63 protein-coding genes and 2 pseudogenes (1 of these 65 running past the window's edge) are annotated in these 55,376 nt (G+C 71.8%); 13 read left to right on the top strand and 52 right to left on the bottom strand.

Annotated elements, in window-relative coordinates:
* Positions 1-12, top strand: the final stretch of a protein-coding gene (locus tag V2S66_RS19025; protein ID WP_330797097.1) for a tetratricopeptide repeat protein. Its footprint begins 1,059 nt before the window's first position; the window shows 12 of its 1,071 coding nt (coding positions 1,060-1,071); its start codon lies beyond the left edge, outside the window; it ends in the stop codon at positions 10-12.
* On the opposite strand, the gene V2S66_RS19020 is transcribed toward V2S66_RS19025, so the two are convergent.
* Together V2S66_RS19020 and V2S66_RS19015 are read right to left on the bottom strand one after the other, a co-directional pair.
* Positions 13-438, bottom strand: a complete 426-nt coding sequence (locus V2S66_RS19020; RefSeq protein ID WP_330797000.1) for a hypothetical protein — start codon at positions 436-438, stop codon at positions 13-15. It lies immediately after the preceding gene.
* A 100-nt stretch (positions 439-538) separates the two neighbouring features.
* The gene (locus V2S66_RS19015; RefSeq protein ID WP_330796999.1) at positions 539-916 is read right to left on the bottom strand and encodes a helix-turn-helix domain-containing protein; all 378 of its coding nucleotides are present in this window, start codon (positions 914-916) and stop codon (positions 539-541) included.
* A 152-nt stretch (positions 917-1,068) separates the two neighbouring features.
* Here V2S66_RS19015 and V2S66_RS19010 point away from each other — a divergent pair, with 152 nt between their 5' ends.
* Entirely contained in the window at positions 1,069-2,289 is a 1,221-nt protein-coding gene (locus V2S66_RS19010; RefSeq protein ID WP_330797096.1) for an IS110 family RNA-guided transposase, read from the top strand.
* 573 nt (positions 2,290-2,862) lie between these two features.
* Here the strand turns inward: V2S66_RS19010 and V2S66_RS19005 are convergent.
* The 13 genes and pseudogenes from V2S66_RS19005 to V2S66_RS18950 all read right to left on the bottom strand — a co-directional run bounded on the left by V2S66_RS19005 (position 2,863) and on the right by V2S66_RS18950 (position 18,348).
* Positions 2,863-3,864 carry a DUF6884 domain-containing protein gene (locus V2S66_RS19005; RefSeq protein WP_330796997.1) on the bottom strand — a complete coding sequence of 334 codons (1,002 nt, stop codon included), beginning with the start codon at positions 3,862-3,864 and terminating at the stop codon, positions 2,863-2,865.
* Between the two features lie 155 nt (positions 3,865-4,019).
* Positions 4,020-5,816, bottom strand: a complete 1,797-nt coding sequence (locus V2S66_RS19000; protein WP_330796996.1) for a vWA domain-containing protein — start codon at positions 5,814-5,816, stop codon at positions 4,020-4,022.
* Entirely contained in the window at positions 5,813-6,940 is a 1,128-nt protein-coding gene (locus V2S66_RS18995) for an AAA family ATPase (RefSeq protein ID WP_330797095.1), read from the bottom strand. The genes V2S66_RS19000 and V2S66_RS18995 overlap by 4 nt, the downstream gene beginning before the upstream one ends.
* Before the next feature lie 201 nt (positions 6,941-7,141).
* A complete protein-coding gene (locus tag V2S66_RS18990) occupies positions 7,142-7,585 on the bottom strand; it encodes a hypothetical protein (protein ID WP_330797104.1) in 444 nt (147 codons plus the stop codon).
* Positions 7,586-7,837: 252 nt separating this feature from the next.
* Entirely contained in the window at positions 7,838-8,926 is a 1,089-nt protein-coding gene (locus V2S66_RS18985; protein ID WP_330796994.1) for a DnaB-like helicase N-terminal domain-containing protein, read from the bottom strand.
* Complete coding sequence (locus V2S66_RS18980; protein WP_330797094.1) at positions 8,926-10,206, bottom strand: DNA cytosine methyltransferase; 1,281 nt, start codon at positions 10,204-10,206, stop codon at positions 8,926-8,928. Before V2S66_RS18980 ends, V2S66_RS18985 begins: the two co-directional genes overlap by 1 nt.
* An 8-nt stretch (positions 10,207-10,214) precedes the next feature.
* Positions 10,215-11,105, bottom strand: a complete 891-nt coding sequence (locus tag V2S66_RS18975) for an adenine nucleotide alpha hydrolase family protein (protein WP_330797093.1) — start codon at positions 11,103-11,105, stop codon at positions 10,215-10,217.
* A 765-nt stretch (positions 11,106-11,870) separates the two neighbouring features.
* Positions 11,871-12,185 (bottom strand): annotated as a pseudogene (locus tag V2S66_RS34555) (SPDY domain-containing protein); the annotation flags it as partial.
* Between the two features lie 31 nt (positions 12,186-12,216).
* Entirely contained in the window at positions 12,217-12,618 is a 402-nt protein-coding gene (locus tag V2S66_RS18970; protein ID WP_330796990.1) for an SPDY domain-containing protein, read from the bottom strand.
* Entirely contained in the window at positions 12,596-13,543 is a 948-nt protein-coding gene (locus tag V2S66_RS18965; RefSeq protein WP_330796987.1) for a hypothetical protein, read from the bottom strand. The genes V2S66_RS18970 and V2S66_RS18965 overlap by 23 nt, the downstream gene beginning before the upstream one ends.
* Positions 13,544-14,096: 553 nt before the next feature.
* Positions 14,097-15,689, bottom strand: coding sequence for a serine/threonine-protein kinase (locus V2S66_RS18960; protein ID WP_330796986.1), 1,593 nt, complete (start codon positions 15,687-15,689; stop codon positions 14,097-14,099).
* A 403-nt stretch (positions 15,690-16,092) separates the two neighbouring features.
* Positions 16,093-17,844, bottom strand: coding sequence for a type IV secretory system conjugative DNA transfer family protein (locus tag V2S66_RS18955; protein ID WP_330796984.1), 1,752 nt, complete (start codon positions 17,842-17,844; stop codon positions 16,093-16,095).
* Between the two features lie 96 nt (positions 17,845-17,940).
* Positions 17,941-18,348, bottom strand: a complete 408-nt coding sequence (locus V2S66_RS18950) for a hypothetical protein (RefSeq protein WP_330796982.1) — start codon at positions 18,346-18,348, stop codon at positions 17,941-17,943.
* Positions 18,349-18,463: 115 nt separating this feature from the next.
* Here V2S66_RS18950 and V2S66_RS18945 point away from each other — a divergent pair, with 115 nt between their 5' ends.
* Complete coding sequence (locus V2S66_RS18945) at positions 18,464-18,820, top strand: YciI family protein (RefSeq protein WP_330796979.1); 357 nt, start codon at positions 18,464-18,466, stop codon at positions 18,818-18,820.
* Positions 18,821-18,861: 41 nt separating this feature from the next.
* Here V2S66_RS18945 and V2S66_RS18940 read toward each other — a convergent pair whose 3' ends face one another.
* The 6 genes from V2S66_RS18940 to V2S66_RS18915 all read right to left on the bottom strand — a co-directional run bounded on the left by V2S66_RS18940 (position 18,862) and on the right by V2S66_RS18915 (position 22,564).
* Positions 18,862-19,797 carry a hypothetical protein gene (locus V2S66_RS18940; protein WP_413966428.1) on the bottom strand — a complete coding sequence of 312 codons (936 nt, stop codon included), beginning with the start codon at positions 19,795-19,797 and terminating at the stop codon, positions 18,862-18,864.
* Positions 19,728-20,333: an SPDY domain-containing protein gene (locus V2S66_RS18935; RefSeq protein WP_330796975.1), complete on the bottom strand. Its 606-nt coding sequence runs from the start codon at positions 20,331-20,333 to the stop codon at positions 19,728-19,730. The genes V2S66_RS18940 and V2S66_RS18935 overlap by 70 nt, the downstream gene beginning before the upstream one ends.
* Complete coding sequence (locus tag V2S66_RS18930) at positions 20,333-20,989, bottom strand: hypothetical protein (protein WP_330796973.1); 657 nt, start codon at positions 20,987-20,989, stop codon at positions 20,333-20,335. The genes V2S66_RS18935 and V2S66_RS18930 overlap by 1 nt, the downstream gene beginning before the upstream one ends.
* Positions 20,990-21,102: 113 nt before the next feature.
* Complete coding sequence (locus tag V2S66_RS18925) at positions 21,103-21,540, bottom strand: hypothetical protein (RefSeq protein WP_330796972.1); 438 nt, start codon at positions 21,538-21,540, stop codon at positions 21,103-21,105.
* Positions 21,537-21,686, bottom strand: a complete 150-nt coding sequence (locus V2S66_RS18920; protein ID WP_330796970.1) for a hypothetical protein — start codon at positions 21,684-21,686, stop codon at positions 21,537-21,539. The genes V2S66_RS18925 and V2S66_RS18920 overlap by 4 nt, the downstream gene beginning before the upstream one ends.
* On the bottom strand, positions 21,683-22,564 hold the full coding sequence (locus tag V2S66_RS18915) for an SPDY domain-containing protein (protein WP_330796969.1): 882 nt from the start codon (positions 22,562-22,564) through the stop codon (positions 21,683-21,685). The genes V2S66_RS18920 and V2S66_RS18915 overlap by 4 nt, the downstream gene beginning before the upstream one ends.
* A gap of 101 nt (positions 22,565-22,665) precedes the next feature.
* Here V2S66_RS18915 and V2S66_RS18910 point away from each other — a divergent pair, with 101 nt between their 5' ends.
* Positions 22,666-22,902, top strand: coding sequence for a hypothetical protein (locus V2S66_RS18910; RefSeq protein ID WP_330796968.1), 237 nt, complete (start codon positions 22,666-22,668; stop codon positions 22,900-22,902).
* 48 nt (positions 22,903-22,950) lie between these two features.
* Here V2S66_RS18910 and V2S66_RS18905 read toward each other — a convergent pair whose 3' ends face one another.
* The 31 genes and pseudogenes from V2S66_RS18905 to V2S66_RS18760 form a co-directional block, all read right to left on the bottom strand.
* Positions 22,951-23,322: a hypothetical protein gene (locus V2S66_RS18905; RefSeq protein WP_330796966.1), complete on the bottom strand. Its 372-nt coding sequence runs from the start codon at positions 23,320-23,322 to the stop codon at positions 22,951-22,953.
* Positions 23,323-23,371: 49 nt separating this feature from the next.
* The gene (locus V2S66_RS18900; protein WP_330796964.1) at positions 23,372-24,154 is read right to left on the bottom strand and encodes a hypothetical protein; all 783 of its coding nucleotides are present in this window, start codon (positions 24,152-24,154) and stop codon (positions 23,372-23,374) included.
* 62 nt (positions 24,155-24,216) lie between these two features.
* Positions 24,217-25,584: an ATP-grasp domain-containing protein gene (locus tag V2S66_RS18895; RefSeq protein WP_330796962.1), complete on the bottom strand. Its 1,368-nt coding sequence runs from the start codon at positions 25,582-25,584 to the stop codon at positions 24,217-24,219.
* Positions 25,539-26,813, bottom strand: coding sequence for an ATP-binding protein (locus V2S66_RS18890; RefSeq protein WP_330796961.1), 1,275 nt, complete (start codon positions 26,811-26,813; stop codon positions 25,539-25,541). Before V2S66_RS18890 ends, V2S66_RS18895 begins: the two co-directional genes overlap by 46 nt.
* 89 nt (positions 26,814-26,902) lie before the next feature.
* Positions 26,903-28,063 carry a hypothetical protein gene (locus tag V2S66_RS18885; protein ID WP_330796959.1) on the bottom strand — a complete coding sequence of 387 codons (1,161 nt, stop codon included), beginning with the start codon at positions 28,061-28,063 and terminating at the stop codon, positions 26,903-26,905.
* Entirely contained in the window at positions 28,060-28,851 is a 792-nt protein-coding gene (locus tag V2S66_RS18880; protein WP_330796957.1) for a hypothetical protein, read from the bottom strand. The genes V2S66_RS18885 and V2S66_RS18880 overlap by 4 nt, the downstream gene beginning before the upstream one ends.
* On the bottom strand, positions 28,848-29,120 hold the full coding sequence (locus tag V2S66_RS18875) for a hypothetical protein (protein WP_330796956.1): 273 nt from the start codon (positions 29,118-29,120) through the stop codon (positions 28,848-28,850). The genes V2S66_RS18880 and V2S66_RS18875 overlap by 4 nt, the downstream gene beginning before the upstream one ends.
* Before the next feature lie 202 nt (positions 29,121-29,322).
* Complete coding sequence (locus V2S66_RS18870; RefSeq protein WP_330796954.1) at positions 29,323-29,820, bottom strand: hypothetical protein; 498 nt, start codon at positions 29,818-29,820, stop codon at positions 29,323-29,325.
* Between the two features lie 12 nt (positions 29,821-29,832).
* Positions 29,833-30,399, bottom strand: a complete 567-nt coding sequence (locus V2S66_RS18865; RefSeq protein ID WP_330796952.1) for a hypothetical protein — start codon at positions 30,397-30,399, stop codon at positions 29,833-29,835.
* 216 nt (positions 30,400-30,615) lie between these two features.
* Positions 30,616-31,056: a hypothetical protein gene (locus V2S66_RS18860; protein ID WP_330796950.1), complete on the bottom strand. Its 441-nt coding sequence runs from the start codon at positions 31,054-31,056 to the stop codon at positions 30,616-30,618.
* On the bottom strand, positions 31,053-31,790 hold the full coding sequence (locus V2S66_RS18855; RefSeq protein WP_330796948.1) for an NUDIX hydrolase: 738 nt from the start codon (positions 31,788-31,790) through the stop codon (positions 31,053-31,055). Before V2S66_RS18855 ends, V2S66_RS18860 begins: the two co-directional genes overlap by 4 nt.
* Positions 31,787-32,875 carry a hypothetical protein gene (locus V2S66_RS18850; protein ID WP_330796947.1) on the bottom strand — a complete coding sequence of 363 codons (1,089 nt, stop codon included), beginning with the start codon at positions 32,873-32,875 and terminating at the stop codon, positions 31,787-31,789. Before V2S66_RS18850 ends, V2S66_RS18855 begins: the two co-directional genes overlap by 4 nt.
* Before the next feature lie 86 nt (positions 32,876-32,961).
* Complete coding sequence (locus V2S66_RS18845) at positions 32,962-34,152, bottom strand: hypothetical protein (RefSeq protein WP_330796945.1); 1,191 nt, start codon at positions 34,150-34,152, stop codon at positions 32,962-32,964.
* Positions 34,149-34,940, bottom strand: coding sequence for a DUF317 domain-containing protein (locus tag V2S66_RS18840; protein ID WP_330796943.1), 792 nt, complete (start codon positions 34,938-34,940; stop codon positions 34,149-34,151). Before V2S66_RS18840 ends, V2S66_RS18845 begins: the two co-directional genes overlap by 4 nt.
* The gene (locus tag V2S66_RS18835) at positions 34,937-35,428 is read right to left on the bottom strand and encodes a hypothetical protein (protein WP_330796941.1); all 492 of its coding nucleotides are present in this window, start codon (positions 35,426-35,428) and stop codon (positions 34,937-34,939) included. Before V2S66_RS18835 ends, V2S66_RS18840 begins: the two co-directional genes overlap by 4 nt.
* A 101-nt stretch (positions 35,429-35,529) precedes the next feature.
* A complete protein-coding gene (locus tag V2S66_RS18830; RefSeq protein WP_330796938.1) occupies positions 35,530-36,039 on the bottom strand; it encodes a hypothetical protein in 510 nt (169 codons plus the stop codon).
* A complete protein-coding gene (locus V2S66_RS18825; protein WP_330796937.1) occupies positions 36,039-37,358 on the bottom strand; it encodes a glycosyltransferase family 2 protein in 1,320 nt (439 codons plus the stop codon). Before V2S66_RS18825 ends, V2S66_RS18830 begins: the two co-directional genes overlap by 1 nt.
* A gap of 27 nt (positions 37,359-37,385) precedes the next feature.
* Positions 37,386-38,456, bottom strand: a complete 1,071-nt coding sequence (locus tag V2S66_RS18820) for a hypothetical protein (protein WP_330796935.1) — start codon at positions 38,454-38,456, stop codon at positions 37,386-37,388.
* A 53-nt stretch (positions 38,457-38,509) separates the two neighbouring features.
* Positions 38,510-38,794: a hypothetical protein gene (locus tag V2S66_RS18815; protein WP_330796932.1), complete on the bottom strand. Its 285-nt coding sequence runs from the start codon at positions 38,792-38,794 to the stop codon at positions 38,510-38,512.
* Positions 38,795-39,150: 356 nt separating this feature from the next.
* Entirely contained in the window at positions 39,151-39,423 is a 273-nt protein-coding gene (locus tag V2S66_RS18810) for a hypothetical protein (protein WP_330796931.1), read from the bottom strand.
* Positions 39,424-39,444: 21 nt separating this feature from the next.
* Positions 39,445-39,678: pseudogene (locus V2S66_RS34550) on the bottom strand (DUF3560 domain-containing protein); the annotation flags it as partial.
* 20 nt (positions 39,679-39,698) lie between these two features.
* The gene (locus V2S66_RS18805) at positions 39,699-40,061 is read right to left on the bottom strand and encodes a hypothetical protein (RefSeq protein WP_330796930.1); all 363 of its coding nucleotides are present in this window, start codon (positions 40,059-40,061) and stop codon (positions 39,699-39,701) included.
* 98 nt (positions 40,062-40,159) lie between these two features.
* On the bottom strand, positions 40,160-40,387 hold the full coding sequence (locus V2S66_RS18800; RefSeq protein WP_330796927.1) for a hypothetical protein: 228 nt from the start codon (positions 40,385-40,387) through the stop codon (positions 40,160-40,162).
* Between the two features lie 59 nt (positions 40,388-40,446).
* Positions 40,447-41,022, bottom strand: a complete 576-nt coding sequence (locus V2S66_RS18795) for a hypothetical protein (RefSeq protein WP_330796925.1) — start codon at positions 41,020-41,022, stop codon at positions 40,447-40,449.
* A 16-nt stretch (positions 41,023-41,038) separates the two neighbouring features.
* Complete coding sequence (locus tag V2S66_RS18790) at positions 41,039-42,544, bottom strand: VirB4 family type IV secretion system protein (protein WP_413966425.1); 1,506 nt, start codon at positions 42,542-42,544, stop codon at positions 41,039-41,041.
* 51 nt (positions 42,545-42,595) lie between these two features.
* A complete protein-coding gene (locus V2S66_RS18785) occupies positions 42,596-43,060 on the bottom strand; it encodes a DUF6238 family protein (RefSeq protein WP_330796924.1) in 465 nt (154 codons plus the stop codon).
* A 640-nt stretch (positions 43,061-43,700) separates the two neighbouring features.
* Positions 43,701-45,164, bottom strand: coding sequence for an SCO6880 family protein (locus tag V2S66_RS18780; protein WP_330797091.1), 1,464 nt, complete (start codon positions 45,162-45,164; stop codon positions 43,701-43,703).
* A 56-nt stretch (positions 45,165-45,220) separates the two neighbouring features.
* Positions 45,221-46,543, bottom strand: coding sequence for an SCO6881 family protein (locus V2S66_RS18775; RefSeq protein ID WP_330796922.1), 1,323 nt, complete (start codon positions 46,541-46,543; stop codon positions 45,221-45,223).
* A gap of 42 nt (positions 46,544-46,585) precedes the next feature.
* A complete protein-coding gene (locus tag V2S66_RS18770) occupies positions 46,586-47,278 on the bottom strand; it encodes a hypothetical protein (RefSeq protein WP_330796920.1) in 693 nt (230 codons plus the stop codon).
* On the bottom strand, positions 47,275-47,559 hold the full coding sequence (locus V2S66_RS18765; protein WP_330796917.1) for a hypothetical protein: 285 nt from the start codon (positions 47,557-47,559) through the stop codon (positions 47,275-47,277). Before V2S66_RS18765 ends, V2S66_RS18770 begins: the two co-directional genes overlap by 4 nt.
* A 330-nt stretch (positions 47,560-47,889) precedes the next feature.
* On the bottom strand, positions 47,890-49,050 hold the full coding sequence (locus V2S66_RS18760) for a C40 family peptidase (RefSeq protein ID WP_330796915.1): 1,161 nt from the start codon (positions 49,048-49,050) through the stop codon (positions 47,890-47,892).
* A 351-nt stretch (positions 49,051-49,401) separates the two neighbouring features.
* Between V2S66_RS18760 and V2S66_RS18755 the strand changes: the two genes are divergently transcribed.
* From V2S66_RS18755 to V2S66_RS18715, 9 genes are all read left to right on the top strand, one after another.
* The gene (locus V2S66_RS18755) at positions 49,402-50,154 is read left to right on the top strand and encodes a DNA-methyltransferase (protein WP_330796913.1); all 753 of its coding nucleotides are present in this window, start codon (positions 49,402-49,404) and stop codon (positions 50,152-50,154) included.
* 157 nt (positions 50,155-50,311) lie between these two features.
* Entirely contained in the window at positions 50,312-50,908 is a 597-nt protein-coding gene (locus V2S66_RS18750; protein WP_330796910.1) for a DUF4913 domain-containing protein, read from the top strand.
* Positions 50,905-51,348 carry a hypothetical protein gene (locus tag V2S66_RS18745; protein WP_330796907.1) on the top strand — a complete coding sequence of 148 codons (444 nt, stop codon included), beginning with the start codon at positions 50,905-50,907 and terminating at the stop codon, positions 51,346-51,348. The genes V2S66_RS18750 and V2S66_RS18745 overlap by 4 nt, the downstream gene beginning before the upstream one ends.
* Before the next feature lie 236 nt (positions 51,349-51,584).
* Entirely contained in the window at positions 51,585-51,830 is a 246-nt protein-coding gene (locus tag V2S66_RS18740; RefSeq protein WP_330796905.1) for a DUF3631 domain-containing protein, read from the top strand.
* 41 nt (positions 51,831-51,871) lie between these two features.
* Positions 51,872-52,510: a hypothetical protein gene (locus V2S66_RS18735; protein WP_330796903.1), complete on the top strand. Its 639-nt coding sequence runs from the start codon at positions 51,872-51,874 to the stop codon at positions 52,508-52,510.
* A 422-nt stretch (positions 52,511-52,932) separates the two neighbouring features.
* Positions 52,933-53,754 (top strand): hypothetical protein, encoded by an 822-nt coding sequence (locus tag V2S66_RS18730; RefSeq protein WP_330796902.1) that lies wholly within the window; start codon positions 52,933-52,935, stop codon positions 53,752-53,754.
* 223 nt (positions 53,755-53,977) lie between these two features.
* Entirely contained in the window at positions 53,978-54,430 is a 453-nt protein-coding gene (locus tag V2S66_RS18725; RefSeq protein WP_330796901.1) for a hypothetical protein, read from the top strand.
* A complete protein-coding gene (locus V2S66_RS18720) occupies positions 54,427-54,900 on the top strand; it encodes a hypothetical protein (protein ID WP_330796900.1) in 474 nt (157 codons plus the stop codon). Before V2S66_RS18725 ends, V2S66_RS18720 begins: the two co-directional genes overlap by 4 nt.
* Positions 54,878-55,318 carry a hypothetical protein gene (locus V2S66_RS18715; protein ID WP_330796898.1) on the top strand — a complete coding sequence of 147 codons (441 nt, stop codon included), beginning with the start codon at positions 54,878-54,880 and terminating at the stop codon, positions 55,316-55,318. The genes V2S66_RS18720 and V2S66_RS18715 overlap by 23 nt, the downstream gene beginning before the upstream one ends.
* Positions 55,319-55,376 lie beyond the last annotated feature (58 nt).

Genomic DNA, 55,376 nt, shown 5'->3' with positions numbered 1-55,376 from the left:
GGGAGCAGCTGATCAGCTTGGACACCGTCCGGACCTGACGACGCAGGCGGCGTCCGCGCTGGTCAGCATTGTCATAACGCCGGAACTGCCAGGGGCCGGCTGGGTGGGATCACGGCTCACGGCTGGAGATCGCAGCTCACGGAACGTTCCCTCCCACAGCGTCCTCGGGCGGATGGGGAGCCACAGGTGCGGCCACAAGCGCTGGAGGAGGCCAGCGTTGAGGAAGCGGCGCAGGTCGGCCGATTCGCAGGCTTCCCGGATGACGGTCTCGTACAGCCTGCGCCGGTCCTTGCCGACGCCGAGGTCGTAGCGGCGCTGCTGGGACCAGTCCAGTGCCGTCGGCAGCGTGACGTGTCCGCTTGCCGGGCCCGTCAACTTAGCGAGCGAAGCGGGCATGACGTAGGGGCGCCGGTCCGCGTAGCGCTGCCTGGCTTCCACGGGCTCGAGTATGCCCGCGGAGACCGGTGGCTGCGCCGGACGCCGCAGCTGCGTTCGGGGAGAAGGCGGGTGCCGGTTCTCAGCGCTGCTGCCCGGTCTGTTACGCGCCGGCCCCGGGGTCTCGTACGTCGAGTTGGAAGTCGCGGTGCAGTTCGGTGGGCCACAGCGGGGTGCCGAGGGCGACTTCGAGGAGGAAGACGGTGCGCACGTCGGTGACGCCGCTGCCGTCCAGGATGCGTCCGATGGTGGGGTGGGTGCTGCCGACCAGTTCGGCGACCGCCCGCGCGCTCAGGGCCCGTTCGTCCATCACGGTCAGCAGGGTGCGGGCGAGTGCCTGGGCGATGTGGGCGCCGGGCGGGGCGTCGTCGGCCAGGCGAGCGTCTGGCCACACGCCGGAGGCGATGTGAGACGACGGTGGTCCGTCGGGGTTGCGCACGTCCTCGTCGTCCCATCCCGGCGTGATCAGCAGGACTGTCATCGGTCACCTCATTGTCTCGGGATGGAGGGGGAGGCAGGCACCCGCCCCACTGCTGGTACGTTTATTTACCACTAGGTGGCGAGGGCTGACCGCCCGGGGTCGTGTTCTGCCCGGCCTGTGCCGGTGTGCGGAGGGGGTGCGAAGTGGCGACGATGTACGCCGGGGTCGACTGGGCGGACCGCTGGGTGGACTGCGCGGTCGTCCGCCGTGACGGGGCCCGGCTCGGCCACCGGCGCATCGTGTATGCCCAGAGTCTTGATCCGGTCGGGGACTACTGCGCGTTCCTCCGCTCCTTCAACCGCACCCGCTGGCGCACCATCCCCACCGCGATCGAGGACGCCGGCATCCTGTTCGCCCAGAACCTGACCGATCAGGGCCTGGCAGTGGTCCACGTGGACGCCACGCTCGCCGCCCGGGCCCGCAAGGCCGGCAGCATCGGCGGCGACACCAAGGCTGACCGCACCGACGCCTACCTCCTGGCCGGCATGCTCCGCACCGGCACCTTCGCTCCCCGCCCGGTGAGTTCGCCTGCGGCGCGCGCCGTCCAGGTCCTGGCCCGCGCGCAGACCGACGCCGCCCACAGACGGGTCGAAGCCCTCCACCGGCTGCGCGCGGCCCTGGTCACCTACTACCCGGCGGCTGTCACCGCCTGGCCCAAGGCGGGCCTGCGTCATCCCCAGGCTCGCGCTGTCCTGGCCGCCGCCCCTTCACCGCACGTGGCCGCGGCGCTGAGCCGGGTCCGGTTCGCCGAGGTGCTGCGAACGGCGGGGCGCTGGCGCACCGTCGAGGACGAGGCCGAGCGCCTCCATCTGCACTTCCGCCGCCCTGCCCTGCGCACGCACCCGGTGGTGGAGGAGGCGCGGGCGGCCGAGGTCCGCGGGCTGCTCGCCGATCTGGACCACGCATGTGCGCGCGCCGACGACCTGGCCCGGCAGGCTGCGAAAGCCTTCGCCGCCCACCCCTCTTACAAGATCGTCACCTCGTTCCCCGGGATCGGGGACCTCCTGGGAAGCCGCCTGCTCGGCGAGATCGGCGACCACCCGCAGCGCTTCGCCGACGCCCGGGCCCTGTGCGCGTACGCCGGCGTGGTCCCGGTCACCTGGGCTTCGGGCACGGCGGCGCGGGTCTCCATGCGCCGTGCGGCCAACTCCGAACTGCGCGACGCTCTGCACCAGGCTGCGTTCTGCTCGCTGACCCACTCGCCCGGTGCCCGCGCCTTCTACCGGGCCCAGCGCGAGCGGGGGATCGCGCACAACACCGCCCTGCGCAACCTCGGCGCCCGCCTGGCCCGCTGCCTGTTCTTCTGCCTGCAGCGCGACGTGCTGTGGGACGAACGGGACGCCTTCCCCGCCCATGAGGCGGTGCCCCCGTAGTGCCGGGAGCGGCGGGCGGCCGGGTTGAGGCCGAGAGGGGAGGCGGCGGTCGGAGCGGTTCCGGCCGCCGCCCCCGCCCTCGGCCGGGGGCGGGCCCGCGGGCGGACAGCAGCGGGAGATGCCCATTGCATCCCGGGCCACCGAGCCCCCACGTGGGAATGGCGCCCGAACGCTGTCCGCCCGCCTCAGCTGCGATGCCGGCCCGGCGGCCGGGTCCCTCGCCACCCATCTGATGGTACGTTTATTTACCAGTGGTCGGGTGGTCCTCGCCGGGCCTCCCGCCGCTGCAAAGAGGTCTCCCGGAACCTCGCCTACTCCCCACGTCAGCGGGGGTGAACCAACCGACCCGGCCGAAGCTCGATGGCTGCGTCCTCTCCGGGACTGTTTCCCGGCGTGCCCCGCACGCCGGGGAACAGTGTGCTGTCCACGCTCCACGCCCCAGCCCGGCCCGGGCAGGGCCGCGCCGTGGAACCGGTTCAGACCGGGAGTTGGGGGCCCGGCGATCCCAGCCCGCCTTTGCCGGAGCTGCCGAGTTTCGCTTCGTGTCCCCGATCCCCGGCCGCCGGTGCCGGCCTATCGGCCCGCGCCCCGGTTGCTGCCGCCTGCGGGCGGGCGGGGGCCGGCTGGCGGTACTCCGGTTGGCTTGTTCGGCGGTTTTCCGGTCTCGTGGTCCGCCAGCCGGGCTGCCATGGTCCACCAGGCGGAGGCGAGGTGGGTCGAGCGGGCCACGGCGTGGCACTGGGCCCGCTGGTCACCGATGCCGCCGGTCAGCGGTGTGAGGGCATGAGGCACGGACTGCCGCAGCCATTGGGCGTAGCCCCGGCCGCCGAGGAAGATCACGTGGGCGTCGTCCAGGTCGAGCGCGGCGGTCTGCCGGGCGATCCGCTCGGGGGTGATGACGTCCCGGTCGGCGAGCCGGGTGTCGTACGGGAACAGCGGACGTTCCAGGGGGACCAGGCCGTGCCGGGCGGACAGGATCCGGATCAGGGTCTGGTCGGTCAGGGCGTCAGCGGCGAGGCGCAGGGATCGGTGCCACGGGCCGGTGTAGAGGTGGCCGGCGGGGATGACGTCCCGGTAGCCGAACTCCTCCCAGGACGGCTCAGCCTTTCTCGACCCACAGGCGATGATCACGACCCGGCGCCGTGAACAGGGGATATTGCCGCGCTGGCGAGCGTACTCGCGCCCGGCCGGCGTCAGGTAGAGGGCCTGCCCGGTCTGCTCCCAGGTGCCGCGGATGACTCCGTGTTCGCAGGGCCGGATGTCGGCGTAACCGGCGGCGTGGACGGCGGCCAGGGTCCGCTGGTTGAAGAAGCCGGGTACGTGGTCGTCGATGCCCGGAACGAGGTGGTCGGGGCGTCGGGCGGCGGCGAGGACCGCGTCGTGCTGCCGGGCGGGGAGCCTGGACAGCACGCCGGATGCGGGCGGCGACGCGGGCGGCCCGTAGTCGGCCTTCCACTGTTCGTACGCCGCTCGGCCGGCGTCCGTTATCTGATGTGCGCCGCTGCCGGGCTGGCGGTCGGTGATCAAGCTATCGGCGTGGAGCCGGGCCAGGGCGGCAGGGTGTCCGGTGACCATGCCGTTGTCGTGTGCGGCAAGGACACGGGCCCCGGTGGGGGTGAGCTGGTGCAGATGATGCCTCTCGTGCTCGGTGTTGGCCCGTCCGGCGGCTGTGCGCGGTCAGCGGGTGGCGCGGACGGGTGTGATGGTCGTGTGACGCCGCTTCACCGAGTTCAGCGTGTTCTGCGGATGGCGTCGGTGGCGGCCTTGGCGATGGCGGCGGGGGCGCTGGCGGGCCGGGGCAGGTGCAGCGGGGTGGTTCCCGGCAGGTGGCGGGAGTTCTTGGTGAGGGTGAGCTGGAGTACGGCGCAGCCGGCGGTAGTGAGGCGTTTGATGCGGGTGAGGGCCCGCGTGGTTTCGTCGGGGGTGTAGATGGCGTCGGTAACGATGACGAGGAGGCGGCCGGTGCCGGGGCGGCTGAGGTCGAGACCGTGGTCGAGTGCGTCGATGGCGTCGCCGAGGTTGTGGGCGCCGCCGTTGGCGTTGAACTCCGTCACGCGCTCGGGTGCCCGGTGGGTGGGCCGGGTCAGTGCGGTCAGATCGTGGTCGTACGCGATGGTGGCGGTGCGGGAGTCGGGGTCGGTCAGGGCTGCTGCGTTCGCCACGATCCAGGCAGCGGATGCGACGGGCCCGCAGGCGACACGCATGGAGCCCGAGATGTCGACCGCGATCCCCACCCTCAACGGTGGAGTCGGGGAGTTGCGGCGGCGGGTGTGGGTGAACGGCTCCGCGGTGGGCACCGCGCCTGCGGCGCGCTGAGCGTCGCGGGCGAGGGCCTGGCGCATGTTGAGGCGGCCGGGCGGAGTGGGGCTGGTGGTCCGCTCCTCGGTCCGTTCGCGGTAGGCGGCGGCACGCAGGGCCCGGCTCAGGCGCGCGGCGGCGCTCTGCTCGGCGGCGGTGGGCCGGCGAGTACCGGTGACCGGGTTCCCGGAGGGCGCCGGTCTGCCGTCGGGGCTGACCGTGGTGCCACGGGGGTTGAAGACCGACTTCGCGGTAGCGGCGGCCTTGCGTCGCCGGCCGGCCTGCTCGGCGCGGTCCTGGACCTTCGCCCGTGACCGTGCGGCCACGGCGTCGTCCGCGGCAGAGCGTGCGGCGAGGTCAGCGGCGTCGTTGGCGGCCATGGTGTCCAGGACGACCGCCACGGCGCCGGACAGCAGATCGGTGAGGTCCTGCGGCGCCGGGGGCAGGTCTGGGGCGGCGGTGTCCAGGGCGTCGCACCAGTCTTGGGCGTGCGCGAGCATGGTGGTGGCGTCGTGGTCGGCGCACCGGTGGGCCGCGGTCCAGATGCCGGTCAGGGTGGCCAGCAGGTCGGCGCCCAGCACCCGTTGGCACAGGTCGGCGACGGCTTGGGTCTCGCCGGCGTCCAGGATGCCGGCGTCCCGGCGCCCCAGCATCAGGGCCGCCACACCGGCGGCATGCTCGAAGCCCTGAAAGCTGGGGCTGGCGATGTCGGGCATGACCAGGGTCCGGGCACTTATGCGCAAGTATGTGCGGTCGGTCGGCCGCCTGACCAGATGGGCCCCCTCGACACGGCTCTCCTCCAGCAGCAGCGCGGCCTCCACCACACGGGGGTCCGCACCGGCCGGCTCCTCCCACACGGAGTGGGAGGCGTGCGCGGCCTCGTGGACGAGGACCCCCCAGGCGGCGGGATACCGTTCCTCGTCGCCCACGATCCGCGGTCGGACCTCGTGGGGCTGGAGAGGGGCGAACAGCCTGGCATCGAACTCCACCTCCGCCAATCTGGGAAAGTACGCAGCCGGTGCGCCGGAGCGGGTGCCGGGACGGCAGATGACGATCAGGTCTTGGCGGCCGGACAGGGCGACCAGCCGGTCGCCGAGTTCGGCTCCCACCCGCAGCCACGCGGCCGGGGAGGAACGGGGCTGTGCGGGCGGGGCGCCGTCGTCGTCCCACCGTGCGAGGTCGGCGTCGGGTGTGGTGGCGGAAGGCTGGACGTGGTGATGGACGCTCATCGCGAGCGGCCCCGATGGGCGGAGCCCGTGCCGCGCGGGGGCTGACGGGCGGCCGACGCGGTCGCGGGGAGCTGCCGGCCCAGGGTGAGAGGCGCGACCTGCTGGATGCCGACGACCTTGGCGACGGCTTCGGCGACGGCGTCGCGGTCCTCCGCCGGAGCGATCCCGACCAGATTGCCGAGCGCCGCCCTGGTGCCAAGGACGGCCTCGGCCTTCTGGTAGCTGAGCAGCTCCCGCAGCTGCGGGGCCCAGCCCAGTTCTCCCAGCTCGACCTGGCGGGCGAGATGCCGGGCGATCCGGACCACCCGGGCATCGATCTTCAGAGCCAGGGCGAGATCGTAATCCGTGCCCACCTGGATCTGCACGCTGAACCGGGACGCGAGCGCCTCGGTCAGCACGGCGCCGTGCACGCCCGGATTGTGGCCGGCCACCACGTAGAAGCCCGGCTCGGCCTTGATGGTCTCGCCCTTATGGGCCTTGACCTGGATCTGGCGGCGCCCGTCCATGGCCGGATAGAGCGCGGCCAGCACCTTCGGCGAGATCAGCGTGGCGTCGTCGATCAGCAGGGCGCGACCCTCGGTCATCGCGGCCACCAGCGGACCGTACTGGAAGACGTAGCCCCCGGCGTCGGCTTGGGTGTACTCGCCGATCAGGTCGCCGACGGTGGTGTCGCCGTCGCCGGCGACGGTGATCAGGTCGGGGAAAGCCGCCTCCACCAGCGAGGTCTTGCCGGTTCCCGGAGGACCGTAGAGCAGCACCGGCACGTCGGCGTCGCGCAGCCGGTTCAGCGCCTCGACGTCGGGCAGGTCGGCCAGCTCCCTCGGGTGGTAGAGCTGGCCTCCCGCGCGGCGGATCGGGCCGCCCGGCAGGGGCGTGCGGGCCGTGGCCGTGGGGGCGCGGGGAGCATGGGTGCCCGGCGGACTGATCACCGCGGCCCGCGCGGCTGCCGCGGTCTTCCCGTTCGCGCGGAACTGCGGCTGTCCGGTGCCGCGCTGGTCGGCCTCGCCGCGTCGCGCCAGAGTCAGGGCGGCGTTGCGAACAGCACCGTGGGAGTGGCCCAGCTGCCTGGCCATATCCCCGATGGTGAGGCTGTCCGCGGGCCGGTCGGCCAGCAGTCGGGCCACCTTGGCCCGTAGTTCGCCGGCCTTGGTGCGTGCTGAAGTGGCTTTGGGTCCGGGTGTGGTCAATACAAGGATCCTTCAACGGGCTGGCGTGCGGGCGGGGTTGGCGGTGCAGGTGCGGGCGGCCTCGGTGCGGGAGGTCTTGTCGCCGGTCTGTAGGGGCCTGCCCTGTAGGGGCGTGCTGGTGTCTGTCGCTGGGCGGGCTCAGCCGGGTGTTTCCTCGAATCCGGACTGGAGCAGGATTTGCCGGGCGGCGGCGTTGTAGCCGGTGGTGGTGATCTCGCCGGTGCCGGTGTGCCGGATCGGCACGAACGGCAGGGCCGTGCGCTCTGTCGGCGCCCCCGCCGCATGGACGGGCGAGGGCCCCTGGACTACGACGCTGCGAGCCGCCGACAAGAGTTCGAGCGCTTCCCTGCGGCGGTCGGTCAGGTCCTCATCAATCCTGGCCAGGGCGTGCATGAGCGTGTACGCGGGGACGGAGCCCGGGTCGGGGTGAGTCTCGTCGAGGTGTGGGTCGACCGCGCTGCGGGCACAGGCGACGAGCCGCTGGGCGGCGTGGAGCAGGCCGCCGTCCTGCAGGAGATGCTCCAGGAGTTGGCCGAGCTGAGCGGAGTCGACGGCGGTGAGGCGGCCGGCGAGTTCGTGCAAGGCCGCAGCGGCGGCCGTGACGTCGGCGACGGAGTCGGGAAGATGCGAGGTCAGAGTTTTTCTCCCTGATGTTCGGTTCGGGGCTTGGAGGACCTTTCCGGGGTGCGGGACTCGGCGGTCCGGGGCCGGTACGGGCGGGCCATAGCCGGCCTTCCGCTGTCCGTACGTTTCTCGGCCGGCGTCGGTCATCGCGGTGACGGTGTCGTTGTCGTTGTCGTGGGCGGCGTCGGCCCGTCCGCCGAGGTTGCTCCGTTATCGGGTGGCCCGGGACGGTGTGCTGGTGGTCAGTGCCGGGGGCCGCGGGGCGGTGACCGGCGGAGTCGCAGTGGTGGGGGGTGCGCGGCGTCGGGCGCGTATGCGGGTGAGGGGTGCCAGGGTGCGGCGGGCGGCGGGGATGAGGTGGTGGGGGGCGTGGGCTGGGTCGTGGGTGAGGGCGGTGATCTCGCGTGCGGCGGTGCGGGCGGTGGTCAGCAGGGCGCGGGTGTAGAGGTGTTCGGCCCAGTGCTCGGCCGAGCCGACGGGCTGGCTGAGGAAGTCCAGGACGTGGGCGGGGTCGGTCCCGTTCAGGACGGCGTGCTGCTGGGCTTTCCACAGCACGGTGATCGGGTCGACCGGCTCACCGTGCCGGGCCATGGCGGTCAGGCACCGGTACAGGCCGTGGTGCAGGGGGAGTCGGAAGTCCTCGGGGTGCAGCCAGCCCAGGTCCGCGAGGTCTTCGGGGCGGGCGGTACCGGCGGCGAGGAGGAGGCGTTCGGCGTCGAGGTCCCCTTCGGCCGGGGCTTCGGTCGCCTCCGCAGGAGTTGCTCTGGGCACGGGTCCGGGTTGGCGCGGCCACTGGGGTTCGGCACGGTCGAGGAACCGCCCGAGGGCATCGGCCTGCTCCAGCACGATCGTGGCCGGTTCGGGAAGCGACCTGTCCTGGGCGAGCCGTTCCAGTCGCATCGCGCGCTCGCGCAGGGTCCGGCGGACGGCTTCGGCGCGCACCATCTGGGCGTAGACGGGCACGTGTTCGGGTCTCGGGCAGGCGCCTATGAGGGTGTGGAGGTAGGGGGTGTCCAGTCCCGGCGCCGTGGTCACCGCGGTCTTCAGGACGGCCGTCAGCCACACCGGGCTCGCCCGGTGCACCTCGGGGTCGGGTGGGGTGAGGGTGCGCATCGCCGCGAGCAGCGCGCTGTGGGAGGGGTTGGCGAAGTGCTCGGGCAGCAGGTCCGGCACGCGGGCCAGCTGGGCGGGTTCGAGGAGGAGGGCGCCGAGGAGCGCCTGTTCGGCGTAGTGCAGCGGCTCCGGCGGGGGCAGGTCCTCGTAGGGATCGTCGAATTCGGCGGAGTCGTGGATGGTCATTAGGCGGCCAGGGTGAAGTCGTCGCGGTCCAGGGTGGCGCCGAGGTGCGGGGCGAGCAGGTGGGCGGCGAGCCGGGGCGGGAAGGCGTTGCCGATCTGGCCGAAGACCTGGCCCTTGTTGCCGGCCCAGGGGTGGCCGGCGGGGAAGGTCTGCAGGATCCCGGCCTCGACCGCGGTGATCCGGATCGGGTCCGGGGCCTCGCCCGGGTCCTGTTCTGCCGCAGGTGCGGTGCGTGGTCGGGGTTCGGCGATCCAGAGGCATTCGTTGGCGCGGTGGCCGAAGAACAGCGTGCCGGCCGGCTCGTCGGAGCTGCGGACGGTGGCGTGGGCCTGGTTGTTGCTGCGCAGTGTCCAGGACCAGCGGTGGGCCTCGGCGGTGAAGGTCGGTGCGGGGGCGTCGGCGGGCCGGTTGTCGCGGGGTCCGTGCTGGGCCCAGCCAGGTCCGTCCCGTCGGGAGCGGAGCACGAGGTTGGCTGGGGCGGGGTGGGTTTTCCAGGTTCCGCGGGTACGGGCGTCGGTGAGGGTCTTCCTGGATCCGGAGGGGAAGGGCTCGGGTCCGCCTCCGGGTCCGCCGCCGGCGCACACGGTCGGCACCGGCCGGTCGGTGGCGCCCCAGCCCAGAGCTTCGGCCATGCTGACCCACCGCCGGCGGCCCGGTCCGAACAGCGACTCCGGCTCCGGGACCGCCGCGTGGGTCGGCTCCGGCGGTGCGGCGGTGCGGACCCGGGAGGCGATCAGGATCGCCCGCTTCCTCGTCTGGGGTACGCCGTAGTCGGCTGCGTTCAGGATGCCGGTCCAGGCGGAGAAGCCCCAGGTGCGGAGGATCGTGGCGTACTGGCGCCACAGCGGCAGCACGTCGGGCACCTCCTCCATGAGCACCCATTCGGGCTGCCCGGCCTGGTGCAGGGCGTGCAGGTAGCGCATGGGTTCCGCCGCCAGCAGGGAGCGCTCGTCGCGGCACGCGCTCAGCAGGCTGGCTCGGGTGTCGCGGCCGGCGGCGAGGTCGGTGACGGCCTGGTGGACCAGCGGCTGGTCGAGCAGCCCGAGGCGTTTGCCGGCCATCGACCATGCCTGGCAGGGCGGGGACGCGATTAGCCCCCAGGTCTTCCCGGTGAACGGCCGCACCGGGTACATCGCCACGTCCGTGCGGATGGTGAGCAGCCCGGCAGCCGCCCTTGTCCGGCACGCCCACGGGTCCCACTCCAGCCCGATATCCTGAACACCGAGCACGGCGGCGGCGTGCGACCAGCCGCCGGGGCCGGCGAACAGGTCCAAAACCAGGCCGCGGTTCACGCGGTCAGCCCGAAGTCACCCTGCTCCTGCTCAGGTTGCTGTTGGTCGCCGCGGCACGCCCACGGCGAGCAGCCGTCAGCGACGCCGTCCTCCAACTCCTTCAGTCGCTCACCGGCCGCATGGGTGTCCAGGGCGGCTTGCCGCTGGGCCCATTCGCGGGCGGTGACGTGGTCGATCGGCGCCTGGTCCAGGGGGACGCGGGAGCGGTGCAGGAACGCCTGCCCCAACAAGGGGTTGCCCGAGGCATTGGCGCGGGCGTTGCCGGCCCGGATCGCCGCGTCGAACGCGACGACATCCGCCCACTCCTCCGGGGAGTGATCCCGAATATTCCTCCACTGCTGATTCCCATGGAATGGACAGCCCAGGCAGCTCGATTTGGGAGTGTCCGCCAGGCCGCGTGATTCCAGGTAGGAGGTGCAGTCGGCGCGGGACCAGTCCATGTCCAGGATCAGGGGGTGCCGATTGTGCATGTAGGCGACGTCGGCGTCCTTCGCCCGGTGAAACTCATCCGTCGAGATCCCAACCCACTGCTCGACGAAAATCCCCTTCGGGATACGCTCCGGATAGGGGTATCCCAGGATCTCCCGAACCTGCTTCTTGATCGGCTTGATCTTATATTCACCGGTGCACTGCCGCCGCGTCATCCCAGGCCGGCCGTCCTTGTTGAGGATGTAGAGCGGCATGGAAGCAAAACGATGGGCGGGGTCGAGCGCGTCTTTTCTGATGTTGCCGGTCGCCACCCGCAGGACGGGGATACCTGCGGGTTCGGCTATCTCCCGCTGAATGCGGTCGAGATGCGAATAAACGGCTTTCGGTTCCCACCCTGTATCGGCGAATATCGCATAGTCGATCCGTGGGAGGATTCCCTCGGCGGAAAGAGAGAGCAGCGTGGTGGACTGTACTCCGGCGCCTAGAGAAAGGATGCGGTAGGTAGGGTTGGTGGGGTTTGTCAAGGGTGTGCGGGAATTCCTGTTCTCGTGAGTGGGGGTCAGCGGGTCCGGGGCCGGCCGGTGGGCGTGGGCGGTGGTGGAGCGGCGGTGTTGCCTGCTGCGACGGTCGTCTGCTCGGGGCGTTGTGGCGGGCCGAGGCGTCGGAGTTGGTCGCCGGCGTGGGCCAGGCGCATGGCGATGCCGGTGACCGTCCCGGCGGCTTCCTCGAAATCCGAGGTGAGGCGCCGGGCGGGGCCGGTGCCGGCGGCGTGCGCCTGCTGACCGGGCGGCCTGGAGGAACCGGGTCAGGACCGGGAGGAGGCCGTGGACGTCGTGGACGACCTGCTCGGCGAGGTCGGCTGCGGTGTCGTAGGTCTCGGCGCCGGTCATCGCCTGTGTCAGGGCACGTAGTTGATCACTGAGCCGGTACCCGCCGTCGGAGCCGTCGGCCGGGCCGGTGTGCCCACTGATGAGCTGGGGGTCGAGGTCGACGCGGTATCCGGCCAGGGTGAGCAGCTGTGCCGCCAGCGTGGCCTGCTCGTTCTCGCGGATTGGACCCTGGTCCCACGGCAGGCGGTGGTAACGGGAGTTGAAGTGCCATTGGACGAGGAATCCGGCGCGTTGCAGCAGGGCGCGGGCGAGGCTGTCGCCGCCCCAGGCTTCGACGCTTCCGCCGCCCAGGTGGGTGATCCGGACACCAGGCGCGGGCAGTAAGTCTCCTGTTCACGGGTTGGTGTCACGGAACGGTTCAGCGTGCTGGCCGGTGTGGCCCTGCGGATACGTGCGCCGAGGTCGGCGGGGTGACGGCCGGGTCGGCGCGGGAGCCTCGAGGCGGGTCGCGGTGGCCCGAGGTGCGGGTGGGCGCCGCGGGTCGGTTCGCGGGCGCCGGGACTGGCCCTGGGCGAGTTCGAAGGCGAGGTCGTGGACGATTTCGGCCGAGGTCTGCGGGGACAGGTGTATGGCCCAGACCGGGTGGTTGGCGGCGCCGCCACCCCAGACCGTCCAGGTGCGGAAGTTGCGGCCGGGCCGGGCGAGGGCGGCGGAGGTGTCGAATACGACGCCCGCGGCGTCACCGTCGTGCCGCCCAGCGGATGAAGCGCCCTTCCACGCTCTTGGTCCAGTCGGTCAGCGGCCGTGCGGCGTGCGCGATGCCCATTTCGGTGGCTGCGGGCTCGGTCGTGGAGGCGGCACCGGATATGGGAGTGTCCAGGAGCGTGGCCACCATCTCCGCCGGGGTGGAGGCGGTCGCGGTGCCGTGCCACAGGCGCTCGCCGACCTGCGACTCGTACGCCGCGACGGTCCACCGAGGTTCGCCGTGTTCGGGTTCGTGGACGAAATCCACGCGCATCAGCAGGGATTCGTGGCTGGCGGTGGTGGTTTCGTCGTGCGGCCGGTACTTCTCCCAGTCGTCTTCCTGCGCGAGGAAGGAGTCCAGCAGCTCTGCGTGGTCACCTGGGTCTGCGTCGTACACGGGCACGGTTTCGGTGGGTGACGGGGCCCGCCGGGTGGTGCCGCCCGGTACCGCGGTGGCGCTGAGGATGCGGGTGATGCGCTGCTCGGCGCGGGTGGCGGGTGGCGGGTGCGGGGGCAGCGCGCAGGGCGCTGCCGTAGACGAAAGGGAATTCGGCCACGGCGTCGGTCTTGCGGTCGTAGGTGCTGACTATGTGGCGCAGGTGGTCCTCGTCGTTCAGGAGCACGCTGGAGCCGGAGGTGTACGTGCCCACTGCGGCGACGAAGCCGTCGTCGGCAGCTTGGTGGTGGATGACGAGGTGGCTGGCGGCGATGTCGTCGTGAATCGTCTGTGCTTCGGCCCCTACGGTGCGGATCTCCTGCCGGCTCAGGTGGGGCAGGGGGTGGTCGGCCCGCGTCGGGTTCGTGTCGAAGTCTCGCAGGAGTGCGAAGGCGACGCCGACGGTGAGGCTGACGTCGCGCAGGGCCCGGGTGGCGGCGTCGGCGTAGTGGGCCTCCTCGCGGTCGATGCGGACCAGCACCAGGGTGTCCGCCCCTTGGGCAGGCGCTGGTTGGAAGGAGTGGGCGAGCAGGATGGTGCGGGCGGTGGTCAGGGGGGTCGCGTGGGGGCGGGTGGCGGCGGTGTTGTGAATCTGGGCGGTGATCTGCCGGGGTGTGGGGATGGCGGGTCTGGCCAGGTGGCGGGCGGCGGCCTTACGGATCAGGGCCTGCTGGACGGGCACGGGCGCGGTGTCGATCGCTTCAATCAGGGCGGGCAGTTCGGGTGCGAACAGCCCCGGCGAGACGTCGGTCGCGGCTTCGGCGACCAGGCGGGCGGTCTCGGTCTCGATCAGCGGCGCCCAGGCGAAGTCCAGGCCGTGCTGCTCGCAGGTATAGAAAGCGCCGCCTTCCAGCGAGGCCGAGAACGGGTAGTCGTCTTCGAGCATGAGCTGGACGCTGCCGAGGAGGGAGGCGACGGCCTCGGCCAGCTTGTGGGCCAGGCCGGGATCGCGGATCCAGCGGGTGCTGTCGGCGGAAGCAGCGGTCGGCGCCGGTTCGGAGCTGGGCGTGGTGGGGGAGTCGGTCAGGAGGGGTCCTTCGGTCTGGGGTTGGAGGTGCGGCGGATCACCGGGGGCGGCGGGGTGCGGTGCCGAGAGGGGCTTGGGTCGGGCGTAGCCGAGTTGGCCGAGGTCGGGCGCGAGCTGGGCGTTGCCCAGTGGTTCGGTGACGGGGTTGATGAGGGCAAAGGGGCGGCGAATATGGCGATGGTGTCGGCCTGACGCCGGACCGGCTCGGGGGTGGCCAGGTGAGCGACGACGCGGGTCACCAGCGCGAGGGGTAGATGCGGGTCACTGGGTGCCGGGCGCTCCGTGCGCAGCGTTGAACACGGCCGCTCGCCAGAGGTGCCGTGGTCGACTCCATGGGGGCCACGGTCGCTTCTTTGTTCCCGACTCCCTGACGCCCCGACACGTCCTGTCGGCGCTCCGACCGGCGCCTCCGCTAGGAAGTCGTCTCGTGCGGTGGGCTCGGCAGTCCGTGGTCGGGGGCCGTCGACTGCGGTGTGTAGGTCTGGGATGCATATTTGGCCACCCTGTAGACGAGGTCACGCCCGGTCGGGGTGTCCGGGCCTTCGACGAGGATCACGTGGAAGCGGCCGTCGGCGACCAGCACGGTGTTTTCGGCGTACAGGCTCAGCCCTTTGCCGTCCCTCCAGAAATACGTTCCCTGAGCTCCTTCCCGCCCGTGGATCCGGGCCAGTTTCAAGTCGTAGGCGTTGCTCCAAGTCGAGTTTCGGAATGCGGCCAGTTCTGGTTCCATGAGCTGGTATTCCAACGGGTCGCCGTCCTGAAATCTGGCGGAGTCTTGCCCGGCAACGATCGTCACGCGACAGTCGCCTGCGGTGAACGTGAACGTGGGGCCGGAGGCCGGGCCCCGGCGTTTCCAGCCGCGGGGAAGGTCCACCGTGAACGCCGCCTCAATCACGCGGTCATAACCGGAGGCGGGAGACGGGGCCGTGGAAGCCCGCAGCGACGGGCGGGGACTTCGTCCGGTCACGGTAGCCGAGGGCGTGCTAGAGGAACTGGGATCACTGGCACCGTGCAATATGCTTGCGGCCACCAGCGTGAGGGCCGTCCCGGCCACCGCCGCCGCGATGACCCCGGTTATCAGCTCTTTCCGCGGTCGTCGGGACACACTCCCGGCGACCGCGGGGAGGGCAATCTGAGACTCCCGGGCGTTCGCCGCTTGTTCGGGGGACGGCTGTGCCAACGACCGCAAGACCGCCGCGGCGTCATCGGCGGTCGGCCGACCGGCCGGGTTCCGGTCGAGCAGTGCCATGATGAGCGGGGCGAGGCCGGTTGTCTGCACCGGCCTCGGCATGTCGGCGGTGAGGACCGCGGTGACCGTTGCATGAACCGTCGTACGCCGAAAGGGGGACCATCCCTCAACCATCCGGAAGAGCATGACGCCCAGCGACCACAAATCAGCGGCGGCCCCCGGCCTTGCGCTGCCCATGCGTTCGGGGGCTGTGTACTCCAACGAGCCGACGAACTCCCCTGAGCGTGTCAGCGAACGCTCGCCCTGAATTCGCGCGATTCCGAAGTCCGTCAAGACGACCCTCCCACTGGGCCCGAGCAGTACGTTCGCGGGTTTCACATCACGGTGGAGTACCCCGCGTGCGTGCGCCGCGCCCAGGGCCTCCGCGACCGCTCCCGCGATCCGGGCGGCTTCACCGTCGGATAAGCGCCGTTCCGATTTCAGACGGTCGCCCAAGCTTTCGCCGCGGATGCGTTCCATGACGATCCACGGTCGACCGTCGTGCATGACCACGTCATGGATTGTCACCACTGCCGGGTGGTCGATCCGTGCAGCCGCCCGCGCCTCCCTCATGATCCGTTCAATTCGGGCGGCTGCATCCGGTCCGTCCGCATCGAAATGGGCCTCCTTCAGCGCGACTTCCCGGCCGAACCGTGTGTCGTGGCCGATCCACACCGCGCCCATACCTCCTGAGCCCAGCTTCTCGGCGAGCCGGTAGCGCTTGTCGATAAGCCGGCCGTCAACAGGGGCAGACTCGGGCCTTCTCCGTAAGGACATGCGGGCATGATGCCTCAGCAACGCGCGGCACCGCGCCCGGCGGAGCCGAAATCGCGCCGCTGGCCCGCGACCAGGGCATGGCGCTGGTCCCAAAGTGCACCTTCGCGGCGAGCCGCGTCCCGGTATGGTTCGCCGGATCATCCCGGGCGCCAGGATTCATCAAGGGAATGCTCCGCGCGGACATGGGCATCCAGCCTCTGCGTCGACGAGTTGGTAGCGAAGGGAAGGGCTCTGCGGTCGGGGCACAACCCATGCTGCTGGGCGTGTCACCCGTGGGCCCGGCCGCCCCGCTCTGCAGCAGGGTGTGGAACCTCAGGCGCCCCGGCAACTGCGCTACATGTGAGGCTGGCCCCGAGCGTCGCCAGGCGCTGGCCATCGTCCCCAGTCGCCAAATGCGGTCCGCCTACGCGGCCTTCCCGACGTCCTGCTTGGTGAGGGATTTGGCGATGGCGCGGGAGGTGATGGCCCGGGAGGCGGCGGCGGAGGCCGCGGCCAGGTCCTGCGCGCCGGGTTCGGTGTACCAGGGGCGCAGGGTGAGCATTGCGGCGCGCAGGCCGGTGGCGAACAGCAGCGCGGACCCCTTGGCCAGGGAGCGGATCGCGTCGGGGGGAAGGATCCGCTCCTGCCGCATCGACACCGACGTCGACTTGCCCGAGTCCGAGGTGGAGGTGGAGGTGGTCTCGACGTCGTGGTCGCCGATCAGGCGGGAGAGTTTGTCGGCGAAGTCGGGGTCGTCGATGCCGCTGCCGATCACTTTGATGGTGGCGGCGGACCACATGGCGTCCATGCCGGCGTCGCCCCAGACTTTCTGGCCCTGGCGGTAGGACTGCAGGATCGTGATGGGGATGATCCCGCGGGAGCCGAGGTGGGAGTACAGGTCGGGGAGGTCGCTGATTTTGCAAACGTTGGCGGCCTCGTCGAGGATGCACAGCGCCGGCGGGTCGAGCCGTCCGCCGGCGCGTTCGGCAGCGGTGGTCGCGGTCCGCATCACCGAGTCGGCGCACGCCGCGATCAGCGCGCTCGCGCCGCCGCCGCCGTCCTTCGACAGCAGGTACAGCGTGTCGCGGCTGCCGACGAACTGTTCGGGGTCGAACTCCGCGATGCCGGCCTGCGGGGTGACCCAGGCGGCGATGTCGGTGTTCAGCAGGCAAGCCGCGTACTGGCGGGCGGTCTCGTAGATGCCGTCTCTGGTCTCCGGCGGGCCTTCCACGGTCCCCTTCAACTGGGCCGCGATTGGGCCGAACCGGTGGTCGCGCAGGATGTCCAGCGGGGTGCGGTCCGCGGGGAACGCGAGCCAGGTCATGACGTCGGTGATCGGCCGCCCGTCGTTCGCAGCGGCGAGAAACAACTGGGACAGGACGTTGGATGCGGCTTTGGACCAGAAGTCGCCCTGCTGGGAGGCGTCCACGGACGCGGCCAGGAAGTGCCCGGCCAGCCGTCCGGCGCCTTCCAGGGTGGTGGCGCCGGCCAGGGGGTTCCACCACAGGGCGCGCTGGGCGTGGGCGATCTGCTGCGGATCCATGGTCCAGGTCCGCCCGACGGACGCCCGTGCGTCGAGCGTCGCGGTGTAGGCGTCGCCAGCGGCTTTGTTGCTGGTGAGCAGCACGGCGCCGGGGGCGTTGAGGATGGCGGGGATGGCCAGGCAGGTGGTTTTGCCGGAGCGTGGGGCCATGATCGCGACCGCGACGTCCTCGTACCCCATCCTGACCTCGTGCCGGGTGTCGGCGAGGTTGCCGAGCAGGATCCCGGTCTGGTGCGGGGCCGGCTTCTTCTCGCTCGCGAGGCTGGGGCGCAGGGACCGGGCCTTGGTAGTGATGGCCCGGGCGAGGAGCGGCTGGATGTCGCGGTGCTTCGCCATCCCGGCGACCGCCTTGTTCCGGCCGGTCCCGGTGCCGTTGCGGCGGAGCCACCACCAGCGCCCGGCGACCGCAGTGAGGACGGCGATCAGCAGGCCGGGGGCGATGAACCGGCCGATGAGCAGGGTGGTGTGACCGGCAGTGGGCCAGAGCAGGTTGGGGTGGAGGAGGGCGTCGGCGGGCTGGTAGGGGGCCCAGGGTCCGGAGTGGGTCAGGACGACAGCGCAGTTCCCGCCGAGCCAGGCGGCGTTGGCGGCGGGGACGGCCACCGCGATGGCGCCGATGATGAGCTTGAACAACCAGTCGGTGAGATCCGACGTGCCGGAGGAGGGCGGTGGATTGGAGGGCAGGAACGTTTCTTCCGGAGAGGAGCGGTTGCCGGGGCGGTGCCGGTGTCAGCGGATCGGGTGCGGGCGGGGCACGGCAGGCGGGGCCGGCCGGGCGGGGATTGCCGTGGTCAGGGCGGGACCATCCGGAGCGGCAGGCCCGGGCCCGTGCTCGGGGGCGGATGGCGGTACCGGGTCCTGGTCGAGGGCGGCGGCCAGACCCGGGTCGATGCCGATCCGGATGCCCAGTGCCCGGGCGCCGGCGCGCAGCGTGGTCACGGCGGTGCGGATCGCGGCGGGGTCATCGAGGGTGCCGGGCAGGGTGTAGAGAAAGTCGCCGGGCTGAAGGGTGAGGCCGGCGTGGGTGAGCAGGTCGTGCTCGACGCCGGGCTCCTCTTCGGTGGTCAGGGCGAGCAGGCCGAGCGCGTGGTGCTGGCCGACGGTGATACGGACGGGATCGAGGATGAGTGCTCCCAACTGGGGCGACGGGTGGGTGGTGTGGCGGTGGTGCCTTGTTGAATCGGCGGGCTGCGCGCGCCGGGATTGCGCTCTGAGAGGGCGGCTGTCACTGCCGGGGCCTAGGGTGCGCGGCATGGATTTCGACACCTACACGGTGGTGCTGCTGGTGCTCGCCGCGGATGCGCCGGAGCTGGATGAGGTGGCGTCGGCTGCGTTGCAGGACGCCCACATGGCGCATCTGGCCGAACTTCACGAGGCGGGGCATCTGCTGGCGGCGGGCCCGCTGCTGGGCGGTGACGGTCAAGCGCTGCGCGGCCTGTCGCTCCTGCGGGTGTCTGCGCAGGAGGCGGTGGAGCTGATGGCGCGGGATCCGGCGGTACAGGCGGGCCGTTTCACGCTGACCGTCCTGCCGTGGATGGTTCCCCGCGGTGCCGTCTCCTTCACTGCGGCCCGGTTCCCGCGTTCGATGACCGAGGCGGCCGGAGGGTGACCCCTGGCCCTGGGCTGGCCGGGCCGCTGCGCCGGGTGATGTCACCGGCCGCGGGTATCGGGCCCGGGATGCGGCAGGCCCGGGCCTCGGGGCGGAAGGGGCGCCCCGTCCTGGGTGCGGGTGTGCCCTGCTGACCGGCCGGCCGCGTCGGGGCGTTGGCCGATGGCGGCACGGGCGATCCGGTTCAGGACGTGGCCGCCGTCGGCCCAGTCGCACAGGTAGCTCCACGCTTCGGCGTTGCGTTCTGCCAGCGGCTCGTCGTATGCCTCGGTGCCGGGCCCGGACGTGGGCAGCAGCGCGTCGCATTCGGCCCGCCAGTACGTGTACGTCGTCTCCAGGCCGGTCCGGGCCTGTTCGAGGCGGGTGAGCGTGCCGCGCCAGTGGGACTGCTGCTCGGCTGCGGGCAGCGCGGCAAGCTGGCGTTCGGCGACGGTGAGGAGTTCGCCCATGTGGGGCCGCACCCGCTCGAAAGCATGCCAGGTTTCGGCGTCGCGCCGGCGCTGGCGCAGCCCGTAGGCGTCCTCGTCCAGGGGCCAGCCCTGGGCGTCGGTGTGCTGGTCGGAGTAGTCGTGCCACTGCTGGAGGATGTGGGCGGCGGCCCGGGTGTAGACGGTGAGCCGGTCCAGGAGGAGCCGGTGGTTGGCCGGGTTGATGGAGGTGAGGGCCTTTCTGTGAGAAAAGGTCGGTGCGGGGTTCAGCGCCGGGCTTGCGCCGGGGTGGGCGGTAGCGGTGCGTGGGTGGTCAGTGTCGCTGCGGCTCTGCGTTGTTTGCGGGCGGCGCCGCGCACGGCTTTGAGCCGCTGGCGTTGTTCGTCGGCGAGCTGTTCGCCCTGGACGGTGGTGGGTTCCTGGGTGAGCAGCCCAGGGGTTCGGCAGCCCATGGGAGCCGCGGTAGACCGGCTGGGGGCTCACCAATTGGGCGGCGAACCTTGCGACGAGGTGCGGGGGCGTGCCGGCGGAGAACCATGCCGACCACAGACCCTGTCTCCGAATCCGGTGGCGGGAGTGATATCGGCGGACCAGGTCGGCTGGCCCGCTGCGTCGTCCAGGCCCGGGCGCGGTCCCATACGGGCGTAACCGTCGGGCGAGAGCGCGAATTCGGTGCCCTGGCCGTCGTTATCGCTGTTCCAGCCGGTCGCGGTAAGGATGTCGTGGATTGCGTCCGGGGCGGGGGGCTGGTCAGGGGCGGGTGGCAGGAGGGCGTCGGAGAATCCGGCGAGGATTTCCACGGGGGTGTGGCCGCCGAAGGCGGCGTACCACCCGCAGGCGCGGAACTTCCAGCACGCGCTGGAGGTGTCCGGGGCGGTGGGTTCCAGGGTGAGGTGGACGGCCATGTCGGGGCCGGCCAGCAGCACGTGCGGATAGGTGGGGTCGGAGTGGTTGGTCCAGCCGGCCGCTTGCAGCACCTCGGTCACCCGCCGGGGATCACCGCCCCCCGCGAGATAGCGGGGGGCGGTGGCGAACTGGACGGTGTCCTCGGGTCCGTTGGCGCCGGTGTAGAAATGCTCGCGCATCAGCGCCGCCGCCCGGCCGCATCGCCCGCGCCCCGAGCCGGGTCCGGGGCTGGTGGGGTGGGCGGTTTCCGGGCTGCGGGTGCAGGGCGGCGGGTGACACCGGGAAGCGTGGCCAGACCGGTGACGCTGTCGGCCAGGGTTTCGCTGATGTCGCCCAGGTGCTGGCTGGCCCGCCCCAGGTCCTGCCACAGCTCGGGCGCGCCGCCGTGTCGTTGGGCATAGCGGGACGCCGATGCCAGCAGGTCCGACATGCGGGCCAGGACGCCGTCGTCGGGATCGAGGACCGGTGCAACGAGCAGGGGGGCGGAGACGGTGCCCCTGTCCAGGAGGGCGGTGATCGCTTCCAGCGCCGCCGGGGTCTCGATGATCGCTGCCGGCGGTACCCAGTCCTGCGGCCGGCAAGGCTCTGGCGCGGCGCCTGGTCTGGTTTCGGCCGGTGTACCGGAGGTGGTCAGGCCGTGGAGGAGCTGGGGTGCTCGGTGGAGGTCGGCGGCCTGGGCGTCGAGGTGGTCGGCGCAGGCGCACAGGAGGTGCCACAGCGTGTACGCCGACCGGTCCTGCGTCCGGCCGGTGGCTTCAGCCTGCTGGTCGACGAAGTGGATCGTGGTGTCCAGCAGTGCGCGGACGGCGTCGAGGACGCCGCCTTCGGCCAGCACTTCGGCCAGCAGGCCGGCGGCGTCGGCCGGTTCGGCCCGCGTGATGCGCTCGTTCAGTTCGCGCAGGTGACCGGCGGTGGCCGTCGCGGTTTTATCGGGGGCGGGGTTAGCGGTCAGCGGGTCGTCCTAGGGGAGGTCGGGGACGGAGCCGCCGGTACGGCGGGCGGAGGGAGCGGGGTCGCCGGCAGTGCGTGTCGCGCCTGTTCCGTCGTCGCGCAGAGGTCCGGGTCCGGTAGGGCGCGCAGGGTCTGCGGGGCGTCGCGCAGTTCCTGCGTCTGGTCGTAGAGGTGTTCGGTGGTGTCGGCGAGCTGGTGGTACAGCGCGTATCCGGGCTGGTGCTCGTCCCACTGGTCACCGGGCCTTTGGGCCAGGATCAGGCGGTGGGTGGAGCTGAGGACCTCGTTGACCTCGTCCAGGACGCCGCCTTGGGCGAAGACGCCGGTCAGGAGGTCGGCGGCCTCCTCGGGGTCGGCGTTCTCCAGAGTGGTGGCCAGGCTCCGCAGCGAGGCGGCGATTCCTGCCGCGGTGGTCGGATCGTGCCTTCGCGTCACTGGGCCTCCTCGTGCTCGGGCCGTCGGCGGAGCGGGGGTTGGGAGGTGTTCCGGTGGGCGCGGGCGCGCAGCAGGGCCAGCGGTGTGATGCGGGCGCGAGGCCAGGGCCGGACGGGTGGGGTGGCGGTGTGGTGGGGGTGGGTCATCGTCTCCTTGGCGGGTGGGTGGTGAGGGGCGGGGCTGCCGGGCGCGGTGGTGCGGCGGGACGCGGCGGCAGCGGGACCGCCTGCCGGATCCGGGCCGGGCGCAGGCGGGCGGTGGCGCGGTCACTGGCGGATCGGGCCCAGGCGGCTGCGCGTCCTGCGGCGGTTCGGGTCTGGTTCCAGGCGGTCAGCTGGGAGGGCAGCACCGGGTACGCGGTGGTCGCGGCGTGCGGGGCGGCGGCGAAGGGGATCCGGCCCGGCGGGCGCAGGACCGGCTGGGGGTCGGCGAGGCCGGCGGCGAATGCCTCGACTGCGTGCAGCGGGGTGTGCTCGGAGAACGTGGCGCGCCACAGCGTGACGCTGTGGCCACCGGTGCCGGGTGTGCGGGCGCCGGCCCACCATCTGGTGGTGTCGCCTTCGCGCCGGTACTGCAGGCGCGCGGTGCCGTCGGGGTGGTCGGCGCTGGGGTGTTTGCCCGTGCCGGGCTTCCATCCGCGGGCGGTGGCCTGGCCGAGGACGTCGGGTGCGTGGGCGGGGCGGGGGGCGGCGAGGGCGTCGGTCAGGCCGGCGAGGATCTCCACCGGGACGGCGGCGCCGAGGGTGGCGTTCCAGGCGGGCTGGCCGGGTGGGTTGCCGGAGATGATCCACACCGGCGGGCTGGTGTGGGAGGTGTAGACGGCCCGCACGGACGTGTCGGGGCTTTCGAAGTGGAGCGGTGAGCCGGACCTGGGGGTGCGGTTCTTCCAGCCGGCGCCGGTCAGGTGGGCGGTGATATGGGTGAGGTCGCCGCCGCCGGCCAGGTGCCGGGGCCGGACCAGGTAGTGCTGCTGGGGGACTTCCCTGGCAGCGGCAGGTCCCCAACTGGGCTGTGGCCGGGTCATCGTGTCCGCCTTGCCAGGGCCGGCGTGGCGCTCAGGGCGGGCTGCGCCGCCGGGGGCGCAGGGGCCGGGTTCAGTTCGGCGTCCAGGTTCAGGACGAGGTCGTGCAGGTCGTTGGCGGCCTGCCCGTAGACGCCGGCGCGGGGGTCACCGTGGTGCTGGGCGCGGTAGGAGGCGGTGGCCAGCAGCATCACGACCCGGCCCAGGACACCCTCCTCGGCGGTGGCCGCATCGCGGAGGATCTGGCGGGTTTCGTCGGGACCGGCCGCAGCGAGGTGTTCGGCGAGCCGGTCGATCTGACGCGCGGCATCGTGGGCGAGATCAACGGTGAAGGTGCCTGACGGCAGAGGCGCTCCAATCGTAGAAGCGGAGGCGGGGCGGGTTCTGGTTCAGCGGCTGCGCCGCGGTTCAGCGGTGGGTGTCGGCGGAGGGGCGGCGGGCTGCTGCGGCTCCGGCCGGTTGGCCGGTCGGGCAAGGGCAGCGGCGAGAACCGGTTCGTCCACGACGTCGGGGTCGATGGCTACGCGGTACCCGGCCAGGTGCACCGCGGCGCAGGCCCGGCTGGCGACCTGATGCTGCGCGTCCTCGGGGACCTGGTGCCAGACGTAGAACGGCGCGGCCTCGTGCCGCTGCAGGCCCAGGGTGTCGAGGAGCAGCAGCAGTTCCTCGGGGGCGCCGGTACGGCTGTCGGCGTAGATGACCGGGCTGCCGAAACGCCGGTAGATCTCGACGTCGGTGCCGCATTCATCGGCAGGACTCACAGAAACGGGTCTCCTTTTTCAGTGGAGTGGACCGGACGGGAACGGCCGGTCAGCGGGCCTTCCTGGACGCGTTGGCCGGCCGGGGAGCCGGGGGTCCCGGTACGGCCCGTGCCCGCGCTTCTTCACCGGCTTCGGATCCGGTGTGGTCGTTGAGGTTCGCCACGAGGTCGGTGAGGGTGTCGGCCGCCGCGAAGAGCAGCCGCGACATGTCGTCGATGCCCGCCTTGTGCAGGTGGGTGCCGGCTGCGTTCAGGAGCCGGCCGAGGGCGGCCAGCGGGCTGATCTCCGGGACGATGCTGGTCATCACGATGAAGCCGCCGTTGTTGCGGTCGGCGCGCACCAGGCTCTCGGTGACGCGGTCCAGCAGGTGCGCGGTGTCCAGCGCGAGCAGGGCCGGATACCGGTCGGTGGAGGGCGTCGCGATACCCCGGATACGCGGCGTGGACCCAACCGCAGGCCCGGGTGTGTCCTGACCGGCGCGGGTCCGGGTCTCGATGGCGGCGCTGATGGCCGAGTGGTCGCCGGTCCCGGCGGCCAGGACGCCCGGGTCGATGTTGACGCTCCAGCCCGAAACGGTCAGGGCCGCTGCGGCGTCACCGGCCAGGCGCCGGCCGGCCGGTTCGTCGAGGTGGTCGGGGACCTGGTGCCAGACGCCCCGCGGTTCGGCGCCACAGCGTTGCAGGCCCAGTGCGTCGAGCTGGTCCAGGAGCCGGGCCGGGGCGCCGGACCGGCTTTCAACGTAAATGGTGGTGGCGAACGGGTGGCGGAAGACCTCGACGTCGGTGCCGCAGATATCGGCAAGGGTGGGGACGGTAACTCTCCTTAAACGCAACGGACTTAGGGTGTGTCGATCGGGGGGTTGATCACAGCCTGTGGATGAACCTGTGGACGGTGTCAGTGTTCGGAAGCGACCGCCGCGGGGGCCGGTGCGACCTGGATGTCGAGGGCGGCGCGCAGATCGGCGACCTCCCGGTCCAGCCGAGCGAGGTCGCGGGGTCGGTAGAGGATGCGGCCGGCTCCGGTGACGGTGCCGGCGGTGGCCGGGACGGGCTCGCCGGGGCGGAGGTTGATGGTTGCGGACAGGACGCCGGGGCGCTGCTCGATGGTCTCCGCGGTGGCGGCGCGGGTGACGGTGCCGGGCGGTGCGGCGATCATCACGGCAGTCAGGGCCGGATAGCGGGCTGCGGTGGGCAGGGCGGGCCGCTCGCCTATGGCGAGGGCGGCGAGCGCTGTGGGGACGTCGATGCCGTACATCAGGCCGGTGAGTTCGGTGATGCAGTCGCCGCCCGGGCGTGCGGCGGCTTCTCCGATGTGCAGGCGGCCGTCGGTGGTGCGCAGGATCTCGCAGTGCACGACGCCGGTCTGGGCGCCGAGCGCTGCGGTGGCGCGGCGGGCGAGGTCGGTCACGGCTCGGGCTTCGGGGTGGTCGGGCGGCAGGACGGTATCGTAGGAGGCGGAGCCGACGGTGCGCAGCAGCGGCTGGTCGTACCGCCCGGGGGCCGCCAGCAGGATTTCGCCGTCGTGGGCGAACAGGTCGACGAAGTATTCGTCGGCCAGGTCCAGGAAGGTTTCGACGAGGAAGCCGTCGCGGGCGCCGTGCAGGGAGTCCAGGGCGTGGCCGGCGTGGAAACGCCCGGTAATGTCGGGCACGCGCGAATCGAACGCGCCACCCGCGACAAGCTCCTTCAGATGGGCCTCTGAGCGGACGAGGAAGGTATTCCAAGCGGCGGCGCCCGCGCGGGGCTTTACGATGACCGGCCAGCCCAGGGCCTGAGCAGCTTCGGGGATCTCGTCGCAGGAGTGGACCAGGCGGTGGCCGGCGGCCGGGAGTCCGGCAGCCCGCAGGGCGTTCTTCATCAGGTGCTTGTCGGTATAGCGGTGCGCGGCGTCCACGCGCAGGCCGGGGAGATGGCGCAGGTGGCGCAGGTGGGCGGCGGCGACGATGCACTGCTCGTCGACCGTGGCCACCGCGCCGACCGGAGGCAGGGACGGTACCAGGGCGGTGAGGGCATCCAGGTCGTCCCAGTGGCGGACGGTGTGGACGGCGCGGACACCCGGCGGCGGGTGTGTGGGGCCGGGCGCGGGAGCCAGGAGGGTGATGGTGTGCCCGGCCGCCAGGAGAGCGTTCTCCAGGAGCGGGTTGCCGGTGGCGAGGACGAGGACGTGCAGGGTGTGGGGCCTTTCGAAGCGGGGGTGGCGGCCGGGATCGGCCGACGCTATGCGGGCTGGTGCTGGGCCGGTTCGGCGATGTCCACGCGCCACGCGGTGATGGCGGCCAGCGCCGCCTGTTCGGCGTCCTCAGCGCTGGCCCCTTGGGTGAAGACGTGGGTGGCCAGGGCGATGCTGCCGTGCGGGCCGCCGGCGGTGGCGCCGGGATACAGGTCGGTGTGGGCGTCGATGACGCCCGGCAGACCCAAGATCTCCTTTGCCGGGGTGATGGCGGCGACGGTGCCGGACGGGGTGGCCGCCGACACCCACGCGGTGGTCTGGCCGGAGGTGGAGAGCTGGACCTGGGGGCGGGTGCCGGTGGCCAGGTCGGCGGCGAGTCCGGGCACGTCGATCCGGTGGTGAAGGTTGAGCAGGTGCGGCACGCGCGCCCCGCCGGGACGCAGGCCGATCTCCCCGACCCGCCACACCCCCTCCTGGTCGAGCAGGACTTCCACGTGGGCGAACCCGGTGGACAGGCCCAGGGTGTCGGCGGCGGCGCGGGCCAGCGCCGCGGTCGCGTCGTGCTCGGGGCCGGGCTGGAGAAGGACGGAGCCGACCAGGGGGCTGCCGAGGACCGGGGCGACGTAGCGGGCCGGCACGGCGTACAGCTCCCGGCCGTGATCGCGCAGGATCTCGATGTGGTACTCGGCCCGTACTCGGACCAGGGCTTCGGCCACCAGTCCGCCGGGGATCTCGTCGGCCGGGCGGTGCAGTCCGGATGCGGTCATCGATGCCGACAGACCGGCCGCGCCGGCGAACGCTCCGGTGGCGAGGAGTTCGGCCAGGTGGGTTCGGTCGCGGACGACGTGGGTGCCCAGCGTCCCGAATCCGCGGCGGGGTTTGACCACCACCGGCCATCCCAGGTGCCGGTCGGCTGCGTCCGCGGCGCCGGTCACGGCGCTGATCCGGCGGTGGGCGGCGACGGGCACACCGGCCCGCACGAGGAGGTCTTTCTGGACGGCCTTGTCGGTGGCGGCGACGGCCTGGGCCCAGGTGAGGCCGCCGCCGGTCTGCAGCAGGCCGCGCAGCAGGGCGGCCGGGCGCAGGCACGGCTCGTCGGCGCTCTCCACCGCGCGCACCGGCAACTCGCTCAGCGCGTCGGCCAGCCGGACCAGCTGGCCGAGATTGTCCCAGTCCGATACCGCCCGTACCTCGTACCGGCCTGCGGCCAGCGCGCGCCGCTCAGCCAGGACAGCTTCGGGCACCACGGCCAGGACTCGCTCACCCCGGGCGGCCAGGGACTCTTCCAGCGTGCTGCGCAGGGCGGAGACGACAACGATCAACAAGAACTCCAGGTGATGCGGGGAAGGTGGGGGCGGGACCGGCGGCTTGCCGGATCCAGGGCTTTCTGGCACTACCGGGTGCTGTCCGGTCACCGGCGCGCGAGACCCGGTGACATGTCGCCCGCGACGGGCGGGGGCGGCCCGGCGGCGTGGCGGGGTGTGGCCGGGGGTTCGGTGAGTATCTGCGCGACACCGTGGAGGTCTTCTTGAATGCCCTGCAGGCGGCGGGCGATCCACTCCAGGCGGTGTTCCGCATCGCCTGCGGCGGGTCCGGTTTGCGCTGCGGCCCAGGCCGCTGCGGTTTCGGCGAAGCGCCGAAGGCGAGGAAGGTCTCCGAGGCGGTCGTCGGTGATCGCGCTGATCAGGCCGGCAAGCTGTGCGGGCCGGCGGGCGTCGGTGATCTGCCCGGTCAGCAGGGCCGTGCCCGTGGGCACGGCATCAGGACCCGGCGCGCCCTCGGTGTCCTGGTAGAGGTCGGGGTCGAGCAGGACACTGACGCCGATGGAGCGCAGGGCGCCCACCAGTTCGGCAGCGCGCCGCTTGGCCTCGTCGGTGGGTGTGCCGGCGGGAAGGACGTACGTCTGGTCGTCCTGGATAGTGAAGCCCGCGTCTTCCACGTCCGCCCTCACCTGGGTGCGGTGGGTGTGCACGGTGACGGTGATGCCGCGCTCGGCTTCCAGGCGCATGGTGACATCCGGGTGGCGGGAGCCGCCCTCCCCGGGGCGGGTGGATTCCAGGTCCATCCAGTCTTCGATGTCGTGGGCCGCGTCCGCGAGTGCCTGGTGGAGTTGCCGGGACAGGTGCGTCCAGGTGCCGTTCGAGTCGTTGATCAGATTGGCAATCAAGTCGACCCGGTCGGAAGCGGACTGGATCGCCACCCACCGGCAGTTGCCGAAGCCGTCGCTGTCGATGATCCCCGCGGTCCAGGCCAGATGCTGGACGATCATCGCCAAGTCCTCGGCCGTTAGCGTCCGGTCGTCAGGATGCAGTCGCACCTGGAGGTGGAACACCGCGGCGCGGTCGTTGCCCGGGCCAACGGCGAACGGGTACTCGATCAGGGGGACTTCGAAGTACTGGACCCAGTTCTCGGCCAGCCACACGGTGTGCCGGTCACCGAAGACCTCATCAAGCGTCGGCCAGTGGCCGATGACCCTCTCGCCGAGGGGAAGCTCCGGGCGGGCGTCTGGTCCGAGCGCCGCGGTGAAGAATGCGCCGGCGCGGGTCGTCCGGGTGCTGACGGAGCAGATCAAGCGGTCAGCCCTTCATCGTACGAACGCGGTGAAGGGGTGAGATCCACTGCCGTGGTGATCAGGGTGCGTTCGCGTACCAGGTCGGCGTGGACGGCCGGATCACCCGCGGGCAGCGCCTCGATGGCTTCGTCAATCACCGACAGCGCCTGCCGGTGGCGGCCGAGCTGGCGCAGCGCCCCGGCCGTTCGCATCAGCGCGACCGGGTCCGCTGTCCGGGACAGCACGGGGAGTCCGGTGAGGTGGAGGATCCTTTCGGCGCGGCCGGGCAGCAGGTGCCCGAGCCACAGGCCCTGCAGCACCACGTGCAGCACCTCCCGCGAAGTCGCTGCTTCGTTCTCGGTGAGCAGGTCGTCCAGCATGCCGAGGCCGGCCGGCTGCGACCGGCCCAGGACGGCGAACACCTCGTGTGCCCGTATATAGGGGTCGGCGTGTTCGGCGCCCGGCGGGTCGAGGGCCTGGAAGACGGTCCGGATCGCACCGCAGCGGAAGTCGAAGCGCAGCGCGCTGAAGTACAGGTGCCACCAGGTCCGGTGCACCGGCGCGGACATGTCGGCGCCCGGTACGGGCCGGTGTTCCAGGTCGTTGAGCACATCGTGTCCGGTGCGGCGGGCGTGCCAGGCGGCGTTGCTGCACACCTGGGCGGACTCCTGCCAGGTCGCCCCGGTCAGCTGCAGCCCGCGGTTGAGCGGGCCGGTCCAGTCCTCGCCCTGGTCGATTCGGCGCCTGGCCGCGGCGCGCAGCGCGTCGAGTTTCGCCGCCCTGGCCGCGACGGTCATGGGCACGGTCATCGGCTGCTGCCGAGGTCGGCGGTGTGGACGAGCTGGTCGAGCGCGGTCTGGTAGTACCAGCCGCCGTCCACGGACCTTTCGGTGTCCGGCATCTTGGGCAGCAGATGGTCGGACAGCGCGCGGAAGAAGCTGGTGCAGTCGGGGCAGTACCGGCCGGTGTGGATCATGTAGCGGGGGTGGGCGGTGATGTAGGAGTGCTCGCCGCCGCGCGGGTTGCGCAGCCGCCACCCGTCCTCATTGGTCGGGGTGTGCCAGGAGGAGGCGACCACGGTCACCTCCTCGCCGACCAGCTCGCCCTTGAAGGCGCCCTTGATGATGGCGATCTGGTCGCCGGGCGTGAAGTGCTGGTGGGTGATGTGCCGTTGTGGGGTGAGGGTGTCTGCCGGCGGGCGGGGCGGGGAGGGAAACGAAGTCAGCGGTAGTCCTTCGACGGTTGTCCGGCGGCGCCGGTGGCGAGGGTGCCGGTGCCGGTTATCGGTAGGGGTTTTCGGTGGTGCGGTCGGCGTCGGTGGCCGCGGCCAGCAGCTCGGGCAGGTCGCCGGGATCGGCCTCCCGTTGGTCGATCCACCATCCGGCGCGGTCGACCAGCCGGGCGGCTTCCTCGACCGCGGCCCACTGCTGCTCGTCGAACTCGCCTTCGGCGACCAGGGCCTGGTAGGCGGTGGTGACGAGCTGGTGGCGGCAGCGCTGACCCCAGGCGACGGCCTTGTCGGATCCGGCCAGCGGCGGCATGTCGTACTGGGACGCCCAGGCGTCGGCGTCGGCCTGTTCCTGCTCGCGGCGGCCTGCGAGCCATTCCTGCGTGCCGGCGGCGTCGGCCTGGTGGGCGGTGCGCCAGCAGTCGGTGCAGGCGCGGGCTTCCAGCCAGCGGGCGTATCCGGCGCGCTCGTCGGCCCGCCGGGCGGACAGGTCATGGTCCAGTTGGTGGCCACATTGATGATCAACAGTCCAGGTGGTGCGGACGGCCAAGTCGGTTCTCCTTTAGCGGTGTTCGGGGTGTCCGGGTCTCATGTGACGCCGGGAGGCAAGGTGTACGGCGGTGGTGAAGGCGGCGCCGAGGGCGGGGAGTGCCGCGGTGGTGTGCGGGTGGTGGGTGGTGGTGAGGCCGGCGAGGGCGGTGCCGGCGGCTTGGCCGGTGCCGACGGCGGCGATCAGCCACGCGTACGCCTCGGTCACCATGCCGGGCGCGCTGAGCGCTTCGGTGGTAAGGAACGCGCTGGTGATCAGCGGGGTCAGGACCGCGCCCGGGACCAGGACGGCCACCACGGCGGCCCAGGGAGAGGGTTCGGCCAGCAGCGGCAGCCAGCTCGCCGCGAAGGCCATTGATATCTTTCGCAGTTGCGCGGCGGGAGTGCCGGGAAGTGCCCGGTGTGCCAGGAGCGCTCCGGCGGCGACGCTCCCGACCGACAGGGCGGCGGGCACGGTGCCGGCCAGCCACGGTGTGTTGTGCCGGTCGGCGGCCGAGACGGCCCAGACGGTCAGGGCGCCCAGGGCGAAGCCGGTGCCGGTCAGCGCGGTGAACAGCCGGCGCAGACCGGAGTGGTGCAACGGGCCGAGCAGCGAAGCCCGCCGGCCGATGGGCTGCCAGGTGCGTGAAGGCCCGGAACTGAGGACGACCGCCGCGCCCACGAGCCCCGCCAGTGCCCCCGCGACCAGGGCGGTGGCAGGGTTAGAGGTGTGGGCGAGCGCGACGGCCAGTGGTGGTCCGGCGATGTAGATCAGGCCCTGGCTGCCGGTGTCGACCGCCAGCGCGGTCCGCCGCTGCTAGGGGTCGGGCAGGACGGACGGCCACAGGGCCCGCAGCCCCGCCTCCAGCGGCGGTGTGGTCAGGCCCGCGAGGACCACCAGCGCGTTCGCGGCGGCTGGTTGGCCGGCATCGAGGGCGGCCGGCAGGGCCAGCAGCGCCGTTGTGGTGCCGTGGCGCTGCCGGTGACCAGGGTCTTGGCCGTGCCGGTCGACGAGGCGGCCCAGCAGCGGCTGCCCGACGGCGGAGGCGATGCCGTAGAGCGCGCACAGGGCTCCGGCATGTGCAAGCGTGCCGCCGTCGTGCTGGACGAGGAGCAGGACCGCCAGCGGGGCCATGCCGTTGGGCAGCCGGCCGAGCAGAGTTCCGCCCAGCAGACGCAGGACGTGGTCACAGTGCAGGGCAGCCGCAGTGCCCGGGTCACCGGCGGTGGCCGGGGAAGACCGGCCGGGGCGGCTCACGGCGATCCTCCCGGCGGGCCGGGGAGGAGGGGCAGCAGGCCGCGTACGGTCGCTTGCGCGAGGGCGGCCAGCGTGAACGAGTCAGTGATCCGCCCGCCCCGCATCATCACGGCGAGCTGCGCGGGAGTGACCGCGCGGATCCCGGTGATCCCTTCCCGCCGGGCGCCCCGGCTCGGACCGGCGGGGAGTTCGTTGTCGGTGAGGCGGCCCAGGAACAGCACGGTGCGATGGGCAAGGATCCCGGTGTCGGCATACAGGTCTCCCAGGCAGGACAACTCGCCCATGGGCATACCGAGTTCCTCGTGCACCTCACGTCGGGCGGTGGATTCCGCGTCCTCGCCGTCCTCGCCCCCGCCGCGGGGGATCTCCAGATGCCAGCGGCGGGTGGCGTGCCGGAAGTGGTCCAGCAAGGCGATCCGCCCGTCGGGCAGCACCGGCAGGACCGCCACCCCCGTGGGGCCAGGGGTGCTCAGCACGCGCAGATACGTTCCGGGGGTCCCGTCGAGGAAGCGGACCGGATCGCGCAGGACCGTGAGGTACCGGTCCCGGTACACCACGCCGTCAGTGCTGCTCGCGGCCGGTGTGCCGCAGGAGCAGGCTGATCGCGCAGCCGACGGCGCGGTCGTACCGCTGGTGCCGCCGGTCAGGACGATGGGCGCTCCGGGAGCGTTGCGGAACAGCTCCGGCCGCTCGCTGTGAAGGCGCCGGTAGGCGGTATCGGTCGTAGTGGTCACTTCCTGCGTCCGCTGGCCACGGGCATATTGCAGCCTGCCCGGGGCGGTGAGGTGGTCTGCAGCGCCGGACCGGGCGGCATGGCCACGTGCCGCGGGTGCGGAACCCGGTACGGCGGCAGGATCGCGACCTGGGCGCTGAGTTCCTCTCCGGCGGCGGCCAGTTCTCCGGTGAGGGCGTGGGCCTGGGCAGCCAGCACGCTCAGGCGGGCGGCGGTCATGCGGCCCTGAACGGTGTCGAGGGCGCCGGCGAACTCCGCGCACACGCGCAAAAAGCTGGCGAGTTGCGGGAGCTGCCCGCCGTCGTCGACAACCTCGGCGATGGAGCGGGAGACGTCCCCGGTGTGCGCGGAGGTGAGCACGTCCCGGATGAGGATGCCGAATTCGCTGTCGGGCTGGGGCTGCTCGGAGCGCCAGGGTGCGTCGGGCCGCAGCACTCCGGCGGGAACCGGGGGCGGACTGGCCCGGCCTGCTTCGTACTCGTTCTCGTACTGTCCCAGGGCGGTGATGTCGCCGGTGGGGTCTACGGTCAGTGCTACGACGGTGGAGTCGTCGTGCTCGGTGAGGTGGGCCAGGGTGATCAGGCGGCCGGCCGCGTCGTACCAGGACTCGAATGGCTCCAGTTCCCCGCGGTCGCGGGCCGCCAGCGCCAGCGAGGTCAACTTTTCCCGCTCGGGCACCGGCAGTACCGGAATGGCAGCGGCGCGATGCTGGCCGACCAGGTCGCGGACGATGAGCGCGTGCTCGGCCCAGGTGGTCAGGTACGACCAGAGCTGCGCGTCGGCGCGGCTGCTGGGGCTGGCGGCGAAGTGGTGGTGGATGCGTTCAGTGGCGTGGTCCAGGTCATCCAGCAGCAGCCGCCACCCGGCGTGGTGGCGGGCGGGCGGCATCGCGTCGAGACCCTGGTGGGCGAGCCGGAGCAGGCCGGCGGCGTGCGGGAGCAGATGGGCGGTGAAGGCGTCGGTCACCTGGCGGTTGCGGTGCTCGACAGCGCTGCGGGCGGCTGCCGGCTCGGTGATCTCACCGTAGGCTCGGGGCAGTTGCCGCAGCGTGGTGGCGCAGGCCAGGTGTTCGACGCGATAGCGCACCGCGAAGGCTGTGAGGTGGTTCAGCAACTCAGTGGCCGGGGTCGGATCGTGGGGAATGCGGGGCCCTCCATGGGTGGGTGGCGTGGTCAGGAAATGGTGCCGCGGTGTTTGCCGGGCGGTCCGCCTAGAGGGGCGGGTGGAAGCGCGCGTGGTGTCGCCGGCCGACCGGCGGTGGGCGGGTGCCGGTGGGCGAGGTCGACCAGGGCCGGTCCGTGTTCGAGCCAGGCGGTCAGCGCCGGCCGGGCGTCGGCGGTGCGCTGGGCTGCGGCCTGGGCATAGGTCGTCCCGGCCAGGGCGTTGTCGCCCTCGCGCACGCGGCGCACGGTGTCCAGCCACTCGCTGTGAACACGGCGGCCGTGCCGGAGCGCTTCGCGCAAGGCGGGCAATACGGGCTGTTCGGCCGGCCGCAGGCGCGCGGCGACGGTGTCCAGGTGGTCCAGCAGGTGGGGTCCGTGGAGGAGGAAGGACCGGAAGTCGTCCCACAGCGCCTCGTGGTGGGCGTGTTCGAGTCGGCCGAGGATGACCGCGCCGAGCCCGGTCCCGTCGTCCGGCGGCCATGTTCCGCGGACCAGGACGCGGGCGATCTCGGCGGACAGCGCACGGTCAAGCCGGTCTCCGACTTCCTCGACGCGGCGCTGGTGCACGGCCTGGTGGTAGGCGGGCAGCAGGGCTGTGGTGATCGCCTGCGCGGCCAGGGCGGGATCAGCGGGCACGGTCAGGGAGGGCGGGGCGGCCGGGTCGCCGGCGAACGGCTGGTCAAGGCCGCCCGGGGCGAGCGCGCCGACCAGCAGTTCGCCGTCGGTGCCCGGCTTGTCCACCACGAAAAGCTGAGTGCCCCGGGCGTCGGTGAGCACCGATCCGAAGGGGATGCGCTCGCTTCGCACGGCGTCGATCAGGCCGCCGGAGTCCCACAGGCACCCATCGAGGTCCTGCTGCCAGACGGGCATGGCGTAGACCTCGATCCTCGACCGCCAAACTCCCGGCAGACCTGCGGCGATTCGGTCGGTGGTGTCGCCCAGCCAGACCCGGCTGCTGGCGGTCAGCGTCATGTCCTGGTCGGCGGCCAGCCGGGTCAGGTCAGTAAGTGCCCGGCGGGCTGTACCCGCGTCCGCGGTGGCCAGGGTGCTGGTGCCGTCCTCACGCCGGGTGAACCCGGCGGTGACCAGGAGCGTTGCCGCTTCCTGGTAGCGGGTGCCGGTGGTGACGGCGACGATCCCGGTGCGGGCGCTGAAGGCGAGGGTGATCTGGGTCCCGGCCGGCAGCATATTGCTGCTCACCGGCCCCCCGGCCCGCGGTTGCGTCCCCACCCGCCAAGCGAGCCTGGTGGAATCGGGGTGCCTGGTGTGGTGGCGGTGCGGTTCGTGGTGAGCAGGGGCACCAGGTCGGGCCGCGCGAACGCGCCGACGGGGCGGGTGAACGGCTCGGGATCCAGGAAGGTGGTGAGGAAGGCGCCGGTAACCACTGCCGGTATCTCGTGAGAGAACCCGGCCCACCAGATCACCTCCGTGCCCCCAGGGATGGCGAGGGTGGCGGCGGCCATCATCAGGGTGTCCTCGCCGCCGGCGAGCAGCGGTGCTGTGGAGCCCCGGTCGCGGAGGTATGCCAGGGCGCGGGTGCCGCGGTGGCGGGTCTCCCATTCCACCAGGTTGAGGTCGGCGTGGTAGTCCCAGCCGGCGATGCCGGGCCCGGGCAGGGCGACGAGTCGGCCGTCGCGCGGCAGGTTGTAGAGCACGTAGTCGGGGTCGCGCAGTAGCTCGGCGCTCAGGACGGTGGTCATCGCGGCAAGGAACTCGACCGGCAGGTCGCCGCCGAGGGTGGCCTTCCACCGTGCGGGCCGGGCGGGGTGGGTGCGGGCGCTGAGGAACAGGTGCGCGGCGTCGGGGTTGTCGGGGCGGTCGGCGAGAGCGGTGACCAGTCCGCACGGGCTGGTCGCGGCCGTGACGGTTGCGTTGGCCTGCAGTGTCCATGCCGCGGTCTTCGCCAGGTGGACCAGGTGGGCGTGGTGGTCCTCGACCGTGCTGGCGGCCAGGTAGCGCGGAGCAATGCTCAGCATGGCGTTGTTCATCGGCGGGCTCCCGCGGCGTTCGGTGTGGCCGCGGGCGTCGGGACGCCGGTGAAGAGGGTGGCCGGGGTGAGGTGGTGCGGTGAGGGGGGCGGGCCCAGCAGGGCGGTGAACGCGGCGTAGTACCGCGGCAGGAGCCGGGATCTGACCTGGTGAGCGGCCTTGGCGGGGTGAGAGGTGACGGCGATGCCGTGCGGGGTCAGTGGCACGTCGTCGCGTCCGGTGATGTCGATGCCCAATGGGTGCAGGGCACCGACGAAGAACTGCCCGGGCCTGGTGGGGCGGTCGATGATCAGGAGCTGGGTGAAGTCGTTCGCGGTCAGCAGCGCCCCGCGGGGCAGGTAGTAGGTGAAGATGACGTGGTCCATGGCGGCGTGGTCCCACAGGAAGTCCGTCACCCGTTGGCGCTCGGCCTGGTTGGACCAGTCCAGATCCGAACTCGTCCAGGTACCGGGCAGCCGTGCGGCGAGGCCGGTCGCGAGGCGGGACATGCGGTCGGCCGGCGCGGCCGGCGGTCCTTCTGTCGTTGCGGTGGGCGGGGTGTCGGGGGTGGCCGAGGTGGTTCTCCTCTTCGTACGGAACGGGGTGCGGGTCAGCGGCGGGGGCCTGCGTGCGGGACTGATGCCGGTGCTGCGGGCGGCGGCGGGATGCGGGGCGCGGGTCGCGGGTCACGGCGAAGTTCCGCGATTGCCTTGGCGAGGTGGTCGCGGGCTTGGCCGTAGAGGTCTGCGGCGATGGCCCGGGAGGTGGTGTCGTCGGCGCGCAGGTGGCTGTGCGCGACGCTGGGGACCGCCGCCGTACGGTAGCCGTGGGCAACATGCGCCAGTGCTCGGGTCAGGGCCTGCTGGGCGTCGGCCATCGGGATCATCGCGGTGGTGAGCTGTTCGATGGCTCCCCGCTCCGCGAACGGAACATGGTCCTCGCTGGACATGACGGTGCGGATCCATGTGGTCGCGGACTCGGTGACGTGGCTGAGGCGTGCCACGTGACCGGTGGCCGTGGCCAGGTCGATCGCCGCAGGGCTGGCGGGGAGGGTGTCGGTCAGGTCTGCGAGCCGCCGGTCGAGGGAGACGACCAACGAAGGTTCTTCGGCGTTGTTCATCAGACGGTTCTCAGGCCGGTGCGCGGCCGGGAGCCAAGGACGGAGGCCAGGTCGTTTCCGGACTTCCAGGCGAAGAGCCGTGCGGCGTCTTCCAGTTCGTCGTAGTCGGCCAGCTTCGTGAGCTGGAATTCGTGTTTGCGGTAGTGGTAGACGACCTGCGGCAGCAGTTCCCCGGCCGCCAGATGCGTGACCTTCAGCGCGCAGTAGTCCTCGCCCTGGACGAGGCCGCCCATGCCGCCGATCGCGGACCACAAGCCGGTGCGCGCCATGATCGTCGTCGGGCCGATCGGAATCGCGTGGCGGGGGGTGGGCCAGTACGTCCACACCGCGCCCGGCTCGTGCCGGCCCGGCGGCACCGGACACCGCCACAGATGGAGCGAGCCGTCGCTGTGGAGGTCGGCACTGTAGCCGGCGACCCAGCCGAGCCCGGTGTTGTCCAGGTGGTGCAGGCGGCTGCTCAAACTCCACCTGGGAAGAACGTCGTCATCATCAGCCCAGGTCAGGGCCTTCTCGCGGGCGAGGTTGACGGCGAGGTTGCGGGGGCAGGCCGCGCCGACCGGGCGGGGCAGGGCCAGCACCCGGACCTGGGAATCGGCGGCCAAGGTCCCGGGCAGCAGCGTCGGATCGGCCCCGTCGAGGGCGAGAACGGCCTCCCAATCGGCGTCCTGTGCTACGAGGCTGGCATGCAACTCCTCAAGGTAGGAGAGGCGTTCGGGGCGAAGGCGGGTGGCGATGACGACGGTGACGTCGGGTATCGCGCATGCTCCTTTCGAGTTGAAGCCGGCGGCGGTCAGCGGCGGGGCGGCTTGACGTCCCCGGGCGGGGCGGGCGGATGCACCGGCGGCGTCGTGGGGCGGGTCGCCTGAGCAGCCGTCGTGGCGCGGTGGTAGGCGGTGCGGGCGAGGTCTTCGGTGAGCTGGACCATGTCGTCGGCCAGCGCGTCGAACTGGTCGGCCAGGCCCTGGTAGTGCCGGCTGCCGGCTGCTGGCCTGGTCGCCGCGCTGGTCGTACCAGTTGGCGGCGGTCACCAGGAACTGGTGGAGGCGGGCGACCGCGCCGTCGTCGTCGTCCAGGACGGCGCTGGCGATGCCGTGGAACTCACTTTCGTTACTGGCCCTGCCCAGCAGATCGGTCCAGCCCGTGATGCCCTGACCCGACGGCGGGAGTCCGGCTGCGTCGATCAGTGGCTTGGCCGCTGCGGCGTTCCAGCGGGCGAGGTCATCGGTGGTGGGGGTGCCGGTGTGGTGGGCGTGGATCTGCTCGGTGGCACGGCCGGTGTTGTCGTAGAGCTCGAAGTCGGGATTGGGGAACAGCGGCAAGTCCTCCGGGTTGTCCGGGCGTGACGGCTACATGCGCATCATGGGGGCTGCCGGCGGGCCGTCGGCGGCGGTCAGCTCGCACCCGTAGCCCAGGAGCTGCGCCTTCGCCGTCGGGGTGGGGATCAGGGCGGCATCGTTGCAGACGAACGTGTCGGTGACCGCGGTGCGCGGGGTCCTGCCCAGCCACGCTCTGGTCTCGGGGCCGGCGGTGAGTTGCCAGCCGGGGGCGAGGGTGTCGGTCTGGGTGTGGGTGTGCGCGAACAGCAGCACGGCGCCGCCGCCGGTGGTCTTCAGGCCGTAGGCGGTGTTCCAGACGTTGTTGGCCGCGGCGAAGGCGGTGGTGCCCTTCTTCCCCAGCCGGTTGAGGTCCTTGTCGTGGATGCCGGTCTGCCGCTTGCTGGCCGGCGTCGGGGTGAAGAACTGGGCGCCGGAGTTCTTGCCGCCGGTGGCGAAGATGTCGGTGATGCCGGTCCTCAGTTTTCCGGCGTCGAAGCCGGGCGTGGCGCTGCCGTCGGCGGCGACCGCGGTGGCGTAGCCCTGGGCGTCCAGCGCGATGTCCGGCAGCGGCATGCCGTCCAGGTCCGGGGCCAGGACCATCTGCCAACTGCGGTCCGACTGCTGGGCGAAGACGACCAGGCTCTGGTGCCTGGTGCCGGTCTGGGTGAGGCCGGCGGCGAACCACCGCGGGGTGCCGGGCAGGAACGTCGGGATGTACAGGCGCGCGGTAGCGACGTCATACGACCACGGCTTGTAGGGCTTGCGGTCCTTGGCCGGGGTGCCGGAGTCCTGCTTGTACCCGCCCACCGACATCGCGAACAGCGCGTCGTTCTCCACGGTGTCCAGCAGACGGGCGTCGTCACGGGCGTTGGCCTGGTTGTTGACCTGCGAGTAGTGCCGGATCAGGTTCAGAGCGGCCTGCCGGTCCAGTGCGGGCGTCGCGGTGGGCCGCGGCGAGGGCTTCGCGCTGGCACGGGTGCTGGTGTGGGCCGGCGCCGGGGCGCCGGTGCTGCTGTCGCAGGCGGATGCCGTCAGCGCGAGGCAGGCGGTGGCGGTCGCGGTGAGGGTCAGGCGGGTGATGCGGGAGATGAACTGCTCCAAGGGGTAGCGGGAGGAATGGGCGCGCGTCGGGGAGGGGCTCGGCGTGGAGTGGTTCAGCGGTGCGTGGTGGGCTGCCGGGCGGAAGGCGGTACGGCGGCCGGCGGGCGGGTGGCGGTCAGACCGGGAACTGCGGGCCGAAGTCCGGTCAGCGGCGCCGGGGCGTCCGGTTTCCACAGCTGTGGTTCGTCGCTGTAGGAGAGGAGGGGGTCGCTGTCCCAGCCGACGACCGGGCCGCGGGTGTCCTGGGTGAGGGCGATGACCTCGACGCCGACCGGGCGCAACACATAGGCCCACTCCAGCCGGTCGGGTGCGCTGGACTCGTCGAAGACCATGCGCAAGGGAGGACTGCCGTCACTGGTGAAGACGCGGGAGCTGTCGGTGGGCTTGCTGGGCCCGATCGCATACGCGTCGAGCGCTGCTCGAAGGTCGCCGGGTGCGCCGTCCAGCAGATCGTCGCCGAGGTAGTCCCAGCCGATCGCGTCGGTGTCGATCAGATAGCGGCCCAGCGACTCGGTGTCGCGGGCGAAGCGGTACTGGTAGGCGGCCAGCAGCAGCGGAAGGTGGGTGCTGGGGATGCCGTCGTCGTGGACGTAGATGCCGCGGTACCCGGTGGCGGTGGGGCGGGCGATGCAGGAGCGGGTGGCCAGGTGAGCCTCCTGGAGGCGGGGTCGAGGGGGAGAGCCGCGCTTCGCGGTCAGCGGGCCTGGCGGGGCGCCGTGCTGCTGTTCGGGGCGGGCGGCAGGGCGGCGCCGGGGTCGGTGGTGATTACGCCGCCCCGGGTCCGGGACAGCACCCGGTCGTAGGTCTTCTTCGTGTCGTCGATGGTGAAGGCGTTGCGGCAGGTGAGAGTCTTGGCGTTGGCGCGCACCACGAGGTACTTCTCGGTGCGGCGGCCGACGCGGACCTCGACGGTGTCGCCGGGCTGGAAGTCGCCGCGGGCCCAGGGCCGGGACTGCTGGGCGCGCACTGCTGCGACCTGGGCCTCGTCGCGGGCGAGGTTGGCGGCTGCCTGAGCACGGCGGGCATCCTGGCGGGCGGCGATGGCACGCCGGGTCTGGCTGTCGGCCCGATCCCGGTCTCTCAGCGCCGACCGCGCGGAGCGGTGCCCCAGCAGGATGGGCTGGCCGCGCTCGAAGCGCCCGTATCCGGCCGACGCTGCGGTTTCGAGGCGCTCGGCCTCGGCGGCCAGTTCGTCAGCCCGTTTCTGCGCCTGAGCGGCGGCTGTGGCCGCGTCATGAGTCGTTACTGCGGTTCTCCGATTCGATGATCCTCAGCCGCATGGGGCTGATGTGGGGGCCGGTTGGGCTGTTCTTCGTCCGGTTCGGCATCGATGGGCTGGTCGGGGTCGTCGGCGTAGCCGAAGACGGTCCGTTCGAGGTCACCGAGGAGCACGATCCCGGGGTGGTCGCGGAAGGCGTCGATGCGCTGGTCGATGTAGTCCAGGACGTCGTTGTCCGCCAGGCCGGTCCGTGACGAGTAGCGTCGGGACAGCAGGCTCCATGCCAGCAGGTCGGTGTCGGTGGCGCGGTCCATCCGCACCGACATGCCGCCTCCGAACTGGAGGGTGCGCCGGGGGTGGAACAGCGACGGGGTGCGCTGCGGCATGACCGGCTGGTTCGGTCCGCGTTCACGCATATCGTCGGCGCGTGCCTGCAGTTGGTGGTCGCCGGGTATCGGGACGATCGTGTGGGGGTGGGGTGCGATTATCTCCTCCTGGAGGGTGGTGGGGGCGGGCTCGGGGCCAGCCTGCTGGTGATGGTCCTGCGAGTGGGCGTGTTCGGCTCCGGCAGGGGACCGAAGTCGAACTCATACTCGTCGTAAGAGTCGATCAGGCCGCTTTCCATCTGGTATTCGCGGTCGGCGACCTGCGACATGAGGTCGTCGTGCTCGTCCTGGCACTGCTGCCAATCAGCCCATTCGCTGTCGCTCATATCGGCAGGGCGCTTCACGGTCTCCTCGGTGGGTTGGGGGGCAATGGGGGTGGTGTGGTCTAGCGGTGCCGCGGGGCCGGCCCGGGCGGCGCAGGCACCGGCTTCTGCTGTGGTGAGGCAGTGGTGAAGAAGCGGTGGAGGTCGAGGTGGCTGTCGAGTTCGGTGACCGCGTCCTGGAGTGATTCCGAGGTGCGACGCAGGTAGGCGCGCGCCGTGGCGTGGCAGATGACCATGCGGTGTGCCCGGTGTTCCCGGTCGGTCGGGCTCGTCGACCGGGGCAGGGCCAGGGCGATCTCCGCGGTCTCGGCGAAGTTCGGTACGGCGTTGCTCGACAGGGTGACTGCCATGGCGAGGTGGGCGAGTACGGCGCTGCCGGCCCGGTTGGTGCTGTGCGGGCTCCGGGCGAAGTCGGCGGTCTGCTGGACGACATTGCGGGAGAGGTTCTGTGCGCCGGCGGCGTGCTGGAGCAGTTCGGCGAAGAACGGTTCGGCCGGCACATGGCCGGCGTCGTCCAGCAGTTGCCATTGGTGGGCGACGCCCAGGATTTCGCTTTTCAGGGCTCCGAGGGAGCCGATAAGGTGGAGGGTGTCGTCGCGGGGTGTGAGGTCGCTGCGGATATCGGAATTCTGGGTCATCGTGCTTTCAGTGCTTTCAGTGCATTCTGGCGTCGGTGTCGAAGAGCCGGGCTTCGTGGGGGTGCAGGGCGTGCTGGACGACGAATGACCTGCCCGCGACTTTCCACAGGCCGCGGCCTCGTTGCAGGGCGGAAATGGCCTGGGTTTCGACACCTGTGAGGCCCAGAAGCCCGGCTGCGGCGATGAGCTGGTCGGTTTCCTGCCGGTAGATGATCCGGGTGGAGCAGTCGGCCAGAAGCCCCTCGGCCAGGGCGCGTCCGCGGGAGCCGGCGTCGCCGGCGGTGAGCAGGTCGGACAGCCGGTGGATCACCATCAAGTTGGCGATGCCCAGGCCGCGGCTGAGTTTCCACTGCGCCTGCATCCGCTCCAGCAGGGGACCGTGGCTCATCAGTCGCCACGCCTCGTCGTAGACGATCCAGCGCCGCCCGCCGCGCGGGTCGGCGAGCGCCGACTCCATCCACGCACTGGCGCAGGTCATGGCGAGGACGAGGGCGGTGTCGGCGCCGGATCCGCCCAGGTGGGACAGGTCGATGGTGAGCATCGGCGAGTGGGGGTCGAAGGCGGCGGTGGTGGGGGCGTCGAACATGCCGGCCAGGTCGCCGGCGACCAGGCGCCGCAGGGCGTGGGCGACGTCGCGGGCGGCGTCCCCCAGACGCCCGGACATGGATCCGGCCGCGGCATCGAGCTGATCGGGGGTGTTGAGGAGGGCGGCGATGTCGCCGAGCAGCGGTGTCCGGTTCGCGGTGCTCGCGGTGGTGACGACGGCGTCGAGGGCGACGTCGAGGGCGGTGTGCTCCATCGGCAGCAGGTCCCGGCCCAGCACGGTGCGGGCCAGCGACCCCAGGAGCAGCAACCGGCGTTTGCGGACCTCGCTAGCCCAGTCGTCTTCGGCGGTGCCGTCGGGGCGGGGGGCGGCGTCCAGGGGGTTCAGCTTGCCCGGCAGCCCGGGTCCCAGCGCGATGGTGGTGCCGCCGAGTGCGGCGGCGACCGATGTCCACTCGCCCTTGGGGTCGCAGGGGACGTAGACGCGGTATCCGTGGGCGACCGACCGCAGGGCGAGGCTTTTTGCCAGGGCGCTTTTGCCCTGCCCGATGACCCCGGCGAGCAGCACGTTGGGGTTGGTGAAGCCTTCCAGTTTCCCGTACAGGGAGAACGGGTCGAACGTGAAGCTGGCCTCGGCGTGGACGTCGCGGCCGATATAGACACCCTCGGCGCCGAGGCCGCCCTCGGCGAGGAAGGGATAGGCGCCGGAGGCGACGGCGGTGGTCATCCGGTGCGCCGGGAGTTTCAGCCGTCCACCTCTTGCGGATGCCGGTCCGGGTCGGCCGGCGGCCGGGTAGGCAGGGGCGGGCATCTCCGCCTCGACCAGCGGGGAGTCCGCAGGGGCCCGGTCGGCGGTGTCGCGGGCGCGGGCGGTGGCCTCGGCCAGGGCGAGCCGGGCGGCCTTGCGGGCGGCACGGTTGGTGCTGCGCGGGGTGAACAGGTCGCTGGCGCTGCTACGACGGCGGTTGCCGGTGCTCACCAGGTGCTTGGCTCCCTTCGCGGGTCGGAGCCGGCTGACCGGCTGGTGGGTTCATCGGGTGCAGGTGGTGGTGTGGCCGTGGATCGGGGCGTCGATCTCGGCGGAGGTGGTGGTGCGGCGCGCGGTGTGGACGGCGGCCTGGTGGCGCTGGCAGATGGTGACGAACGGCGGACCGCCGACCAGCCGTGCCGGCGGATCACAGACCTGTGTCGTGCTGGCCGGTCCGGTCAGCGGCAGGGTGTGGAAGGCGTCGTGGACGGCGGCGGCTGCCTGCCAGAGCCGGGTCCGGGCGGTGGCCAGGTGGCGTCCGGCGGTCGGCGAGGTCGGGCGGGTCGCGGTGTCGAGCTGGTCGACCAGGTGGTGGCAGGTAATCAGGTGCGCGTGGAGCAGGTCCAGGTGGGCGCGGTCGGCGGCACCGCCGGCGAGCTGGCTGGTCGTGGTGTGGCGGCGAATTCCTGCGCTGGCGGCCCGCAGGTACGGGTGTGTCTCGCCGTGGGCGGTGGGCGGTGGGGTCAAATGCGGTTCCTTGGTGGGGGCTTGGTGGTTCAGCGTCGGCGGGGCGGGGTGGTGCCGACGGGAGGCGTGGGCGGTCTGGATGAGGGTGCGAGGGGGCGGCGGGCAGCAGGATGGGCGGTGGCAGCAGCTGATTGTTCTTCCCGCAAGTCGTAGCGGCGGCCCGGCGCGGCCAGATAGGGATGGGCCCATTCGCCGTGGAATTCGAGCACCGGGCTGGTACCGGGAGGACCGGCATCAGCCTGGTTGTCGGACCAGCGTAGGAAGGACGGGAGCTTCCGCAGCGTGGCCAGGGCATCGTCTTCGTCGGTGCCGTAGAGCGTGAAACTGTCCGGCGGGGCGCCGAGAACACTGAACACCAGGGTGTAGACCTCGCGCGGTGGTGCGCCGGCGATCTGTTCCAGGTGGGCGGTGAGGCTGTCGAGCCAGTCGGCCGCTTCGAGCGCGCTGGTGAGCCTGGCGTCGTCGTACGCGGCGCGCTGGTCTTCGACGACCTATCCGTCGGCGTCGAGATGGGGTGCCAGGAGCGCTTCCCGCCTCGCCGCCCGAACGCGGCTCTCGTTCAGCAGCCCCGCCAGTTGCTCCCGGAGTTGGATGTCGCCGGAGACGGCGCGGTGTGCCGGGAGGCCCGGCGGTTCGGCGGTCACAGGGCGGCCCGGGCGAGAGGCAGGGCCGCGAGGGTGAACGCTTCTGCTTGCTGGTAGGTCAGGCGTCGCAGGTCGATCTGGCTTCCGGCGGCGGCGGTCTCTACGGCGGCGCACGCGGCGTCGAGGGCCTGCCGGGTGTCGGCGGACAGGCTCAGCAGGCCGGTCAGGGCGACGTCGGCGTGCCCGGCGATCAACTCGCGTTCGCGCTGCTTGGTGTCGGCGTACTCGATGCTGTCGGCTTCGGAGTCGACCTGGCCTTTGCGCTGCCGCTCGGCGGCGTCCGCGATGATCGTGGCCTTGCGGCGCTGGACGTCGCGCAGCGCCGATTCGAGCCCCTGTGGTGCGTAGATGAGGGAGAAGGCGCGGCGGGCGCCTGCGGTGAACAGCAGCTGGTGCAGGAACCCGGGATGGGCCTCGGTCCGGGGCCAGTTTTCCACCCAGTAGGTGGCGTGCTGCGCGGTGTCGGTGATGAGCCGGTCGGATTCCTCGACCTGGATCACGGGGCCGGCGGCGGCGGGGTCGGCTTCGGCGTATCCGGCCGGTGACCACTGCTGGAGTCGGGAGAGCGCGGCGGGGTCGTAGGCGGTACGGATGACTGCGGCGATCTCCCGGGTGGAGAGCCACCCGGTCACCGCCAGGCCGGAGTTGCGGGCGGCTTCGCTGATGCTGGCGGTGACCTGGCCCAGGACGGTGAAGCCGCCGTGCAGGCCGCCGCCGGCCTGGGAGACCAGCCGCCGCGCCGCCCGCAGGTCCAGCGCGACGACGAGATACGCCTCGTGCGGGGCGGCGGCGGGTCCTGCGGAGGCGACGAGTTCGCCGTACACCTGCCCCGCGACCGGAGCGTCCGGCCTTCCGTGCTGCTGCCAGTGCCGGGCCAGCGCGTCACCGGAGTCGGGAACCGTCCTCTCCAGGACCTGGACGGCCCTGATGTGCCCGGTGCGAGCGACGCCGGCCAGCGCCCGCCCCCACGCGGCCACGTTGGCGTTCTGCGTGGCCGGATCCAGCAGCGCAAACGCGCGGGCGTTCACCCGGGCAACGGCCGTCAGGGTCTGGTTGCGCGGGTCGTGGAGGGCTGCTGCTTCCACTCCGGCGGGCGAGACGACGCGGAGCGAGGCGGTGGTGCCGGGAAGGTGCAGCAGGCCCTGGACCTGCGGGCGGGAGACCGGGCGGGCCAGCCACAGCCGCTGCCCCGACCACTTCCGGTACAGGTAGCGGGCGGTGACCGGTGCCCAGTCGACCAGGGTGCGCCCGCCGCGCCGAACGAACACCACCGCGGCAACCGCGGCCCACAGCGGGAGGAGGGCGACCGCGCCCAGGACGCCAGCAGTCATGACGGTGATCATCAGCAGACCGGTGGCGGCGGAGGTGGCCAGGAGTTGCGGCAGGGACAGGCCGAGCAGGATGCCGCGACGCGGCCGGTGGGGAAAACGCACCGTGAGCGGCACGGTCTGATCAGGAATGAGTGAACACCGTTTCTGGTAGAGGCCGGTTGAGTGGTCGGTTCACCCGGGCCGGTTCAGGTTCCGGTCGGTGACGGCTGGGGCGGTGCCGCGCTGGAATCGGAGACAGACTGCTGGGCACCGTTGGGGCTGGAATCCGTTCCCGTGTTCTGGCCCCAGTCCGCGGCCGGTGGCGCGGGTGCTCCTCCGGGCTGCTTGCTGCTGCCGTCGGTGGGGCTGGTCGGGTGCGGCTGCACCGCCTTGGCCAGGCTGGCTGCGGCAGGCGAGCCGCTCGGTCCGGATTCCTGGCCCTGGCCGCTGATGCTGCCGGCGGGGTTGATCTGGGCGATGCCGTCGGGGCCCTGTCCGGGGATCTGGGAGGGGCCTTGCGGGGATCCGGCCCCTGCGGCGGCACCTGCGCCTGCTGCTCCGCCGGACATCGCCGCCGCGGCCTTGCGGGCAGCGCGCTCGGTGTGCTGCCGGGCGACCATGGCCCCGGTGCCGCCGGCCCGGTGAATGGTTTCTGCGTCGGCGCCCTCGGACGCCCAGTGGACGAACTTAAACACCGCGTACGGGCACAGCAGCACCAGCAGCAGGATCACGATGCCGGACATGCAGTCGGCCAGCGCTCCCATGCCGTCTGCTGCCTGGGTGCGGCCCATCGCGGAGATGCCGAGCAGGAAGATGATCGTCATCAGCAGCTTGGAGAAGACCAGGGTCGCGGTGGCTTCGATCCACCCCCTGCGCCAACGCCGGGCTGCTTCCCAGCCTCCGCCGCTGCCGGCGAAGACGGCGAGGGTGACCATGACGAGGATGCCGACCTTGCGGACCATCATCACGCACCAGAACAGCACCGCGCCGATCGCGGCCCCGAATGCTGCGAACGTCGGTACGAGCCAGCCGAGTCCGGACATGGCGCCGATCTCGGAGACGGTCACCATCCGTCGGACCGCGTCCTGAATCGAGGTATGGCCGGCGGCGAACAGCCCGTCGGACAGCGCGTCGGTGGCGGTGAGCGCGACGGTGGTGACGGAGATCGCGGCGAAGGAGAACAGCACCCCGGAGGCGGTGCCGACGAACGCTTGGGACAGGGCTCGGGTGTCGCGTCTGACGGCGGCGCGCACCAGCTGGGCGCAGAAGGTTGCCACCATCAAGACCAGGCCGATCGGCAAGATCATCTCGTAGTTGTCGCGGAACCACGTCGCATTGAGATCGACGCGGGTGGTGGTGTCGACGCCTTCGGCGGCCAGGTCGGCGTAGGCGGCGGCGAGTTCGCCGGCGGACTTGGCGATCCAGGCGCCGATGCCGTCGGTGATCGCGTGGCCGGGGTCGGTGACGAAGTCGATCACCCCGGCGGCGTCGCACAACTTGCCGGCCACGGGGATGGAGCAGAAGCCCACGCGGGCGCTACCTCTCTGTCGGGGAAGGTGGGAAGTGGGCGGTCAGGGCGCCACGGCCGGGGCGATGTCGACCAGCGCGCAGTCGCTGTTCGGGCGGCACTGGACCGCGAGGGTCACGGCGCGCGACTCGGCGCCAGCGCCGCCGCCCTTCCAGGCGATCGTCTGGGTACCGGTGACGGTAACCGCGTAGATGTACGCCTTCGTCAGCGCCGCCGGATCATCAGCGAGCGCCTGCTTGAAGGCGCTGGGGAAGTGGGACTCGGTGACCTTTGCGGTGGCGTACTGCCGGTTGTCCGCGAGCCGCGACCACAGCACCGGATCCGGCTCCTGGCCGCTGATCGCCGCCCAGTTCGCGTACTGCGTGCCGGTGGCCATCCAGGCGCGCATCCCGGAGAGCTGCTGGTCACGGCTGGTGGTTCGGGTGTCGTAGGACCACAACAGCTGCGCTGCGGCCTTCGCATAGACCAGCGGATCCGTGACGCGCGGCGGTCTGGCGACCGACCCGGTGCCCGGAGTCGCCGACGCTGAGGGCACGGCGGACGAAGGTACGGCGCTGGGTGTCGGAGTAGTGGTGGCGGTGGCCGTCGCGTGGGTGGTGCTGGGTCTGTTGGTGATCCACGCGGCGGTGCCGGCCAGGGCCAGCAGGAGCGCGGTGGCCAGGGCGATGATCGCGGTGCGCTGGGCGAGCGGCGACCAGGCGGCCGGGTGCGGCACGGGGCTTCGGCGAGGGGTCATTTGATCTGCGACCCCAGGGCCGAGAAGAACAGCACCAGGCCGTTGGCGGCGCCGAGCCCGAGGGCGGCGCCCACCGAGGCGATCGTGCCTTTCTTGCCGTTGGCTTCTGCCTGGTGGCCACCGGAGAAGTGGCCCCAGGCCCACATCGCCAGGGAGGCGGCGAGCGCGCCGACGACCGCGATGATGCCGTAGAGGTTGATGCTGCTGACGATCTTCTGCAGGACGTCGAGTCCGGGCAGGCCGCCGGTGGCGGGCTTGATGCCGGGGTCGTAGGCCAGCACTTGGGCGTGCAGGGACGAGGGGGTGGGTGAGGCTATGAGCGAGCTCCTTGGTTGGAACGCAAAGCAGGGCAGGGACGGAGTGCGGGGGGTTCGCCGGATACGTCAGCTGTAGGTTCCGGCTGAACTTGTCGTCCGGCGCCGGCGTGACCAGGGGCTTGGGGACTCTCTGCGGGCGACTTGTCGGTGGATTCGTCCGGCCGATCTGTCGGATTCTTCGACCGTGTGGACACGTTGAGGGGTAACCGACAGATCGTCTGGACCGTCGACCTGCGGTTTTCCGCGTCGAGCCGACACCGGGACGACAGATCCGCCGGACATCGGCAAAATGGATCAGCCGGCGGGCTGGGTGGTGACGCGGCGCGCGGCCAGGACGTCCCACTGGCTCAGGGGGTCGATCCGGACGACGGCTCCGGTGTGTGGGGCGGCGATTACGAGTCCGGCGCCGAGGTAGATGCCGACGTGTTCGGGGTGGTCGGGGCTGCCTTCGGTGAACAGCAGGTCACCGGGCTGGATCGCGGTCAGTGGGATGGGGACGCCGGCGTTGATCTGGGTGTAGGTGGTGCGGGGCAGGGTGATGCCGGCGGCGCGGTAGGACTGCTGGACGAGGCTGGAGCAGTCGCAGCGGCCCATCGGGTCCGGGCCGTGCGAGTTGGTGCACGAGCCGCCCCACTGGTACGGGGTGCCGAGCTGGTGCATCGCCCAGGTGATCGCGGTTTTGACCGCTGCGGGTGCGTCGGCGGGGATGGTGTAGCCGGCCGGGATGGTGCCGGGCGGGATTGGTCCGTACAGCGAGCCGTCGTCGCCCGTTCCGCAGCCGGTGACCGGCGCAGGCGTACCGGCCGGGTCAACCGGACTGTTCGGGTCGGCCGGAGCGCTCGCGGGGGGTTGTTCGGCGGCGGGCAGGGTGGCGGTGATCGCCTGCTGCAGGGCGGTGGCCAGCGGTTCCCAGGTCGCGTACGCGTCGGGCAGGGCGCTCTTCTGCACGGCCTGGGCGGCCTGGGTGACGGTCAGTTGCTGCCAGCCGGACACCGCGAGAAGCGCGGAGTAGAACTTCGAGCTGGCGTAGACAGGGTCCAGGAGTTGGGCGGGGGTGCCCCAGCCCTGGGTGGGCCGCTGCTGGAACAGGCCGACCGAATCGCGGTCTCCGGAGGGGAGGTTGCGCAACCGGGATTCCTGCAGCGCGGTCGCCAGGGCGATGATCTGCCCGCGAGCTGGGACATGCAGGGTGATGCCGGTGACGATGATGGCCGCAGCGTTGGGGATCTGCTCGGCGGGCAGATCCAATCCGTCGACGTGTGAGTCCGGGCCGGGGGTGGTGCCGCCGAGGATGGCGGCGACCTGTGCTGCGACGGCGGCGGTGTCGACGGTGCCGGTGGTGCAGGCGGCGGTGAGGGAGGCGGGTCCGGCTCCGGCGGCGGAGACCGCGGACAGGCCGGCGATCAGGAGTGGGGTCAGGCAGAGCAGGCCGAGGACGGCCGCCAGCCACTTCACCCGTGGCGGCTCCGGGGCCGGTCAGTGTGCAGCGGGCGGCGGACTGGTCGAACGAGATGGTGGGTCAGGGTGCGGGTCCTTCGTTCGGGGGAGCGGTGTGGGCGGGATCTGGTGGCGGGAATTCCAAAACTGTACGACGTGATCGGCCGTCGACCAAATAATTCGCGTCTTGGATCTGAAATATCGTGAAGGACTCGTCGCCACGGACACCGGGGGCTTATCGTTTTGGAATCTCCCGAACCCGCTCACGCCGCCAAGCCGGTCTTTCGGTGCCGGCCACGGGCAGCGGATGTTCGAGGCGACAACCTCACCCCGGACCTTCCCTCTTTCTCTGCCCACTGGAGTTCCTTTTTGCCCTTTTCCCTCCATCAGGGTGACGCGCTCAGCGTGCTCGCCGGCCTTCCCGACGACTGCGTGGACGCGGTCATCACCGACCCCCCGTACAACTCCGGCGGACGCACCGCCAAGGAGCGCACCTCCCGTACCGCGAAGCAGAAGTACACCTCGGCCGACGCCGAGCACGGGCTTGCCGACTTCACCGGCGAGAACATGGACCAGCGCTCCTACGGGTTCTGGCTCACCCAGATCATGACCGAGGCCCACCGCCTCAGCTGTCCCGGCGGGACGGCGCTGCTGTTCACCGACTGGCGGCAATTGCCCATCACCACCGACGCGCTACAGGCCGCCGGGTGGCTGTGGCGGGGAATCCTGGTGTGGCACAAGCCGCAGGCCAGACCGCAGAAGGGCCGGTTCACGCAGAACACGGAGTTCATCGTGTGGGGCTCCAACGGCCCCATGGACTCCTCCCGCGCGGTCTACCTGCCGGGCCTCTACAGCGCCTCCCAGCCCTCGGGTGCCAAGCGGAAGCACATCACGCAGAAGCCGGAGGAGGTGATGCGGGAGCTGGTGAAGATCGCCCCCGAGCGTGGCACGGTCCTGGACTTCTGCGCCGGGTCGGGCTCGACCGGCGTCGCCGCGATCCTGGAGGGTCGGGATGCGATCTTGGTGGAGAAGACCCCGCACTACGCGGAAGTCGCCGCCGAGCGTCTCACCGAGGCCGTGAACCAGACCCTGACCCAGGACGGCTGCACCCTGGCGGCCTGACCGGTAAGTCTCCGGGGCGGGTCATCCTCCCGCCCCGGGCAGTCCCAGCCGATAGCCGATGCTTCCGTACGCCCATTTCCCATTCGACATCTGACCGCTGCGGCGGTGCTAGGAGCTGCCTGTGCCCGATTCCATTGATCCCCGGGATGAGGGGGAAATGGAGCCTCTGCGATTTCCCGGCCGGGGGGTGGAGGGCCTGGAGGCCAGTGTCCGCCGGCTGATGGCCGAGTCCGAGCAGCAGGCCCGGCTGCTGGACTCCCTTTCGGCCGCCCCGGACGACTCGGCCCTGCCCTACGCCAGGTTCACCCCGGGCATGACGCCGGGCCTGCCGCTTCCTGTCGCGGCACCGGAGCCGCGGTTCATCCTCACTTTGGACGCTGTCGCGTTCGAGGCCGAGCTGGACGCGCTCTCGGACTGGGTGCACGACTTCCTGCTGCCGACCTACGGCGCGGAGGTGTCCACGGCGATGCCGTGGTGCCGGCAGTGGGCCGAGCACCTGGATGTCGTCGGGTGGCTGCACGCGTTGTGGATGGCGTATCAGCAGCACACCGACCCCGAGGCCGGACTCAGCGGCCCGGCGGTGTGGCACCGGGACTTCCTCACCCACACCATGGCCGCGATCCGCGCGCCCGGAGGCCCGCTCAGCGCGTGCATGACCAGCCTGGACCGGCCCTCCCACCGGATCCTGCCCAGCCCTGGCCCCGTGCCCACCCCCGGCGACGAGCAGCCGGCTGAGAACGGGGTGGCGGCGTGAACGGGGAACCCCGCTTCGGCCTGGCCGTTGACCCCCGGGTGGTGGACGACCTGCTGCTCGCGCCGCCCGAGATCTGCACCGCCGCGCTGGAATGCCTGTCGACCGTCCTGGGCGGCGAGGTGCAGGGTGAGGAACTGGGCGGCACGCTCCTAGGGTTCCGCAGCGTCGCGCTGGATCCGCGCTGGCGCCTGGTCTATGAACTGCGCCCCGCCCCAGTGGCGCAGCAGCATGCCCGGGAGGTGTTCATCGCGGCGGTCCGACCTCGGGCCCGCTTCGACGTCTACACCGCGGTCGCCTCCCGCCTCGGCCTGGACCGGCAGCCGCTCAGCGCCCTCGCGCACGCCGCCCGAGCCCGCTCACCCCAGGTCACCACAACTCCCCGCCCGCACCTGGTTCCTCTTCCCTCCGCTCTGACCCCTGCGAAAGGCTCAAGTCGTTGACCTGCTCCACCCACCGCGTTCCCGCTGACCTGCTCAGGCCCGCCCGGTGCTGCGGCGACCGGCAACGGCCCGGTGCACCGGATCCCGCCGGATGCTGCGGGGTCCTCTCGCTCGCGGCCGATCTCCTCAGCGACCTCCTCGACCCGGACTCCAGCGACCACCCGGGAGCCGGCAGGCCCGACGTCCCGTATCGGCCGGCCGGTTCGCCGCCGGTGGGCATCGTGGAGGCGTGCTTGGTGGCGTTCGAGGAACTGGGCGATCCCGAGGCGGTGGCCTCGGGGGACCTGGTTGCCCTGCTGCGGCACGCACCCGGGTTCGCGGTCGGAAGGTGGCGGTTCGCCGATCTCACCCAGGCCCGGCTCGCTCACCTTCTTGCCCCGTACGAGGTGACCACCCGGGACGCCACGTTGCCCGATGGGCGGCGCCGCAAGTCCTACCGGCTCAGTGCCCTGCTGGCGGCCGAGGCGGGAGCGTACCGCTGAACAGCCGTTCGCTTGCGCCCACTTCACCTCCGGCTCCCACGGTGCTGGACGACCGTATCCACGCGCTGACCGGATACACCGGCCTGCAGCTGCAGCGCCACCACGCCGACAGGCTGCTTCCCCCCGGCCTGACCGCCCTCGCCGAAGCTCACCAGGCCCTGGCCGGTGAAGAGGCCGATGTCGCTTATCACCTGGGGCGCCTGCACCAGCTCAGCGGCAGCGAAGACCTGGCGGGTCAGGCGCTGCTGGAACGCCTGACCCGGGTGATGCGCCACCTCACCGACGCCGTCACCCGGCGCGACGCGCACCTGGACGCCACGGCCGCGGTGCTGGCGCCGCTGGAGAATGCGGCGCAATCCCGGGACGAGGGGGAACTGCCGGACCTGACCGCGCCGGACTTCGCCCACCTGCTGGGCCTGGTGCGCGGGGCCCGCCTCCACCAGCACGTGGTCACGCAGCGGCTGTCGGTGGTGACCGCCTCCGGCACCAGGCTGCCCTTCCCGGCTCTGCAGCGGCTGGAGGAGGCCGGTCTCGTCGAGGTCGACCGTGCCCATCCGCTGCACGCCGGCCAGCCGGTTGCCCTGACCGCCCTCGGCCGCCGGACGCTGATCGGCCCGGCTCCCGCCCGTGCGGCCCGGCCGCCCTCGGGCATGCCGCTGCAGGCTGCCCTTCGCCGCTGACTGGAGAAGCGATCAACCCCACGACGCACCACCACAAGAACCTGTCCGCTTCCGGGCAGCCGTCGTTCCGGCAGCGCCTGCGGCAGGCCGCCGAACTGATCGAGATGCTGTGGCCCCCGCACGATGAGGACGAGGGTTCGCCGCGCGAGAGGGCCCGGCGTAAGCGGGCCTTGGGCCTGTACACCGCCGTCCTGCAAGCTGCGGAAGACGCTGCGGTGACCCGGGCCCGGCTGACCTCCCGCCCCCACCCGCCGGCCCGCACCGCCGAGCTTCGGGGGCTGCTGGCCCGGCAGGCAGATCGCCGCGACGCCACGTTCCGGGAGCTGTCGAGGCTGCTGGACGCGCAACTCGCCGCCGGGTCACGGCGACCCCCCGCCGCGGAGCGTGCTTCTTCTCCTTGTCCCTGACCTTCCCGGAGGACCATGCCCAACCCTGACAGCAACCGGCCCGGGGAAGGCCGCCTACCCGATCCGGACTCCCTTTTCCCCGCCGACGAGGTTGGGCCCGCCGCCGGCACGACCGCGGATGACCGTCAGCGGCCCTCGCGGAAGTTCATCTTCAGCCGCGCGCTGCGGACCAAGGGCTTCAAGGCCGCCGGCGAGACAACGGACCGCCTGCACACGTTCCTGCTCAACGAGCCTGAGTACGTCCTACTGACGAGCTGTCACAAGGGTTACGAGAGCTTCGCGGTGCTGTTCGACTCCTCGGCCACCTGGGACATCCCCGGCACCGCCAATCTCGTGGCCGTGCACGTCGTCCGCGACCCGATGTGGCGGACGTTCGACTTCGACACGGCAGCCCTGCCGATGGTGGGGCTGGCCCAGCAGTGGCTGGTCGCCCGGGGGTGCCCGCCCGAGGCCATCGTGCTGCCGCCCGAACGCGCCAGCCAGCCCGCCGACCAGCAGAGCGCCGCGCTGGAGACGCACCTGCGGACGTCGCCCGGCCGGTACACGCTCCTCGACCACTACACCGACGACGGCGGCCCGTTCGAGTCCTGGGCGATGCTGCGCGATACGCACCCGGATTCAGCCGGTACTCCGGTGCGCATTTTCATCGAATTGGCGGTTATCGGTGCCGGCACCTACACCCTGCGCGAAGGCGGATTCGCCGATGAGGACGCCGCGCAGGAATGGCTGGACGAGCGCCCCGGACCGCTTCCTCCAGCACTGCGCACTTCCCGGCCCGGCGCAGCCTCCCGGCCTGCGGTTCCTCCGCCGCCGGGGGCTTCGGGCCCGCGCCGCTGACGTCCCGCGCCGGTAGATAGCACGGAAAATACCGTCAGGCAAAACGCGTTTTCTTCGGATCATAGAACCGTCCCCCGCCGCACCCGCGGCACATGAAATTCCCCCTTGCCCACCACCTCTGCCAGGAGGCCATTTCCGCATGCGTCAATTCCCCACGTTCACTGCTCCGGGAAGCATTCCGCCGCCACACGAACCCGTCCCCACCGCGCCGGCCCCAGCACCGGTGGACGCCGACGGGGTGCTGGAGGTGCTCGCGGCCGAGGTCCGCGAGCGCTTCGGCCACAGCCTGGGCGACCTGCGCACCCTGACGGCCACCCAGCCCGAACGGGCCCCGGGCGCGAGCGAGGTGCTGCGCTGGTACGACCAGGTCACCGAAGCCCAGAAATTCCTGGAAGACGCCGAGAACGCCCTGGTGGACGTCCTGGCCACCGGCGACACCGCGCCGCTGACCGAGGACCAGATGATGCTGGCGGCAACGGTGGACGCCGCAGTGACCGTCCGGGACGGGCGGGCTCTGGTCGTCCGCTTCCTGCTCAACCCGGACGCCCCCGGCAAGCAGAACCAGGCCGCCAGGGGTGAGTCGCTGGGGGTGCGGCGCCCGCCCGCCCTGACCACCAGCATGCCGCCCCGACCGGCCACCCCGGCGTCCGCACCGACAACGGGGGTGCGCCGATGAACGCCGCTGAGATGCCCACCACCCAGGACACCGCCATCGTCGAAGCCCTCGGCCGGCCGCTGACCGTGCTGTATACGCAGGCGGTGGCGGGCACTGCGGAACCCGCGGTGCAGCGCGTCCTCGAACTGCGCTCGTTCCTGGCCCTGGTCGAGGACCAGGCAGCCAAGATCTGTCACCGCATCCGCCTTGCCGTCGACCCGGCCGGTGACCTGTACGGCGCGGATCCGCAGCATCTGCGGTTCCAGACCGCGTTGCTGGAGGCGGCGCTGGAGACGGGCCGCACATACCGGCGCACGCTCCAAGAACTGCTGGCTGTCACGCCGGCGGCCTCCCCGCCGAATCGTCGGCCGGTGCAGTTCACCCAGTCCAAGATCGCCGCGATCTCGGCACCCGACGGCCGGCTGACCGCCCGCCCGGGGCCGGCCGGGGAGCCGGTGGTGGAGGCGGGTGCCGGCCGTCACCGCCGCTGACCTCGCCTCCCGTATCGAGGCCCTGTGGGGCCAGCCGCTCGGCGAGCTGCGCCAGGAGGCCGAGGAGCATCCCGGTAGCACCATGCTCGGCGCCGTTGTGCGGCTGCACACCGATACCGACTTCGCCGAGCGCACCATCGCCTACCACCGCGACCGGCTCCGCCAACTGAGCGACCCCGGGCGGGAGATCGACGACTCCACCGCCCGCCACCTGCTGGATACCGCCCAGCGCCTGGCGATTGCGGTCACCGCCCGCACCGCTCACCTCGCCGCCGCGACCGCGGTCCTGGACGGCCTGCGCCGCCGCGACCCGATGCCCGTGCCGGCACAACCTGCAGACCTGGCCGCCGGCCCCGCCCAGCCCGCAGCCCTGGTCGCCGGCCCCGCCCAGCCCGCGGACCTGCTCCGCACCCGCTGAACCAACTTCCCGCCCAACACCGCGTATCCCAGTCCCCTTCACCAGGAGTGTGTTTTCT

Origin of the sequence: Actinacidiphila polyblastidii (assembly GCF_036353415.1) — a bacterium.
GTDB classification, from domain to species: domain Bacteria; phylum Actinomycetota; class Actinomycetes; order Streptomycetales; family Streptomycetaceae; genus Actinacidiphila; species Actinacidiphila polyblastidii.
This window is presented reverse-complemented; position numbering and strand designations above follow the sequence as displayed.

Excerpts from the sequence above, each read along its gene's own strand:
- V2S66_RS18945 (WP_330796979.1), top strand. The coding sequence starts at position 18,464 with ATGGATTTCGACACCTACACGGTGGTGCTGCTGGTGCTCGCCGCGGAT.
- V2S66_RS18915 (WP_330796969.1), bottom strand. The coding sequence starts at position 22,564 with ATGACCCGGCCACAGCCCAGTTGGGGACCTGCCGCTGCCAGGGAAGTC.
- V2S66_RS19005 (WP_330796997.1), bottom strand. The coding sequence starts at position 3,864 with ATGGTCACCGGACACCCTGCCGCCCTGGCCCGGCTCCACGCCGATAGC.
- V2S66_RS18920 (WP_330796970.1), bottom strand. The coding sequence starts at position 21,686 with ATGACCCACCCCCACCACACCGCCACCCCACCCGTCCGGCCCTGGCCT.
- V2S66_RS18935 (WP_330796975.1), bottom strand. The coding sequence starts at position 20,333 with ATGCGCGAGCATTTCTACACCGGCGCCAACGGACCCGAGGACACCGTC.
- V2S66_RS18730 (WP_330796902.1), top strand. The coding sequence starts at position 52,933 with ATGCCCAACCCTGACAGCAACCGGCCCGGGGAAGGCCGCCTACCCGAT.
- V2S66_RS18830 (WP_330796938.1), bottom strand. The coding sequence starts at position 36,039 with ATGAACAACGCCGAAGAACCTTCGTTGGTCGTCTCCCTCGACCGGCGG.
- V2S66_RS18750 (WP_330796910.1), top strand. The coding sequence starts at position 50,312 with ATGGAGCCTCTGCGATTTCCCGGCCGGGGGGTGGAGGGCCTGGAGGCC.
- V2S66_RS18800 (WP_330796927.1), bottom strand. The coding sequence starts at position 40,387 with ATGAGCGACAGCGAATGGGCTGATTGGCAGCAGTGCCAGGACGAGCAC.
- V2S66_RS18720 (WP_330796900.1), top strand. The coding sequence starts at position 54,427 with ATGAACGCCGCTGAGATGCCCACCACCCAGGACACCGCCATCGTCGAA.
- V2S66_RS18840 (WP_330796943.1), bottom strand. The coding sequence starts at position 34,940 with ATGAACAACGCCATGCTGAGCATTGCTCCGCGCTACCTGGCCGCCAGC.
- V2S66_RS18960 (WP_330796986.1), bottom strand. The coding sequence starts at position 15,689 with ATGTCCTTACGGAGAAGGCCCGAGTCTGCCCCTGTTGACGGCCGGCTT.
- V2S66_RS18965 (WP_330796987.1), bottom strand. The coding sequence starts at position 13,543 with ATGCTCGAAGACGACTACCCGTTCTCGGCCTCGCTGGAAGGCGGCGCT.
- V2S66_RS18805 (WP_330796930.1), bottom strand. The coding sequence starts at position 40,061 with ATGCCGCAGCGCACCCCGTCGCTGTTCCACCCCCGGCGCACCCTCCAG.
- V2S66_RS18835 (WP_330796941.1), bottom strand. The coding sequence starts at position 35,428 with ATGTCCCGCCTCGCGACCGGCCTCGCCGCACGGCTGCCCGGTACCTGG.
- V2S66_RS18795 (WP_330796925.1), bottom strand. The coding sequence starts at position 41,022 with ATGACCCAGAATTCCGATATCCGCAGCGACCTCACACCCCGCGACGAC.
- V2S66_RS18880 (WP_330796957.1), bottom strand. The coding sequence starts at position 28,851 with ATGACCGTGCCCATGACCGTCGCGGCCAGGGCGGCGAAACTCGACGCG.
- V2S66_RS19010 (WP_330797096.1), top strand. The coding sequence starts at position 1,069 with ATGTACGCCGGGGTCGACTGGGCGGACCGCTGGGTGGACTGCGCGGTC.
- V2S66_RS19015 (WP_330796999.1), bottom strand. The coding sequence starts at position 916 with ATGACAGTCCTGCTGATCACGCCGGGATGGGACGACGAGGACGTGCGC.
- V2S66_RS18985 (WP_330796994.1), bottom strand. The coding sequence starts at position 8,926 with ATGACCATCCACGACTCCGCCGAATTCGACGATCCCTACGAGGACCTG.
- V2S66_RS18770 (WP_330796920.1), bottom strand. The coding sequence starts at position 47,278 with ATGACCCCTCGCCGAAGCCCCGTGCCGCACCCGGCCGCCTGGTCGCCG.
- V2S66_RS19000 (WP_330796996.1), bottom strand. The coding sequence starts at position 5,816 with ATGAGCGTCCATCACCACGTCCAGCCTTCCGCCACCACACCCGACGCC.